Origin of the sequence: Vibrio sp. 10N.222.51.C5 (assembly GCF_041474575.1) — a bacterium.
Taxonomy (GTDB): domain Bacteria; phylum Pseudomonadota; class Gammaproteobacteria; order Enterobacterales; family Vibrionaceae; genus Vibrio; species Vibrio crassostreae_C.
This window is the reverse complement of the sequence record NZ_JBFRUJ010000033.1, coordinates 1-42,878: the sequence shown is the minus strand read 5'-3', so window position 1 is coordinate 42,878 and position 42,878 is coordinate 1. Positions and strand designations below refer to the sequence as shown.

Here is a 42,878-nt window from a genome sequence, read left to right as displayed (position 1 = left end):
ATTCTCAGTGTCAAACACTTATTTGGAATTAATTCCTACTTTCTAAAAGTAGAAGCGAATCATCGCTTAAAGCTAGTTGCCTTACTAACATTTCTCGCTGAAGCCTTGTGGCGTCTGCCGTGTCAGTGAGGCGGCATTATAGAGATGCCGCTCATATTGGCAAGCAATAAATGCGTTTTTTATTAAAAAAAGAGGTTAAGCGAAGACATTTCAACCAAGGGCTTATTTATACCACTTTCACCCCAAGTTTCGAACAAATTACCCACAACGACCTGTGGATAACTACTCTCCACTATCAAAAAAGTAAGATAAACGAGCCCTAGGGTTTAGATACTCTCGAACTTGTTCAGGTAATTTGCTTGGATGAACGGCATTAACGATTTTGATCTCTTTAATAAAGAGGTCAATGATCGGAGCTTGGGTTCTTGGCACGCTAGGATCATAGATAAGTACATTTGGATAAAGCATATGTTTAGCGTTAACGGATATCACAATCCCAATCGAGTCATTTGAAAGCTGTACTACAGTTCCTGGTGGATAGACTCCCATGAACTTAACTAACAACCCCAAGTTATCTTGGCTATATAGATGCTTGCAGCTCTTATATAGGTGGGACAGTGCCAAATACGGGATCATTTGTTGAGATTGCGTTTTACCATGGCAAAGGTTATCAAATGCATTAGCCACGGCGACTATCTTGGCAAATTCATCAATCTCATGTTCTTTTAAGCCCTCGGGGTAGCCAGAACCATCATTCATCTCATGATGTTGAGCGATCACCTTTTTAGCACTTTCAGGAAAGTCATCAATTGCCGATACAATATCCGCACCGTATTTAGTATGAAGCTTCAGGTAGTTCTCTTCTGGCACCGTTAGTGCACTCTGCTTTCTTAGTATCGCGACTGGTATTTTGATCTTGCCTACATCGTGAAACAACGCTGCGAATGAGAGGTCTTTCAATTGCTGTGTGTTATAGCCTTTGGCCTTTCCTATCATCAGTGCAACAACCGAAACGTTCAGTGTATGAAAGTAGAGGTCTTCGAAATCCGCTTTAGCATTCATAAGATGCAAGGTGACGTTATCATCGCTCACTAGGGTCTCAACGATATCATCAACAAGAGCCTTAACCTCCCCCACCGCATCTAAAGGTCTGTTACGGATCTTGGTCATCACAGATCGCATTCGAGCAAGCGAGCGTTCAAACTCTCTCTCACAATGACTCACCCTGCGGCGGTAAGAGCTAAGGGTTTCGATACGCTCATGCTTATCTTTCCACATTCTTTCCGTTTCAAGGCTTACCTGTGAATCAATATCGACTTCTTGTTCACCTACGTGATTAACAGGTAAAGGTGAGGTATCACTTTGACTCAGGTTTATATAGACGTGCTTAATCCCAAGATGTCGAATTACTTTTACTTGAGCGTCATCTTTGATTTTAAAGCTGTTGAATAAAAATGGGTGTTCATTCCATTTTACGGGGAGTCGTATATGCAGACCGGGCTGAATGCGATCTACGGTAATCTTTATGCTGCCCATTTTTATATATAATATTGATGATTAATCTCTATTTATAATTCTAATAAAACCAAGCAGCAATTTCACTATCCAATTTCACAGGCTCAACTTAAAGAGTCACAGTGCACCATCCAGCGTATACCGAATTTATCTTCTACTTTGCCAAATCGAGCCCCCCAAAAAGTATCTGCGAGTGGAGTCATTATCCGCCCTCCCTTCTTGAGCTTTTCAAAGATTTGTTCTTGAGTCGCGGTATCTTCAGTCACAAGAGAGAGAGCGAGATTGTTGCCTTCAAGTTCTTTTGCCTTAACACCATCAGACATCATCAGCTTCATACCAAACGCTTCGAACTCAGCATGCATAACCCAATCAGGTTGAGCGCCCTCGATTACCTGTGGTGCATCACTAAAAAGCTGCTTAGATAAAACCACACCACCAAAGCACTTGTGATAAAAATCCAACGCTTCATTACAACGACCATCAAAAAACAAGTAAGGGGTTACTGTCAGCATATCTATCTCCTCTGTTAGTCCTTTAAACATAGACAATAGAAAAGAGAATGACAGGTAACATCATGATTTAAGATAATTAATTCATTATCAGATCGAATAGCGAAGGGAAATTATGAGATTTATGAGTGAAACATCAAGATCTGTCTGATTGAAGAGCAACTGCAACGACACGCCGGATTTCAAATTCACATACGTCCAAAACATAGAAAGGTCGCTATAAAAGCGACCTTTCTATGTTTGGTACCGATAGGCGGACTGATTGGACAGGCATTCTTGCCGCCACCGTGAAGGCAATGCTTCCTATACCCCACAACAAAGCCCCGATTTTCATCTAGGCTTTGTCATTTAAATATGGTGCCGGTAGGTGACTTGACTGGGCTTGCATCCAAGCCGACACGCTGGATTTAAAATTCACAAACGCCCAAAGCGACCTTTCTATGTTTGGTACCGGTAGGCGGACTGATTGGACAGGCATTCCTGCCGCCACCGCGAAGGCAACGCTTCCTATATCCCAGATACAACAAAGCCCCGACTTTCGTCGAGGCTTTGTCATTTAAATATGGTACCGGTAGGCGGACTTGAACCGCCACGCCCGAAGGCAACGGATTTTGAATCCGTCGTGTATACCAATTTCACCATACCGGCATTATCTTGGGGCATTGCCCTTTCGATGTTTGGCATTATACGTATGCGAACTGATGTGGCAAGTATAAAAACTTGAATTCATGTGTGTTTGCCGATAATTTCGCCACTAAGTCATAAGCTGTGCGTCATGTCTCTTTTCAGGCTAAGCCTTAAACTATATTCTGACGCCTCAATTTTTAAAGAAGTAATAACACATGACATCAACAAACACTCTGCCACCAGCAGGAGTCATGCGCCGATTTGGTGCCTTGTTCTACGACGCTCTGATCGTAATCGCTATTGAAATGTTGGCGGCTGGCGTCATTGTCGCTCTACTGCACGCGCTCATGGCTCTCGGCATTTTTAACCACAGCGGTTATGCCGATGTTAGTGACTTCTTAACCAACCATCCGATTTGGAGCCCTGCATATACCTTTTACTTAGTCGCCGTTTGGGTATATTTCTTCGTGTTCTTCTGGACTAGAGCTGGTCAAACTCTCGGCATGAGAGCTTGGAAGCTGCGCGTTCAAAACAAAGATGGCTCAGCGATCACAGTAACTCAGGCGCTGATTCGTTTAGGTACTTCAGGTTTTGGACTGGCAAACCTATGTGTTCCATTCGATCCTGAAAAACGTGGCTTTCACGATATCTGGGCAAAGACCGAAGTCGTTGTGTTACCACAAGCACGATAATGTGATTTAAGTTAGCTCCAATCAAGATCAAAAAAGGAAGGCGTTATGCCTTCCTTTTTACTATTTACAGTTTCCGCCTCAAGAGCATGATGGCAATTCCAAGGAACACCACGCTCGGGGCTATTGCGCCAAAGGCGGGTGGTATTTGATAAACCAAACTCACTGGGCCAAAGAACTCACTGGATATATAGAAGGTAAAGCCAGCAATAACACCTGACAAAATCCTCGCACCCATGGTCACACTACGCAAAGGACCAAAGATAAACGACAGTGCCATCAACATCATAACCGCGATCGAAATTGGCTGGGTTATCTTTCTCCACAGCGCCAATTCATAGCGTGATGCATCTTGCTCTGACGCCTTCAGATAAGAAACATAATCATACAACCCACTTAACGATAGCTCTTCTGGTTTAACCGTTACTATCGCCAACTTATCTGGAGCTAATGACGTTTCCCAAGAGTAAGTCGGTAAACTTTCTTTAGTAATTTGAAGTTCGTTTTCAAAAGACGTGATCTCTACATCCTTCATCGTCCACACGTTGTCTCCAACGTAATCAACTTCGTCAGAATAAATAGCGGTTTTAAGTGCCTTGTTTTCATCAAAGCGCCACATGTTCATTCCATATAGCTTCTGGTCATCGATTTTGACAATGAAGATGAAGTCATTGGCATCACGAGCCCAGACACCACTTTGCGTCGAAATAATATTACCACCAGCAATCGAGATAGTTCTTAAATCACGAGCCATTTTCTGCGCTTGCGGTGCTCCCCATTGACCAAGCAATGTCACCACGATCATCAGTGGAATAGCTGTTTTAAGTACTGATAGGCCGATATCTAACTTAGAGAAACCAGCTGCCTGCATAACGACAAGCTCAGAACTTGCAGCAAGCATACCAAGCCCTATCAATGCGCCAAGCAATGCAGCCATTGGAAAGAACATTTCGATATCACGAGGGATACTCAATAAAACGAAATACAGCGCTTGTAATAGATCGTATGTACCACGGCCAACTTTTCTTAGCTGTTCTACATATTTGATGATCCCAGAGAGACCAACAAACGTCACCAATACCAGTGACGTCGTTGCGATGATGGTTCTGCCTATATATAAATCGAGAATCTTAAACACGGCTTAAGCCAACCTCTTATTCTTGAATTTTTCTTTCAAACGCCTTACTGGCACGCTATCCATAAAGTTGGCACCAATCGCGACAAATAACAATAACGCATTGATTGGCCACATGCCGATTACCGCAGGAATGCTCCCCTCTTCGATTGAAGACTTGGTTGCACTGATTGCTAAGAAATAGGTGAGATAAATCAGTATTGCTGGGCCGATTTTCGCAAAACGACCTTGTCGAGGGTTTACCGCAGACAGTGGCACGACAAGCATGGTCAACAATGGAATACAAAGTACCAAAGAAATACGCCACTGCAACTCTGCTTTCGCACTATTATTTGAGTTACCAATCAGTTCAAGCGTAGGGATCGCTTCCCAGTCTCGACCTTTCTTCTCAACTTCACGCTGACCAATCAGGCCTTCGTATTCTTCAAAGTGCGTCACCCTGTAGTCGAGGCGAGTTGGAATGCCTTCATGACGAGTACCATCGTACATTACGATCACTTGGCGACCATCACTGAGCTCTTTTACATCACCTGACTTCGAGAACATCACACTTGGCAGTACAGAATCACGCGGACGCATTTGAGCTACGAACACGTTTTCTAACTTATTACCGTCGATATCATCAATAAACACGACAGAAGAGCCATCCGGCGTACCTTCAAACTTACCTTTTGGTAGCAAATCAACGCTGTTCTCTGCAGCTACTTCTTCATACATTTGTTCAACTTTGTCTTGTGACCAAGGAGATAACCAAAATGAGTTAAAGGCTGCAACAGATGCCGTAATTAAAGCGAGGTAAAGCGCAGATTGGATCAGGAATTTATTACCGATACCGGTGGCGTTCATGACCACTATTTCACTTTCAGCGTAAAGGCGGCCAAAAGTAAGCAAAATACCAATATAGATACTGAGTGGAAGCATCAATAGGCCCATCGCTGGCATATTTAAGCCAACAATCGACAATATAAGACTCGCAGGGATATCACCATCAGAGGCATCCGCTAAAACACTGATGAATTTTTGGCTGAGAAACACGAGAAAGAGAACAAAAAAGATCGCAAATTGGCTCTTGATTGTCTCGCGGATCAAATATCTAACAATAATCACGCTCAAATTACCTATACAAAACTTGTTTTTTTGATTGAATCACTATAATTTCCCGTTGAACCTTTTATTTTTTTAAATTTTTAGCTAAGTGTTAGCGTTCTTCTTTAAGGTTAGTTCCATTATAGGATCCAACAAGTAAGAACCCATTATCTAACATTTAGTTCGATTTGTCTTCAGGATGTAGGAGTACGCATGGAGTTCAGTGTAAAAAGTGGTAGCCCAGAGAAACAGCGCAGCGCATGTATCGTTGTCGGTGTATTCGAACCGCGCCGCCTTTCTCCAGTAGCCGAGCAATTAGATAAGATTAGCGATGGCTACATTAGTTCACTGCTTCGTCGCGGTGATCTAGAGGGTAAACCTGGCCAGATGCTACTACTGCATCAAGTACCTGGTGTACTTTCAGAACGTGTTCTACTGGTAGGCTGTGGTAAAGAACGTGAGCTAGGCGAGCGTCAATACAAAGAAATTATCCAAAAAACCATCAGTACACTAAACGAAACAGGTTCTATGGAAGCTGTATGTTTCCTTACAGAACTTCACGTTAAAGGTCGCGACACTTATTGGAAAGTTCGCCAAGCGGTAGAAGCGACTAAAGATGGTCTTTACACATTTGACCAATTCAAGAGCAACAAGCCAGAGACTCGTCGCCCACTACGTAAATTGGTATTCAATGTACCAACACGTCGCGAATTGAGCCTGGGTGAGAAAGCAATCTCTCACGGCCTTGCTATTGCTTCAGGTGTAAAAGCGTCTAAAGATCTAGGCAACATGCCACCAAACATCGCAAACCCTGCTTACCTTGCTTCTCAAGCTCGTCGTTTAGCCGACGATTACGAGACAGTGAAGACTAAGATCATTGGCGAAGAAGAGATGGAAAAACTGGGTATGACATCATACCTAGCAGTTGGCCGTGGCTCTAAAAATGAATCGATGATGTCTATCATGGAATACAAAGGCGCTCCGGATCCAGATGCGAAGCCGATTGTATTAGTAGGTAAAGGTCTGACTTTCGATTCAGGCGGTATCTCGCTTAAGCCTGGTGAAGGCATGGATGAGATGAAGTACGACATGTGTGGTGCGGCGTCTGTATTCGGTACAATGAAAGCACTGGCTAAGCTGAACCTGCCTATTAACGTGGTTGGTATCCTAGCCGGTTGTGAAAACATGCCGGGCAGCAATGCTTACCGTCCAGGTGATATCCTAACGACAATGTCAGGCCAAACGGTTGAAGTACTCAACACTGATGCTGAAGGTCGCTTGGTTCTATGTGATGCTCTAACTTACGTTGAGCGTTTTGAACCTGACTGTGTTGTCGATGTTGCTACGCTAACTGGCGCATGTGTTATCGCTCTAGGTCACCACATCAGTGGCGTTCTATCGAACCACAACCCACTTTCTCACGAACTTGTTAATGCTTCAGAGCAAGCAAGTGACCGTGCATGGCGTCTACCAATGGCAGACGAGTACCATGAGCAGCTAAACAGCCCATTCGCTGATATGGCGAACATCGGTGGCCGTCCTGGCGGCACAATCACTGCTGGTTGTTTCCTGTCTAAATTCACTAAGAAGTACCACTGGGCACACATCGACAGTGCTGGTACAGCTTGGAAGTCAGGCGCAGCGAAAGGCTCGACAGGTCGTCCTGTCTCAATGCTAGTCCAATTCTTATTGAACCGCAGCGGCCAAGAGACTGAAGAGCAATCTTCAAAATAATGAAAAGGGCCTACGGGCCCTTTTTTAATAAGCGCTATTTGTTAGAGTCGATTGACCCAGTAAGATGAATAGCCACGATTTCCAGTTCGAGTATTAAGCATGCAGACAGCTACGTTTTACATAGTGTCATCAGACAGCCCGCAAGCCAGTGAAGAAGGTTTTGCTCACTATGTGCTGTTTCTTGCTCAGCACTTTGCGAAACAAGGCGCTAAACTTTACCTCAACTGTAATGACAAAGAACATGCCGAGCGTATCGCAGAGATTTTCTGGCAAGTTGAACCCAGCGAATTTATTGCGCACAACTTAGTTGGCGAAGGGCCGAAATATTCAACCAACATTGAAATCGGCTACCAAGGTGTAAAACACAATTGGAATCGTCAGCTGGTAATTAATCTGGCCGATAATCATACAACCTTTGCGAACGCCTTTGCTCAGGTGATAGACTTCGTCCCTTGCGAAGAAAAAGCTAAGCAACTCGCTCGAGAAAGGTATAAAATTTACCGTCAAGCTGGATATCAGCTACAAACTATCGAGATTCAACATCCATAGTCAAACCTCATAGTTAAAGCTATCTTTGGATTTAGATTCAAGAAGCTTCACTTATGAAGTTTGACCACGATTAACCATTCACAGTATCCGTTTAAGAGCACTATGGAAAAGACATACAACCCAACATCAATCGAACAAGCTCTGTATAAGACTTGGGAAGAGAAAGGCTACTTTAAGCCACACGGTGACACATCAAAAGAAGCTTACAGCATCATGATCCCGCCACCGAACGTCACTGGCAGCCTACACATGGGTCACGCGTTCCAAGATACGATCATGGATACGCTTATCCGAGCTCAACGTATGAAAGGCAAAAATACCCTTTGGCAAGTGGGTACTGACCACGCTGGTATCGCAACTCAGATGGTTGTAGAGCGTAAGATTGCTGCTGAAGAAGGCAAAACAAAACACGACTACGGCCGTGAAGCTTTCATCGACAAGATCTGGGAATGGAAAGGCGAGTCAGGTGGTACTATCACTCAACAGCTTCGTCGCCTTGGTGCATCTGTAGATTGGGATCGTGAACGATTCACTATGGATGACGGCCTATCGGCTGCGACTCAAGAAGTGTTTGTTCGTCTATACGAAGAAGACCTAATCTACCGTGGTAAACGTCTAGTAAACTGGGATCCTAAACTGCACACGGCAATCTCGGATCTTGAAGTTGAAAACAAAGACAAAAAAGGTTTCATGTGGCACTTCCGCTACCCGCTAGCGAACGGTGTTAAAACGGCAGATGGTAAAGACTACATCGTTGTTGCGACGACTCGTCCTGAAACCATGCTTGGCGATACTGGTGTTGCTGTTAACCCAGAAGATCCTCGTTACAAAGATCTTATCGGCAAAGAAATCCTACTTCCTGTTGTAAACCGTCTTATCCCTATCGTAGGCGATGAGCACGCAGACATGGAAAAAGGCACGGGTTGTGTGAAGATCACTCCAGCTCATGACTTTAACGATTACGAAGTGGGTAAGCGCAACAACCTACCGATGATCAACATCCTAACGTTCAATGCTGATATCCGTGATGCTGCTGAAGTCTTCACGACTAACGGCGAAGAAAGCGATGTTTACTCAACAGGTATCCCTGCTAAGTACCAAGGTATGGAGCGTTTTGCTGCACGTAAAGCTATCGTTGCTGAATTCGATGAGCTTGGTCTTCTTGAAGAGATCAAAGATCACGACCTGACTGTCCCTTACGGCGACCGTGGTGGCGTGGTTATCGAACCAATGCTGACTGACCAATGGTACGTGCGCACAGCACCTCTTGCAGAACCTGCAGTTAAAGCGGTTGAAGATGGTCAAATCCAATTCGTACCTAAGCAGTACGAAAACATGTACTTCGCGTGGATGCGTGACGTGCAAGACTGGTGTATCTCTCGTCAACTTTGGTGGGGCCACCGTATCCCAGCATGGTACGACAACGATGGTAAAGTTTACGTAGGTCGCACTGAAGAAGAAGTTCGTGAAAAGAACAACCTAGCGCCTGTTGTTGTGCTTAAGCAAGACGACGACGTACTGGATACTTGGTTCTCTTCTGCACTTTGGACGTTCGGCACACAAGGCTGGCCTGAAGATACTGAAGCACTGAAAACATTCCACCCATCTGAAGTACTAGTATCTGGTTTTGATATTATCTTCTTCTGGGTTGCTCGTATGATCATGATGACCATGCACTTCGTGAAAGACGAAGATGGCAAGGCTCAAGTACCTTTCAAAACTGTTTACATGACAGGTCTTATCCGTGATGAAAACGGCGATAAGATGTCTAAGTCGAAAGGTAACGTACTTGACCCAATCGACATGATTGACGGCATCGGCCTTGAAGAGCTAGTAGAGAAGCGTTGTGGCAACATGATGCAACCTAAACTGGCTGCTAAGATCGAAAAGAACACACGTAAAACATTCGAAAACGGTATCGAACCCTACGGTACTGACGCACTGCGTTTCACTCTTGCTGCTATGGCTTCAACTGGCCGTGACATCAACTGGGACATGAAGCGTCTTGAAGGTTACCGTAACTTCTGTAACAAGCTATGGAACGCAAGCCGTTACGTACTGATGAACACAGAAGAGCACGACTGTGGCATGTCACTGTCTGTAGAAGACCGTGCAAACATGGAATTCTCTCTAGCCGATAAGTGGATTGAGTCTCAGTTTGAAGTTGCAGCGAAAGAGTTTAATGCTCACCTAGACAACTACCGTCTAGACATGGCAGCAAACACGCTTTACGAATTCATCTGGAACCAATTCTGTGACTGGTACTTAGAGCTAACTAAACCTGTTCTTTGGAAAGGTACTGAAGCTCAACAACAAGCGACTCGTTACACGCTTATCACGGTTCTTGAGAAGACTCTGCGTCTTGCTCACCCTGTTCTTCCTTACATCACTGAATCTATCTGGCAGAGCGTTAAGCCGCTAGTAGACGGCGTTGAAGGCGAGACAATCATGACTCAAGCGCTTCCTCAGTTTAATGAAGCTAACTTCAATGCTGAGATCGTTGACGACATCGAATGGGTTAAGACTTTCATCACTGCTATCCGTAACCTACGTGCGGAATACGACATTGCACCAAGCCAAGGCTTAGAAGTAATGATCAAGGTTGCTGATGAGAAAGATGCCGCTCGTATCGAAGCGAACAAGATCGTTCTTACTTCTCTAGCTAAGCTAGACGATATTAAAATTCTAGCTGATGGTGAAGAGACTCCTGCTTGTGCAACTAAACTGGTTGGCAAATCTGAGTTGATGATCCCAATGGCGGGTCTTATCGACAAAGATGCAGAGCTTGCTCGTCTAGATAAAGAAGTCGCTAAGACTCACGGCGAGATTAAACGTATCGAAGGTAAGCTAGGTAACGAAGGTTTCGTTGCTAAAGCACCAGAAGCAGTTATCGCGAAAGAGCGTGAAAAGCTTGAAGGCTACAAGGAAACTCTTGTTAAGCTTGAAGAGCAAAAAGCGACAATCGCTGCGCTTTAAAACCGAGTGAACGAGAAGGCTTCAAACTTCTCGGTCTAAATAGAAAGGTTGGTCTTGGTGACCAGCCTTTTTTTATGTCCCTGATTCCAATATTCCAATGCTTCTCACTCTAGCCGCACTGATTGATAGGTTTCATCTATCAAATTAATCTCTACTTCCCATTATACTTAATGATAATAATTCTCAATAATAGACCTATCAAAACAACACAACGATTGAGTAATTATCATGAAAAAGACACTAACCTTTGCTGCATTACATTTTACTATCGCATTTAGTGTCGCTTATGTACTAACAGGCGACATCTTAATTGGTAGCTTAATCGCTATGATTGAGCCCTCTGTGAATACTGTTGCCTTCTATTTTCATGAAAAGGCGTGGGCTCAAGTTCCAGCGCTTAAAGCTCGTCAGTGGATGACCAAATTAAAAACAGCAAGCTTTGCTACCATCCACTTTAGTGTTGCCTTTACTGTTGTCTACTTGTTGACTGGAGATGCTTTTATCGGCGGTGTGATGGCTTTGCTAGAGCCAACTTTAAATACCGTTGCTTACTACTTCCACGAGAAAGTCTGGTTACGTAAATCAGGCGACCAAATGGCACAACAACAATTCTGTTTGCACCAACATGCTTAGTCACCATATATTGGGTCACATATTAGTGACCCTTTCATAGGCAGATCATGGAACAAATTGCTGAGTTCACCCTTAGACCCATTACACCGCAAGACAACCCAAGCATCGCACAAATCATTCGCCAAGTTTCGGCTGAGCATGGACTCACAGAAGATAAAGGTTATGGCGTAGCCGACCCAACACTCGATGATATGTACTCTGTCTATAGCCAAGCGAATGCAATGTACTGGGTTATCGAACACAACGGAAAGATCGTCGGAGGCGGTGGCTTTGCCCCTCTAGCAGGTAAACCCAATGTGTGTGAGCTACAAAAGATGTACTTCTTACCGCAAACTCGAGGGCATGGCCTAGCCAAGCGAATTGTCGCTTTGAGCTTAAAGCAAGCCAAGCAACTTGGGTATCAACACATGTATTTAGAAACGACGAAGTGCTTGGGTGCTGCGGTCAAACTCTATGAGAAGCTTGGGTTTGAGCATCTTGAGTCAGCTTGGGGAGAAACAGGCCACGACGCTTGTGAGGTTGTCATGGCCAAGTCGTTATAAGCAGAATGCGCCGCTATAGCGAAAGAAGATAACGCTAAAATATACGGAGTTAACGTAGAAAGTTACTGACGCAAGAAGTTGGGTTCAAGGCAACAAAAGAACTCTCTTCTTGCCCATCAAGTACCACTTCTAATGGGTATAGATACTTGGGGTTAGGATTCTCAATATCAAAAATGATAGGAGCTTCGACCTGGAACACGACGCCAGTATGTTCAGCGCGTACATCAATCGGCATCACGAGAGTCATACCATTAAACTTGATGGATGCCGATACTAACCCCGCCTTTAGCGTTTGATAGATAACATCCACTTTAAACTCACAGCCACCACCGTGGTGCCAGATCTGCTCTGTGACAACTTGCTCTAGCTTGACGTTTCGAACGAACTGCAGGTATGGCGCTTGCCAAATCCCGATGCGTGAATCAGATTTAGCGATAGCCTGTGAAGATACAGAGTCATCCATGTCTTCTTCAAGCAATAGGCTCTCCTCTTCTTCAAGGAAAAGGATCTCGAAACGGTTTCGGCCGGACTGCATATAAGGACGGATATCTTTACGGTATTCAGCTTGGCTACCATCACAATCAAAAACAGCCACACCATTAAGTCGAACTTCAGCAAAATAATCGACTCCAGCCATCACTAACTCAACAAATGGACACGCTAACATAGCGTCATCCACTTCGATGTCGTGCATCAGGTGCCACTCTTGCTCTGCAATTTGACTTTCACTCAAGCTATCAGGGAGCTTTGAGCTTAACGGAGCCGGAAAGGTGATGTCATCTTGTGGGATAGAGAGATCCGTCAGTGGCGAAATTTGCCAAAGACCATCGAGAAGCAACCGCATATCATTCCTTGAGCTAGATCAATTTTGACCGCATTATAATGAATGAATGCATATAAAGACATTTATTTTTCTGAGGGTAAAAAAATGCCAGCTCGAGGCTGGCATTTTTTAAAATTGGGAAAGAATTACTCTTCGCCTTCATCATCTTCGTCTGGGTAGATAGCATCTTCACCTTCGTAGTAAGTGCCCCAGCCGTCGTAGATAATGTCAAACTTCTCTGCAAGGTTTACAAGCTTCTCAACTTGCTCATCAATCGCTTCTGCATTCAGAGTGCATTGCATCGTTGCATCACAACAAAGTAGCTTATTGCCATCTTCGTCTTCTGTCTCTTCAGCTTCAAGCACTTCAAAGCCCATTTTGAATGCTTCAACAACCGCTTTCTCAAGCACATCGAAATCTTCAGCAAATAGGTGATGCTCGATATCGTATAGAGCTTCAGGATCGCTACCATCTTCAATTAATGCTGTAATGATGTCGCGAGTCTCTTCCTTTTGAAATTCAATTAATTCCGCTACTGATAGATATTCATCTTCGTGAGACATGTGTCTGCTCCAGAGTGTTGACTATGAAAAGATCAAATTTGATTGCCACGAAATATGGCACGGATCGTCCAGAAAAGCCACCCAGATCAGGCCTAGAAAGGTAAGTTTATCGCGAGATCGCAGCGCCAATATCAATTCAAAAGTGAAATCAAAATCACAGAAACAAATTTTCAACATTTTATTAACTACGCCGTATTTTAGCATTTCGTTTTTGTGGCCACTTTAGGGCTTATTGAATAAAACTTGCGTGATTAGTCACGTTAGGTGCATACGCTAAACCGCTTTTGGGGTGCATAAATCCTCAGCTTGTTATCAAAAAGTGCATAATAGTGAATAAAAAATCACGATTAATAAGCAAAATTCAATTTTAACAAGCCACGAATTGAGCATAGATCCTCAAAAACGTTGTTCCGTTCGATAGCCAGTTAGTTGGAATTTAATCTGTATAAACTTAAAAATCACAGGTTTTATGACCAATTATCACCCAAATACCTTGTATTAACTCAATCTACAAAACTTGCATATTACGGACAAGCTTGTCATAAATAGACGCTGGATTAATAGTAAGGATGCAAAATGAGTAAGCTGTACGTTGGCTCCGAAGTCGGTCAATTGAGACGAGTTCTCCTAAATAGACCTGAAAGAGCACTCACCCACCTCACCCCTTCAAACTGTCATGAGCTTCTATTTGATGATGTACTTGCCGTTGAAGCCGCTGGTGAAGAACATGATGCCTTTGCAGAAACGCTGCGCAGCCAAGACGTAGAAGTACTACTGCTGCATGACCTGCTAGTAGAAACGCTTGCCGTATCTCAGGCTCGTGAGTGGTTGCTGAATACTCAAATCTCAGATTTCCGTTATGGGCCGACTTTCGCCCGTGACTTAAGAAACTACCTTGCTCAAATGGATAATGAGCATCTAGCAACGATCTTACTCGGTGGCTTGGCCTACTCTGAGCTTCCTATCAAATCATCATCGATGCTGCCTAAAATGCATCGACCACTCGATTTCGTTATCGAGCCACTGCCTAACCACCTATTTACGCGAGATACTTCTTGCTGGGTTTACGGTGGTGTATCGCTTAACCCAATGATGAAGCCTGCACGTCAACGTGAAACGAACCACCTGCGTGCTATCTACCGCTGGCACCCAGTGTTCGCAGGCCAAGATTTCATTAAGTACTTTGGTGACGAAGACCTTCACTACGACAACGCTAACATTGAAGGCGGTGACGTACTGGTTATCGGTAAAGGTGCGGTACTGGTTGGTATTTCAGAGCGTACGAAACCACAAGGTGTCGAAAACCTAGCGGCTAGCCTATTTAGATCAGGCCAAGCGAGCGAAGTGATTGCGATCGATCTACCAAAACACCGCTCTTGTATGCACCTTGATACGGTGATGACACACATGGATATCGACACGTTCTCTGTCTATCCAGAGATCGTTCGTAAAGACCTCGACACTTGGCGCTTAACGCCAAAAGAAAACGGCGAAATGCGTGTCGAGAAAGCTGAAAACTACCTGTCAGCGATTGAAGGCGCACTAGGCCTTGATCAACTGAAGATCATCACTACCGGCGGTGATAACTACGAAGCTGAGCGTGAACAGTGGAATGACGCTAACAACGTACTGACAGTGAAACCAGGTACCGTGATTGGTTATGAACGTAATGTTTACACCAATGAGAAATACGACAAAGCGGGTATCGAAGTTCTAACGATTCCTGGCAACGAGCTAGGCCGTGGTCGTGGCGGCGCGCGCTGTATGAGTTGCCCTATCGAAAGAGATGGTATCTAAGTCAAAGAGCTCAGTTAAACAGACTCAATAATCTTATCTAGGCCAGTATTCATTTACTGGCCTTTTTTATCAAATTAATAAAATAAATATTCACAAATATAGCATTTTTATGTTTAACTAAGTTCTTCATTGATTCTATATACGCAAGGAGCGAGAGATGGCCTTTAATCTTCGCAATCGTAACTTTCTAAAACTTCTCGACTTTACTCCTAAAGAGATTCAGTTTTTACTCGACCTGTCTGCTGACCTAAAAAAAGCTAAGTATGCAGGTACGGAACAGAAGAAACTCAACGGCAAAAACATTGCTTTGATCTTCGAGAAAGCATCAACTCGAACACGATGTGCGTTTGAAGTGGCCGCCTTTGATCAAGGTGCTCAAGTCTCTTACCTTGGCCCCTCTGGTTCTCAGATTGGTCAAAAAGAATCAATGAAAGATACGGCGCGTGTATTAGGGCGTATGTACGATGGCATCGAATATCGTGGTTTTGGCCAAAGTATCGTTGAAGACTTAGGCGCTTATGCGGGCGTGCCGGTTTGGAACGGCTTAACCGATGAGTTCCACCCTACTCAGATTTTGGCTGATTTCCTCACTATGCTTGAGCATGGCCGCGGGAAGCATCTACACCAAATCAGCTTTGCTTATCTAGGCGATGCACGCAATAACATGGGTAACTCTCTGTTAGTCGGAGCCGCGAAGATGGGCATGGATATTCGCCTTGTCGCGCCAAAAGCCTTTTGGCCAGAAGAGCAGCTTGTTGAAGAGTGCCAAACCATTGCGCAAAACACTGGCGCAAAAATCACGTTAACTGAAGACGTTGCTGAAGGCGTGAAAGGTTGTGATTACCTATACACCGATGTTTGGGTTTCGATGGGCGAAGCCCCTGAAGCTTGGGACGAACGTGTGGCGGTAATGAAACCATACCAAGTGAATATGGATGTCATTAAGCTAACTGGTAACCCTCAAGTGAAGTTCATGCACTGCCTACCCGCTTTCCACAACAATGAAACTGTGATTGGTCAGCAAGTCTCTGACAAGTATGGAATGAACGGCTTGGAAGTGACTGACGAAGTGTTTGAATCTGACTACTCGATTGTATTTGATGAAGCTGAAAATCGCATGCACACCATCAAGGCGGTGATGGTCGCGACGCTTGGTCAATAGACAATAATGAAAGTAAACAAAAGCTTGATGTAATCGCTTGCGCTCACAAATTGAAAGCGTATAATTCTCGGCAATTTGTCTGAGAGTAGTGAAAATGACGCCAACCAATATTGTGATAACACATAGTAATATTGTGAAAACACCAAATATTGCTCGTAAGCTAAGATGCTTACCAGGCCGTCTATTCTGCTTTTCAGCACTTTTTTAAAGCCTCCCATTATGGGGGGCTTTTTTATGGCCAATACATTATTGTGGGGAAGAAGATCATGGCGAATTCGCTCTATCAAAAGCACATCATCTCAATTCCAGAGCTTTCTCGTGAAGAGCTAGAATTAATTGTTCAAACGGCAGGTCAGCTAAAGGCTGAGCCAAACCCAGAACTCATCAAGAACAAAGTTGTTGCCAGCTGCTTCTTCGAACCTTCTACGCGAACTCGTCTCTCTTTTGAAACTGCGATTCAACGCATCGGTGGTGATGTGATTGGTTTCGACAGTGGTGGTAACACTTCTTTGGCAAAGAAAGGCGAAACGCTAGCGGACTCGGTACAGGTTATCTCTTCATACGTTGACGCTTACGTGATGCGTCACCCTCAAGAAGGCGCAGCGCGTCTGGCTTCTGAGTTCTCAAACGGTGTTCCTGTTATTAACGCAGGTGACGGCGCAAACCAACACCCAACACAAACGTTATTAGACCTATTCTCTATAGCTGAGACACAAGGCCGCCTCGACAACCTAAACGTTGCATTCGTTGGTGACCTTAAGTACGGCCGTACGGTTCACTCGTTGACTCAAGCACTAGCAAAATTCGACAACATCTGTTTCTACTTCGTGGCTCCAGAAGCACTAGCGATGCCAGACTACATTTGCGAAGAGCTTGATGAAGCGGGCATCAAGTACCAACTATTGACGGACATGGAAGATGTGATTCCTGAACTAGATGTCTTGTACATGACTCGAGTTCAAAAAGAGCGCTTCGATGAGTCAGAATACGCGCACATAAAATCCGCATACATCCTGACCGCTTCGATGCTGGAAAATGCACGCGATAACCTGAAGGTTCTGCACCCTCTTCCTCGCGTTGATGAAATTACTGTCGATGTCGATAAAACACCTTACGCTTACTACTTCCAGCAAGCAGAGAATGGTGTTTACGCCCGTGAAGCATTGCTAGCCCTTGTTCTTAACGAAACGCTGTAGAGGAGAGATATAATGTCTAAAGAGACTCAATTAAAAGTTGAAGCAATCAGAAACGGTACTGTTATCGACCATATCCCAGCCAATATCGGGATCAAGGTTCTAAAACTGTTCGACATGCACAATTCTCATCAGCGCGTGACGATTGGCCTGAATCTACCGTCTTCTGCACTAGGCGGAAAAGACCTGCTCAAGATTGAGAATGTGTTTATCACAGAAGAACAGGCGAGCAAGCTGGCACTTTATGCGCCTCACGCAACAGTGAATCAAATCGAAGATTACGAAGTGGTTAAGAAACTACCACTAGAACTTCCTGAGCAAATCAACGATGTGTTCGAGTGTCCAAACACCAACTGTATTACTCACAATGAACCGGTTGAAAGTAGCTTTAAGATCTTTGAAAAGAAAGAAGATATTCGATTGAAGTGTAAGTATTGCGAAAAAGTCTTCTCTCGCGAGATCGTAACAGAAAGATGACGTCATACGGCAAAGCAGACCGAATGTAAAAACTATCAAATACCTCGCCTGTGCGGGGTATTTTGCGCTTTACCTATCCAAAGTTTGAAGGCACACTGAAAATTGATTTTTATCTAATAACTGATGGAATAAACCAATGACTAAAGTACTTCACACAGAATCTGCTCCAGCTGCAATCGGCCCATACGTACAAGGCGTTGACCTTGGCAACATGGTACTGACTTCTGGTCAAATCCCAGTAAACCCAGCAACTGGTGAAGTATCTGCTGATATCGCAGAGCAAGCTCGCCAATCTCTAGACAACGTTCAAGCGGTTGTTGAAGCTTCAGGCCTGACTGTAAAAGACATCGTAAAACTAACGGTATTCGTTAAAGACCTAAACGACTTCGGCACAGTAAACGAGGTTTACGGCAAATTCTTCGATGAGCACGGCGTTGCAAACTACCCTGCACGTTCATGTGTTGAAGTAGCTCGTCTACCAAAAGATGTAGGTATCGAGATCGAAGCTATTGCGGTTCGCAAATAGCTTTTAATCTCTAGATTAAACACCTTCGGATAAACGACTTAGCGTAATGCTGAGTGTTTATTAGATACAAAAAAGGTTGCCCCGTTGGCAACCTTTTTTATTGTTCATCGTTTCGCTTAGATAATTACTTTTTATTAAGCTCAACCACTTCTTTGTCTAACTCTTCAAGTTTCGCAGCCATCTGCTCACGAGCTAGGTTAGCCAGTTCACGAACATTAGACTTGTCGTAGCCTTCAGTGCTGATTGGTGGCAGCATTTCAACAATCACGTGACCATTGTTCCAACGGTTTAGCTTCACGCCACCGGTTGAGCTACACACGATAGGGATGATAGGCAAGCCAGCACCAATCGCAGCATGGAATGCACCTGTTTTGAATGGCAGCAGACCACGGCCACGAGAACGAGTGCCTTCAGGGAACATCCAAACTGAAACATCGCTCTCTTTTAGACTCGTCACGACCTGATCAATCGTACCTACCGCTTTGCTACGGTTAGCACGGTCAATTAGGATGTTACCCGTCAACCAGTAAAGCTGACCAAATAGAGGCATCCACACTAGGCTTTTCTTACCAACAGTTACCACTTTTGGCGTTACCGCTGATGAAATCGTGAATAGATCCCAGCTGTTTTGGTGGTTCGCCACATAAACATGTTGGCCGCGAGAGTAGGCATCTTCTGGGATGCGAAGCTCTAACTTCATGCCGAAGATCTTCGACATGCGACCGAAATAACGGCCAAAGGTAAATACGTGTTTCGGGTTGCGTGGACTTAATAGGCAGTAACCACAACCAAATACAAACATAAGAATCGCAAATATCGCCACTGCGAAAATACGTAATATTGCTATCATTTTGTTCCTCACCGACCGCCAAGTTGATTCATCTATTCGCGCAAAAATGAGCAATAGATTTACTCGCGGTAAATACAACTATAAAAAAGCCGAAACCAAGGTTCCGACTTTTATGTTTTCATCTTACTGATTCATGAATCCACTAACCTAGGTTAGTTCGACTCACTAAATCGTGTAATGTTTGCGCCTAAGGCTGACAATTTATCTTCAATCTTATCGTAGCCACGATCGATGTGATAAATACGGTCAACGATGGTTTCACCTTGAGCAATACAGCCAGCAATAACAAGGCTCGCAGATGCGCGAAGGTCCGTTGCCATTACTTGAGCGCCGCTCAGTTTTTCCGTTTCACCACAGATAGCCGTGTTACCTTCGATTTCCGCTTTTGCACCCATTCGCTGTAACTCAGGAATGTGCATAAAACGGTTTTCAAAGATAGTCTCAGTGATAACACCACTGCCCTTCGCCATCATGTTAAGCAGAGTAAACTGTGCTTGCATGTCGGTTGGGAAACCAGGGTGAGGTGCCGTTACGATTTTCACCGCTTTCAGTTCACGACCCGTCATATCAAGACTGATCCAGTCTTCGCCCGTTTCAACCTTCGCACCCGCTTCTTCAAGCTTCGCTAAGGCAGCTTCAAGAAGATGAGCGTTGGTGTTGCGACAAACCACTTTACCGCTAGAAACAGCAGCAGCAACCAGGAAAGTACCTGTTTCAATACGGTCAGCAACCACAGAGTGTTGGCCACCACCAAGACGTTCAACGCCTTCGATAGTAATCGTATCTGTACCTGCGCCAGAAATTTTAGCACCCAGTTTGTTTAGGAAGTCAGCCGTATCAACAATCTCAGGCTCACGCGCTGAGTTATCGAGTACTGTTGTTCCTTCCGCTAGCGTTGCTGCACACATGATAGTAATGGTGGCACCCACACTTACTTTATCCATCACGATGTGTGCGCCTTTCAGACGGCCATCAACACTTGCTTTCACATAACCATCTTCCAACTTAATGGTCGCACCTAGTTGCTCTAGGCCGTGGATATGCAGATCAACAGGTCGAGCACCAATTGCACAACCGCCTGGAAGTGACACTTGGCCTTCACCAAAACGAGCGACTAGAGGACCTAAAGCCCAGATAGAAGCACGCATTGTTTTCACTAAATCGTAAGGCGCACAAAATTCATTAATTTCGCTGCCATCAACATGAACACTACCATTACGCGATACTTTTGCGCCTAAACGCTTAAGCAGTTCCATCGTAGTATCGATGTCACGTAGGTGAGGAACGTTACTTACTTCCACTGGCTCTTCAGCAAGAATTGAAGCAAATAAGATAGGTAGCGCTGCATTTTTTGCGCCTGAGATCGTCACTTCACCGCTTAGCGGCTTATCCGATCCAATAACTCGAAACTTTTCCATCATAAACCTTAAAGTGACATCAGTTTCTTATCACGTTCCCACTCTTCCGGCGTGAAAGCCTTAATAGAAAGAGCATGGATGTCATTGCGTTGAATGTATTCCATTAGTGGGCCGTAGATTAGTTGCTGCTTCTTAACTCGATTCATGCCGTCAAAACATGGATCAACCGCAACAACTTCGTAATGACTGCCTTCCCCTTTCACGAAAATTTCCTGAAGGTTCAGTGCTTCTGCTAATAATTCTTGTACTTTTGTGCTGTCCACAAATAGCTCCTGCCTAATTTTTTATGTGTTCTGCCATCATTGGCTGGATATTGCTCAATTGGAACAACGTTCGTAATTGTTCTGGCACGAAACTGAGCATTATATGACAGTTTTGATTTTTTGCATGCTCTAATAAGTGAATTAGCATCACCATTCCTGCTGAATCGACTCGATTTATATGGCTAAGGTCAATTTCAACGCTCGATTCCGTCGTTTGCCACTTTTCCAATATACGCCAGATTGCAGGGACACTGTCTCGGTCTAAATCACCGAACAGTTGATACTCTTTAGAGCTTAGTGCTTGCCATTGAGAATGGCTCATTATTTGTTACTCTCAAAACGAATCGGTTGTGCGGCTAATTTCTCTAGTTCGTCTGCAACTTGTAAGATGCCTTCTTGACGAATCTTAGTATTCCACTCCGATTGCTTGCTCGACAACAAGCTAATACCTTCGGCAACCATATCAAATGCTTTCCACTCGCCAGATTTCTTGTCTTTGCGAAGCTTAAATTCAAGCTTAATGTTTGGTCGCGGCGTATCGATGATGTCGACCTTGATACTGGTAATGCGGCTATCCGCTTTGATTTTTGGTTCTGGACCAAATTCAATCGTCTGATCTGTGTATTGAGTCAGCACTTGGGCATAAGAAGAAACAAGGTATTTACGGAATGAATCGATAAACACGCCCACGTCTTTTCTATCCGCGCCTTTCAAGTTTGGTCCAAGTAACTTAAGAGCTGCATATTGTGCATTCACATAAGGCATCAACTCTTCTTCCACGATGACCTTCAATAACTCTGGATCTTGGTGGATGTTGTCTTGTTCACTCTTCAAACGCTCAAATGCCACTTCGGCAACTTGAGTCATCATCTGGTAAGGCTGAGTACGGTCAATCGATTCTGCAGCAAAGGCTTGGGTAGAAATAAGCAACGCCATTGCCGCCATAAACATTGATTTCAAGTAACCAATAGCTTTTAAATAACTAATAGTTTTCAACATTATCTTATTCCTTAGCTTCGCTGTCATTAGAACCACCAACGCTATACAGCACTTGGCCAATCAAATCTTCTAGTACCAATGCTGACTTAGTGTCTTCAATTGAATCACCATCGACCAACATCTCTTCATCATCAAAAATGAAGCCTGGAACCAGACTAATGTACTGCTCACCAATTAAGCCAGATGTTAAAATTTGAGCACTAGAGGTATCTGGAAATTGTGAGTACTTCCCGTCAATAGACAGTTCAACGACAGGAAGGTAGCTCTCGGTATCAAGCTCAATGCTTTTAACTCGTCCAACAACGACGCCACCCACTTTCACTGGAGAACGAACTTTTAGGCTGCCAATGTTGTCAAAGGTCGCTTTTAGATTGTAAGTATGGTTCGAACCTATGCCTTTTACGTCAGCGACTTGAAAGATCATGATTAAGATTGCGCAAATTCCGGCAATAACAAAGGTGCCGACCCATAATTCTAATTTTCGAGTTTGTTGCATGATTAATTCCCAAACATCAATGCGGTAAGAACAAAATCTAGCCCTAGTACCGCTAGAGAAGAGTGCACTACAGTGCGTGTGGTTGCCTGACTGATACCTTCTGAAGTCGGTACTGCGTCATAACCATTGAAAAGTGCGATCCAAGTTACGGTGATAGCGAAGACCATACATTTGATCATGCTGTTACCAATATCTCGGCCAAGTTCTACTGAAGACTGCATCGCAGACCAGAAACTGCCGTGATCAATGCCTTTCCAATCAACACCAACCAGTTGACCGCCCCAAATACCTACCGCCATAAAAATCATAGCAAGCAATGGCATTGAGATAAGCCCGGCCCAAAGACGTGGTGCAATAATGCGTTTAAGAGGGTCAACGGCCATCATCTCAAGGCTTGAGATCTGCTCTGTTGCCTTCATTAACCCAATCTCTGCCGTGAGTGCTGAACCGGCTCGACCTGCAAATAATAACGCAGTCACCACAGGCCCCAACTCACGCAACAGTGAAAGCGCGACCATTTGACCAAGGTTTCCCTCAGCGCCGTAGTCAATTAACACGACATAGCCCTGCAGGCTGAGCACCATGCCGATAAACAGACCCGAAACTAAAATAATAGCCAATGACTGAACGCCAACGCTATAAAGTTGTTTTACTAATAAGGGGAAGTTTTTTAGTCGCGGGATGCCAAACAAAGCCCCAAATAACATCAGGCTTGCTCGACCAAATGACTCACAGCTCGCAAGTGTACGCTTACCGACACCCGCAATAGTTTTAACAATCATATTAAAACAAATCCTTTTCTAAGCTCTTCGCAGGGAATCTAAATGGTACTGGACCATCGGCTTCGCCTTGCAAAAATTGCTGCACTCTCGGATCGCTATTGTTGTACAACTCATCAGGTGTTCCAGCGGCAATAATCTTGCTATCTGCCATGAGGTAAACCCAATCAGCAATACTCATCACCTCTGGCACATCGTGAGAAACAACAATCGAGGTTAAGCCCAAGGCTTGATTGAGATTTCGTATCAATTCAACCAATACGCCCATGGTGATGGGATCTTGGCCAACAAACGGCTCATCGTACATGATAAGTTCTGGATCCAGTGCGATTGCGCGCGCCAGTGCGGCACGCCTAGCCATTCCGCCAGACAACTCACTCGGCATCAATTGCGCAGCACCACGTAATCCTACCGCTTCAAGCTTAAGTAATACGATGGTACGAATGAATTTTTCATTAAGTTCAGTGTGCTCTCGCAGCGGAAACGCCACATTATCAAAGACATTGAGATCCGTAAAAAGCGCACCCGATTGAAATAGCATGCTCATTTTCTTACGTGCTTGATACAGCTTTCGACGTGATAATGCAGGGACATTGTCGCCATCAAACCAAATTTCGCCTTCATCTGGCGGCAGTTGCCCACCAATCAAACGCAGTAAAGTCGTTTTGCCAATCCCAGACGGCCCCATGATGGCGGTTATCTTGCCTTGAGGCACCTCTAAACTGATGTCATCAAAGATAACGCGCTCACCACGTGAGAAGCTGAGGTTCTTAACTTTCACAAGCTCAGTGTTCAACATATTTTTGTTGTTTCCTTGCTTTAAAAAACGCCAATTATGGCTGCAATAATAATGAGTCTACTTTAGAATTAAAAGCACTGTTCAATTAATTCATATTAAACAGGAATCTATGCAGGGATTTGAAAGCATTAGGAAATTATCTATTGAGCTCTCTTTCTTGCCTGCTAACTGGTAATTAATTTGCCGAGTGACTTCCCTTTTATCTAGCAACAGGTCAAAATTAGCGGTTAATTCTCCGTTTTTATTAATTTTTTAGGAATCATCATGCTTGAAGCGATTGCGTTTCTTATTATCGGTCTAGGTTTTTTGGTGTGGAGTGCAGATAAGCTGGTTTACGGTGCCGCTGCTCTTGCTCGCAACTTCGGTATTTCACCACTAGTTATCGGTATGACGATCTTAGCAATGGGGTCTTCGGCTCCTGAAATGATGGTTTCTGCGACAGCAGCCCTTGATGGCAAAACAGATACAGCTGTAGGCAACGTACTGGGCTCTAACATCGCCAACATCGCGCTGATTTTAGGTATTACAGCCCTTATCAAGCCGTTATCGATTAGCTCAGGCGTGATTCGTCGTGAACTACCATTAATGATCGGTGTCACTCTGCTAGCGGGCGCCCTATTGTGGGATAACCATTTAGGCTTCTATGAAGGCGTGTTGTTGTTTGTTCTTTTTGCCGCGTTTTTGTTTGCTATGTTGCAAATCAGCCGCAGCGAGAAAAAGAACGGCGATGCTTTCCTTGATGAGCAAGAATCAGAGATCCCTGAAGGCGTAAGTAACCCTAAGGCTGCAATGTGGGTCGTGATTGGTCTAATCGTCCTACCTTTAGCTGCTGATATGCTGGTAGATAACGCTGTGATCATCGCGAAGTTCTTCGGCATGAGCGACCTTGTCATTGGTTTAACCATCATTGCTGTTGGTACTAGCCTTCCTGAACTTGCAGCATCACTAGCCGGCGTTATGAAGGGTGAAGATGATATGGCTGTAGGTAATATCATTGGTTCAAACGTATTCAACATCCTTGCTGTTATGGGTATCCCGGGCATCCTAAACCCTTCGATCTTGAGCGAGTTCGCTATGGGTCGTGACTTCTGGGTAATGCTAGGCGTATCGCTACTACTTGTTGTGATGGCACTAGGAAAATCTCGTAGTGTGAATCGTATTGAAGGCGGCGTGTTAATTGTGACGTTCGTGGCCTACCAAAGTTACCTATTAATGAACATGTCGGCTTAATTGTTGATTTAACTTCCCGTACTTGGAGTATTTGATGTCTCAGCCATTTGATTACCGCAGCGTTGCAAAACAAGTTTTGGAAACCGAAGTTGCAGGTCTCACTCAATTAGACCAATATTTTAATGATGATTTTTGTAAAGCTTGCGACCTTATCCTGAACAACAAAGGCAAAGTCGTTGTGATGGGCATGGGTAAATCAGGCCACATTGGCAACAAAATCGCAGCAACATTGGCAAGTACCGGGACATCGGCTTTCTTTGTTCACCCAGGCGAAGCGGCGCATGGCGACTTAGGCATGATCGAACCTGGTGATATTGTAATTGCAATATCCAACTCCGGCGAATCGGGAGAAATCCTCAGCCTATTTCCTGTGTTAAAGCGTCTGAGCATCAAGATCATCAGCATGACAGGCAAGCCAGCATCAAACATGGCAACCCTGTCTGATATCCATTTACAAATTTCAGTACCGGAAGAAGCTTGTCCGCTGGGCTTAGCACCAACAACAAGCACCACGGCGACTTTGGTCATGGGTGATGCATTAGCCGTTGCACTTTTGCAGGCTCGAGGCTTCACCGCTCAAGACTTTGCCCTGTCTCATCCTGGTGGCGCTTTAGGTCGTCAGCTGCTGTTGAAGCTCGACGACATCATGCACACAGGCGATTCACTTCCTGTTGTAGCACCCGACGCACTAGTAAGAGACGCTCTACTAGAGATATCTCAGAAAGGCTTAGGCATGACAGCAATCGTTGGTGAAGATGGCCAAATGGCCGGTATTTTTACCGATGGTGATTTACGCCGTATCTTAGACAAACGCGTTGATATCCATAACACGCAGATCGGTGATGTGATGACGCTAAACCCGACGGTAGCCGAGCCAAACATGCTCGCGGTTGAGGGCTTAAACTTGATGCAAGCGAAGAGCATCAATGGCCTGATGTTATGCCAAGAAGGTAAATTAGTCGGAGCGTTAAACATGCATGACTTACTGAAAGCAGGAGTAATGTAATGACACAGACAGTCGAAACTCTATACGGCACTGTTAATTCAGATGTATTTGCAATTGCAAAAGAGATCAAACTGCTGATTTGCGATGTCGATGGTGTCTTCTCTGATGGTCGCATCTACATGGGCAACAACGGTGAAGAGCTGAAAACCTTCCACACTCGTGACGGTTACGGTATCAAATCACTGATGAACGCAGGCATTGAAATCGCGATCATCACGGGTCGCAAATCTCAAATTGTTGAGAATCGTATGACCGCTCTAGGCATTAAGCTGATTTATCAAGGTCAAGACGATAAAGTTAAGGCATACCAAGATATTTGCGATAAGCTTTCTGTAAACCCTGAAAATACAGGTTACATCGGAGACGATCTGATTGACTGGCCTGTAATGGAAAAAGTTGGCTTGAAGGTCTGTGTGGCAGATGGGCACCCGCTACTTGCAAAGCGTGCAAACTACGTGACAACCATTAACGGTGGTCATGGCGCGGTACGTGAAGTCTGTGACCTTATTTTACAAGCAAGAAATGAACTCGACGTGCATAAAGGTTTAAGCATATGAGTTTTACTCGTATTATCTATTTAATACTCATATTTATTGCCTCTTGGTCGACCTATTACTTGTACGACAAAGAGCAAACATCAACGATACAAGTGGCTCCAAATTTGGAGCTGCCCGCGTTTAGTGGCAAAAGCCTGAACAACATTAGCTACGACGAAAGCGGTATTCGCAGCTATCAGGTTGAATCGACGTATTTAGAACACTACTCAGTAGTTGGCGATACGCACTTTCAAAACCCAGTTCTTTCGGTATTCCGTGAAGGGCACACGATTGAATGGCAAGTCACCGCTGATCGCGCGATTATGGATGAGAATCAAGTTGTCACGTTTTATGACAACGTCGTGGCAAAGAACCTGTTGCCAGAAGCCAGCTTCGATACAATGACCACAGATAAAATGGTTGTTGAGCTGCCTAGCCGAGATTTTTATTCAGAGACTCCGGTCCATATGATCGGTACATTTTTTGAAACTGAGGGACAAGCAATGAAAGGTAACTTCGGTACCAACAATGCAACCCTCTTTAATTCTGTTCAAGGTAGATATGAAACTCTTACACCTTAGTTTATTCGCTTTGACCCTTGCGGCACCTAATGTCTATGCTCTGTCTTCGGATAGTGAGCAACCTGTCTACATTGACTCAGACAGCCAGCAATTGGATATGAAAAGTAACCAAGTGACTTTCCTTGGTGATGTGAACCTTAAACAAGGCAGCATCAATATCAATGCCGATAAGGTTATTGTTACTCGTAACGCCGTAAACGGTGAGATTGAAGAAATTCAAGGCTTCGGTAAGCCAGCAACCTTCTCTCAGCTTACTGACGACGGTAAGACACTCTACGGTGAAGCTGACGACCTGCACTACCAGCTTGTTGCCGACCGACTGATCATGACTAAGAATGCGATGTTATCTCAAGATGGCAGCATCATTCGCGGTTCTAAGATCACTTACCAGATCGGTTCTCAGAAATTAGTCGCTGACAGTGGTGAAAACAAACGAGTGTCAACGGTTTTACAACCAACGGAAGTGAATAAGTAACGATGGCTGTTCTTAAAGCAAAAAACCTAGCGAAAACCTACAGTAAACGTAAGGTTGTTACCGATGTAAGCTTACAGGTAGAGTCAGGCCAGATCGTCGGTCTGCTTGGGCCTAACGGTGCAGGTAAAACCACATCTTTCTATATGATTGTTGGTTTGGTGGCGCGTGATGAAGGTACCATCAGCATTGATGACCGAGACATCAGTATCTTACCAATGCACAGCCGCTCTCGTCTTGGTATCGGTTACCTGCCTCAAGAAGCATCGATTTTCCGTAAGTTGTCCGTAGAGAACAACATCATGGCGGTTTTACAAACCCGTGATGAAATGACCAACGAACAACGCCAAGATAAGCTGGAAGACCTGCTAGAAGAGTTCCACATCCAACATATCCGCACCAGCAATGGTATGGCTCTGTCGGGTGGTGAGCGTCGTCGTGTAGAGATTGCTCGTGCACTAGCAGCAAACCCGCAGTTCATTCTATTGGATGAACCATTCGCCGGTGTTGACCCGATCTCAGTAATCGATATCAAAAAAATCATTGTTCACCTGCGTGATCGCGGCTTGGGCGTTTTGATTACCGACCACAACGTTCGTGAAACATTAGACGTGTGTGAAAAAGCTTACATCGTAAGCCAAGGACACCTGATCGCTGAGGGTACTCCTGAAGATGTTCTCAATAACGAACAAGTTAAACAAGTTTATCTAGGCGAACAATTCCGTCTATGATTATATAGAGAGTATCGAGAGTTCTAAGAATAATAACTAGGTAAGTCACACTGAATGAAACCCTCATTACAACTTAAGCTAGGCCAACAGTTAGCAATGACTCCTCAATTGCAGCAAGCGATTCGTTTGTTGCAATTGTCTACTTTAGATTTGCAGCAAGAGATTCAAGAAGCACTTGAATCTAACCCACTACTCGATGTCGAAGAAGGCAATGAAGATACGCCAACATCGGAAGAAAAACCTAGCAGTGACGAAAAAGAAACTGTTGAAGCCACAGAGCAAGACTTACCTGATAGCTCAGACTTAATCGAAAAATCAGAGATTGGCAACGAACTAGAAATCGACACAACTTGGGAAGACGTCTACAGCGCGAACACCGGTAACACGGGTATTGCGATTGATGACGACATGCCGGTTTATCAAGGCGAAACCACTCAAAGCCTGCACGATTACCTACTTTGGCAACTCGACTTAACGCCATTCACTGACACCGACCGAAGCATCGCTTTTGCATTAATCGATGCCATCGACGACTACGGCTACCTCACTGTAACTTGTGAAGACATCCTTGAAAACTTCGACAATGAAGAGATCGAGCTTGATGAAATTGAAGCGGTACGTAAACGAATTCAGCAGTTTGATCCGCTAGGTGTCGGTTCAGTCAACCTGCAAGATTGCTTGTTACTGCAACTGGCAACCTTTCCCCAAGATACGCCTTGGCTTAACGAAGCTAAGTTAGTACTTACTAGCCATATCGACCAACTCGGCAATCGCGATTACAAACTGGTTATCAAAGAGACCAAGTTGAAAGAAGCAGAACTACGTGAAGTTTTGCAACTGATTCAACAGCTGGACCCTCGTCCTGGCAGTAAGATTACTCCGGATGAAACTGAGTATGTGGTTCCAGATGTATCTGTCTTCAAAGACCTTGGCAAATGGTTAGTGACCATTAACCCTGATAGCGTGCCTAAGTTGAAAGTGAATCAGCAGTACGCTGATCTGGGCAGTAAAGGCAACAGCGCCGACAATCAATACATCCGCTCAAATTTGCAAGAAGCAAAGTGGTTAATTAAAAGCCTAGAGAGCCGAAATGAGACGCTACTCAAAGTTGCGCGATGCATTGTTGAACATCAGCGTGATTTCTTCGAACATGGCGAAGAAGCGATGAAGCCAATGGTTCTTAATGATGTTGCGTTAGCTGTTGATATGCACGAATCCACGATCTCTCGTGTGACGACTCAAAAATTCATGCATACGCCACGTGGCATCTTCGAGCTCAAATATTTTTTCTCAAGCCATGTCAGCACTGACAATGGCGGTGAATGTTCATCTACAGCAATTCGCGCACTCATCAAGAAGCTTGTCGCAGCGGAAAATACCGCGAAGCCTCTAAGTGATAGTAAGATTGCTGCTTTACTGGCTGACCAAGGAATTCAGGTAGCTAGACGTACCATAGCGAAATACCGTGAGTCTCTGGGCATTGCCCCATCGAGTCAGCGTAAGCGCCTGCTATAAGCTCATTTAGTCGCTAGTTACTTAGCAACTATGATCAGGCAACCAACTGAAAAGGAAAGTCTATGCAAATCAATATTCAAGGCCATCACGTTGATCTTACCGATTCAATGCAAGACTATGTTCACACCAAATTCGACAAACTTGAGCGCTTCTTTGATCATATCAATAGCGTTCAGGTTGTTTTAAAAGTTGAGAAAATCAATCAAATCGCAGAAGCTACCCTGCATATAAATCAGGGGGAAATCCATGCGACAGCAACAGATGAAAGCATGTATGCCGCGATTGATTCATTGGTTGATAAACTCGTCCGCCAACTCAACAAGCACAAAGAAAAGCTAAGTAGTCACTAACATGCAATTAAGCGAAGTACTTTCATTGGACTGCACCAAAAGTGCAGTCCAATGCACAAGCAAAAAAAGAGCCCTTGAGCTCATCAGCCAGATAGCAGCTGAGAGCTGCGGTCAAGATTCAACAGAGCTATTTGAGTGTATGTTGAGCCGTGAGAAGATGGGCAGTACCGGTATTGGTAATGGTATCGCGATTCCCCATGCTCGTATGAATGTCAGTGATAAAGCGATAGCTGTATTACTGCAATGCCAAGATCCTATCGAATTTGATGCGATTGATAATCGTCCTGTCGACCTACTATTTGCCCTGCTTGTTCCTAGCGAACAATGCAAAGAGCATCTAAAAACCCTTTCTTGTATGGCAGAACGACTAAACGACAAGCAGACTCTTAAACAGCTGCGTAATGCTCAGAGCGATCAAGAGCTTTACGACATCATGATTCAAGTGCCAACTTGCGAGCAATAACATGCGATTAATCGTGGTTAGTGGCCAATCAGGGGCCGGTAAAAGTGTTGCGTTACGAGTCCTAGAAGACTTGGGGTATTACTGTGTCGATAATCTACCAGTAAACCTGCTCAACAACTTTGTCGAATCGGTACGCGAAAGCAACCAAAACGTTGCGGTAAGTATTGATATACGTAACCTACCGAAAGAGCCTCAGTTAGTCACCGACACGCTCGAGCAACTCGAGTCAGCTACAAACATCGATGTTGATGTATTGTTCCTCGATGCCAGCAAGCAGACACTCCTTAAGCGCTACAGCGAAACCCGCAGAATCCACCCTTTATCAATTGGCCAAGAGAAACTTTCTCTAGAGCAGGCTATTGATTTAGAAAAGACACTTCTCAGTCCTCTAGCAGAGCAAGCCAGCATTGTGATTGATAGCAGTGACTGCAACCTCTACGAGTTGAGTGAAAAAGTGCGCTTTAAAGTCGAAGGCAAAGAGAAGCAAGAACTAATCATTGTCTTTCAATCTTTCGGCTTTAAATTTGGTCTGCCAAGCGATGCCGACTACGTGTTTGATGTTCGCTTCTTACCAAACCCTCACTGGAAACCTGACTTACGACCAATGACAGGCCTTGATGCTCCGATTCACTCCTTCCTAGAGCAGCATCAAGAAGTGATTGAACTCAAACAACAGATTCAAGGCTTTGTTGAGCAGTGGCTACCAATGTTAGAGAAAAACAATCGCAGTTACCTAACGGTAGCCATTGGTTGTACTGGTGGTAAGCACCGCTCGGTCTATCTAACCCAGAAGATTGGTGAGTACTTCGAACAACTTGGTCATCAAGTTCAAATCAGACATGCCTCTTTAGAGACGCACCAACAGGGCTAACCATGGAATTAACTCGAACTGTACTGATCCAAAACCGTTTGGGTCTTCACGCTAGAGCGGCCGTAAAGTTGGTTGAGCTTGCACAAAGCTTTGATGCCACTATCACAATTCATAGTGAAGAAGATAAAAGTGCCACCGCAGACAGCGTAATGGGGCTACTTATGCTGGAATCAGCGCAAGGGCAACATATTACTATTCAAGCTGCAGGCACCGACTCACAGCAAGCACTGGATGCCGTCTGTCATCTCATTGAAGACAAGTTTGATGAGGGTGAGTAGCGAAACCGCTTCACTCACAACGCCTAAGACTCAAACAACGAACCAACCAATATTAAATCTTAGTTCTATCTAAGTTTATGATTTAAATAAGCCCCAGAATTAAGTTACTATTCCAACCATTGTTAGAATAATGAGATAGGAGGAAAATATGGCAGAGCAATTAGAATTCGACCAAGCTCACCAAACCCTCCAAGAAGTCAGCGAAGCCCTAGAAAACGGCCGATTTGTTCACGTACGCCGACAACTTCAGGACATGGAACCTGAGGATATTGCACACCTTTTAGAAGCCTCCCCTCGCAAAAGTCGTGACGTACTCTGGCAACTCACCGATCCTGAAGACTACGGTGAAATTCTTGATGAACTAAACGAAGACGTCAAAGATGCTCTTGTGTCGAAAATGGCACCTGAGACCTTGGCAGAAGCAACCGAAGGTATGGAAACCGATGACGTCGCGTACGTACTTCGAAGCCTACCCGACGATGTTTCTCGCGAAGTCCTTTCTCAAATGGACTCCGTCGATCGTGCATTAGTTGAAACTGCCCTGTCGTACCCTGAAGATTCAGCGGGTGCGATCATGAACACCGACGTAATCACGATTCGTGGTGATGTCGATGTTGACGTTGTATTGCGCTACATGCGTATGCGTGGCGAACTGCCGGATGCAACTGATGCTCTGTATGTTATTGATGAAGAAGAACGTCTTATCGGTAACCTATCACTTACCACGCTAGTAACGACTCAACCTGATGTCCCTGTTTCAGAAGTGATGGATGATGCCGACGAAGCGATCGCGGTAGAAACCAGTGCGTCAGATATCGCGAGCCTGTTTGAACGTCGTAACTGGGTTTCTGCGCCTGTCATCGATAGTAACCAGCACCTTGTTGGTCGTATCACCATCGATGACGTGGTTGATGTTATCCGTGAAGATGCCGAACACTCAATGATGAGTATGGCGGGTATGGACGATGACGAAGATACCTTCGCACCGGTCGTAAAATCTGCTCGTCGTCGTAGTGTGTGGCTTGGTGCTAACGTACTCGCAGCACTGGCGGCAGCATCTGTATCAAACATGTTTGAAGCAACGCTCGATCAAATGGCAGCGATTGCGGTTCTGATGACTATCGTGCCTTCGATGGGGGGTGTTGCGGGTAACCAAACCGTTGCTCTGGTGATTCGTGGTTTGGCACTCGGTCATATCGGTGACAGTAACAAACGCGAACTGCTACTCAAAGAGGCAGCCATCGGCTTCCTAAACGGCGTTCTATGGGCCGTTATCATTGGTGGTATCGTGGTGGCTTGGAAAGGTAACTGGATACTGGGAGGCATCATCTCAGCGGCGATGATGACCAACTTGATTGTCGCAGGTATTGCTGGTGTAACTATCCCAGTGATGTTGAAGAAGATGAATATCGATCCAGCCCTTGCTGGCGGTATGGCACTGACCACAGTAACCGATGTTATTGGCCTATCGGTGTTCCTAGGCTTAGCGACCATACTGATCTAGTTAGCATAAGCAGTTAGCCAATTTTTGGCGAAATACAGAAAACAAAAAGGGAGCCACGGCTCCCTTTTTTAATTCATCAGATTCGCTTTAATTGAATTACTCACCCGCGACTTTCATCGACTCAAGCAGGATAGAACCCGTTTGAATTTGCGAACGTGTTTCTACGTCGTTACCCACAGCAACAATCTGAGTAAACATGTCTTTTAGGTTACCTGCGATTGTTACTTCTGATACTGGGTATTGGATCTCTCCGTTTTCAACCCAGAAACCTGCAGCGCCACGTGAATAATCACCCGTTACGGTGTTTACGCCTTGGCCCATCACTTCAGTGACTAGGAAGCCAGTACCCAACTCTTTTAGCATCTGCTCAAAGTTTTGACCGGTCGATTTAACGAACCAGTTATGAATACCACCAGCATGACCGGTTGGCGTCATATCCATCTTACGTGCGGCATAGCTCGTTAGTAGGTAAGTTGCTAGCACACCGTCAGTGATGATTTCACGATCTTTAGTGAACACACCTTCGCTATCGAATGGGCTTGAAGCCAAACCACGCAAGATATGTGGTCGCTCAGAAATGTTAAACCAGTCAGGTAGGATTTTCTGACCGAGATGATCCAATAGGAATGACGACTTGCGGTAAAGGTTACCGCCACTGATCGCCATAACAAGGTGACCAATCAAGCCAGTTGCCACATCATTAGCGAACATAATTGGGTACTGGCCTGTTGGTAGCTTTTTCGCATCCAAACGGCTAATGGTCTTTTCTGCAGCTTCTTGACCTACACGCTCAGGCGTCCACAGCTCGTCACGGTGACGTGCAACGGTGTAGCTGTAGTCACGCTCCATCTCACCGTTAGCGCCTTGTCCAATTACACAGCAGCTCGTGCTATGACGACTAGAAGCATAGCTTGCTAGTAAGCCATGGCTGTTACCATAAACCTTAACGCCATAGTGGCTGTCGTAGCTTGCGCCATCACTCTGTTTGATCTTATCGCTATAAGCTAACGCTTGCTTCTCAGCAGCAATCGCAATCTCAGCGGCATAGTCAGGGTTTGGTTCATCAGGGTGAAAAAGATCCAAATCTGGAATTTCTTTTACCATGTATTCTTTTGCCGCAGGACCGGCAAATGGGTCTTCAGAAGTGTACTGAGCGATATCAAGTGCGGCCGCGACGGTTTGAGCAATCGCCTTCTCACTCAGGTCAGATGTAGATGCGCTGCCTTTTTTCTGGCCGCGATAAACAGTAATACCTAGCGCACCATCACTATTAAATTCAACGTTTTCCACTTCACACATACGTGTTGAAACACTTAAACCCGTTGACTTAGTAATAGCGACCTCAGCTGCGTCTGCACTCACTGACGCCATATCCAACGCTTTAGCTACTGCGGCTTCTAGCTCAACTCTTTGCTGGGCGACTTGCTGTTTTACATCCATATCTATTCTAATTTTTTAGGTCAATATTACGTAGGATAACAAGAATTTCGCTTTCTCCCCAAGATTCTTGCTAAAATAGGCAATATATTCGTTTGAGATAGTGACATAGGCAGAAAAGATGGCTCGCAAAAACCAAAAAGCCCCATGGGAACCAGAAGAAGAAATCATCTGGGTAAGTAAGACAGAAATGAAAACCGACATGGAAGCGCTACAAAAACTGGGGGAAGAACTTGTTTCCCTGAAGCCTTCTGTATTAGACAAGTTTCCTCTGTCTGAAGATTTGGCACAAGCGATTAAAGATGCACAACGCTTTAAAAATGAAGCGAAGCGCCGTCAACTTCAATACATTGGTAAAGTAATGCGCAATGTTGATCCTGAGCCAATTCAAGCGGCTTTGGATAAAGTACGTAACAAGCACTCGCAAGCAACCGCTGAACTGCACAAGCTTGAGCAACTGCGTGATCGCGTTGTTGCTGAAGGCGATGCTGCCATTTCAGAAGTCATGGACATGTACCCTGAAGCAGACCGTCAGCGTCTTCGTCAGCTAGCTCGCCAAGCTAACAAAGAGAAATCAGCGAACAAGCCAGCAAAGGCTTCTCGTGAGATCTTCCAAATCTTAAAAGAGCTAAAGCTAGAAGACTAATCTTTGTCGCTTTATTCTGTAAGACAATAAAAGACCTAGCGCATGCTAGGTCTTTTTGTTTTCTACGTACTCAATATCAGAGAGATTAAACAAGAGTGATGAATCGTCACTCACCCGCTTTAACAAATGAGCTTAATTCTGTCTGTGGATGATCCGCCGTCAGTGCCTCTATCGAGTCTTCAACCAACACCTTACCTAGCGCCACAAACACAAACTTATTCGCGATACTGCGTGCGTCACCTAAATGGTGAGTCACCATCAAGACCGTAATATTTCGCTCTGCCGCTAATCGCTTCACTAAGCTAAGCATCTCTTCACGCAGCAAAGGATCAAGCGCAGAGAAAGGTTCATCAAGCAGCCAAATATCATGAGGTTGGACAAAACAACGCGCTAACGCAACACGCTGGCGTTGACCGCCGGATAAGTGCTCAGGCAACCTATCCAAATACTCAGCGACGCCAACTTGCGCTGCGGCTTGCTCCACAGCTTGCTTTTGGGTTGCAGTAAGCTTTAAACCTGGATGCAGACCTAAACCAATATTTTCTCGCACCGTAAGGTGAGCAAACAGGTTGTGCTCTTGAAACAACATCGCCAACGGACGCTGATGTGCTTCTTTACCAATAAGCGACTGCCCAGCCACTGATATCTCACCCGATGTAGGCTCGATGAAACCAGCAACTAGCGCCAACAGTGTAGACTTACCCGCACCACTCGGCCCCATAAGCGCAACAATATCGCCCTGCTCAGCTTGAAAATCAAAGCTAAACAACTCTCTGTGATAGTGGTAATCCACATCTTTCATCACTAACATCATCGGTTCCTTAATTCTTTAGCATCGAGCTTAGATCTTCGAGTAAATAAGAATTCTATTAAGCTAAAACTGCCGACACTCAGTAACAGTAAGCTCACAGAAACTACCGCCGCCGCTTCCATTTGATAGCTGCCTAACAATTGGAATAGATACAAAGGCAGAGTTCTAAAATCTTGGCTACCAAACAAAGCAATCGCGCTTAAGTCACCCATCGCCAACATAAAGCTAATCGAGAAGGCTTGCGCCATCGGCTTACGCAATGCTCGCCACTCCACTAACCTAAAACGCGTGAAACCTGTCATACCCAAGCTTGCACACACATACTGGTACTGCTGAGACAAATGCAGCATAGGTTGAGCTAGGGTTTTAATTACGTAAGGCAGCGCCATTAAGCTGTTGACGGCAATCACGATAAAGAAAGCTAAACTGAATACATCGGTGAATGAACGCAGTAATAAGAAGATACCCGTACTGATCACCAGCCCCGGAGTCACCAAGATAATAGTGCCAATCAGCTCGATTTTATCGGCTCGAAAATTCTTGTTCTGTAAACGCCATGCTCGGCTAGTCAGTAGTATGGCGATACCAATACCAACTGCGATAACACTTGCTAATGACGCGACTTTAACCGAGGTCATTAACGCCGCCCAAAACGGCTCGCTGCTGAGTACGGTTAATGCCTGCGAGTTAATTCCACTGACGATAACCATAGCTAATGGCGGCAATACCAGCATTGAGACTATGATGATCCAAAAGCTATCCCAAGCTTTTGACCACCAGCTGTCCTTAACCAAATATTTCTCTTCCGACAGCTGACTGGCCGTCACTGAAATAGGCTTCGATAGGCGTTGAATGCTCACCGCTAGCACACCACACAGCAGCATTTGCCATATCGCGAGCAAGGCACCAGCTTGAAGGTCAAAGTCGAATTTAATCGCCTGATAAATAGCGAGCTCGATAGTGGTTGATTTAGGTCCACCGCCTAGCGCCATCACGGTAGCAAAGCTGGTAAAACACAACATGAAGACTAAGCCACACACATGTGGTAATTGCTGTCTTAAGCGAGGCCATTCAACCCATCTGAATTTGTTCCAATGACTCATACCCAAGTGAGCACAAAGCTTGTGTTGCTCGGCAGGCACGGTATCTAACGCTTGCAGAAGTAAGCGACTGGCATAAGGCAAGTTGAAGAAAACGTGCGCCAGCAAAATACCATTCAATCCGTATATGGAAAATGGCAATTCAATATCGAAGTTCGCCAAAAACTTAGCTAACCAACCACTATTGCCATAGATCGCAAGTAAGCCAAATACACCCACTAACACTGGCAGGACTAAGGTCGACGCGAACAGCCTTAACAACAAAGCGCGTCCAAAAAATTGTCTACGACACAGCGCATGAGCAATAGGTATAGCAAAGCCAACACTCAGCACCGTTGAGAGTGTCGCCTGATAAAAACTGAATTTCGTTACATGCCAATAGTAGGGATCGGACCATACTTGGCTGATATCAAGAGAAGGGGCATTGCTAAGCAATGCCCCAACTGCTGAAACCACGAAGGCGGTAATGAGTATCGCTACCCAAATCCCAACCTTAGGTGTTTTCTTTATCATAGATTGATTTTTTACCGTAAATGGTTCGCTCAGTTAACATCGAACAAACCTTTAAATACAGAAAGTTAGAAAGCTAATTTTTTAAAAGCAAATTAAAAAGTAAGTGCACTCTGCCATTCACGAATCCATGGCTTACGCTTAGCTGCAATTTCTTCGGGCGTAAAGCTTAGCGCTTTCTGAGGAACCGTAAGTTGCTCGAACCCTTTTGGAAGCTCAATATCGGTCACTGGGTACATCCAGTTGCCTGTTGGCATCGCCGATTGGAATTCATCACTTAGGATAAACGCCATAAACTCATCAGCAAGCTTTTCGTTCTTGCTGCCTTTAACCTTAGCGGCCACTTCCACTTGAGTGTAATGCCCTTCTTCGAAGCTTGCTGCTGCATACTTAGAATCGCTTTCAGCAATAATGTGGTAAGCCGGAGACGTTGTATAAGACAACACTAAATCCGACTCGCCTTCTAGGAACATAGAGTAAGCTTCAGACCAGCCTTTGGTTACAGTCACTGTTTTCTGAGCAAGCTTCTTCCATGCTGCTGTCGCTTCATCACCGTATACTGATTTCATCCAAAGCATCATGCCTTGGCCTGGTGTTGATGTACGTGGATCTTGGTAGATGACCTTAAGATCATCACGCTGCTCAACCAGTTCTTTCAAGCTCTTCGGCGGGTTTTCCAGTTTCTCTTTATTGTAAACAAAAGCAAAGTAGCCAAAGTCATAGGGTACAAAAGTGCTGTCGTTCCAACCATTAGGAAGCGTTACCGATGACGTATCAACATTATGCTCAGCCAATAAGCCCGTCGCTTTCGCTTCAGCCATCAGGTTGTTGTCGAGACCTAGTAAGATATCGGCTTTGCTGTTGCCGCCCTCAAGACGTAAACGGTTCAGAATAGACACGCCATCTTCTAGAGCGACAAAATTCACATCACAACCACACTTCTCTTCGAATGCTTTTTCAACGGCAGGACGAGGGCCCCAATCCGCAGCAAAAGAGTCATAGGTGTATATAGTCAAAGTGTTGTCTGCAGCAAAGGCAGAAAAAGAAATAGCTGTAGTAACAGCAAGGGTAGTTAATGTGAATTTCACTGGACGCTCTCCATGGTCTGAGCGGCACAGGTTTGAGGGAGGAGAACGGTAGAGGTTGTTCCTAACTCAATTCCTACGCCAGCATTATCTGGTTCAGGTTTACGGGTCCCAAGCACCTGCTTGATCTCAGCTCGCATTCATTATTTGAATGGTTCGCTCCCCGATGAGTGTTCAGAATTGTAATTTGATTTTTAACAATAAGCTATCAAGTTTGGATCAATTACGTTGATCGTAACCCCAACGTGGCACTAAACCTTGTTCGATACCAAGGTGATCTAGAATACGCGCCACCATAAAGTCGACCAGATCTTCAATTGACTTGGGTTGATGATAAAAACCCGGAGCTGCAGGCATGATCGTTACGCCCATGGTCGAAAGTTTGTGCATGTTCTCGAGATGAAGCGTCGAAAATGGCGTCTCGCGAACCACCAACAACAATTGGCCTCGCTCTTTCATGACTACGTCTGCTGCTCGCTCAATCAGGTTATCTGATAGACCATGAGCAATCGAAGCCAAGCTTCCCGCTGAACATGGACAAACGACCATCTGTTTAGGTGCTGCTGAACCAGAGGCAACCGGCGAGAACCAATCATCTTTGCCACACACCATCAGCTTTTCAGGGTCGCAGCCAAGATGTTTAACCAAAGCTTGTTTCGCCGCATCTGGCCCAGCAGGTAACTTAAGTTCATGCTCGGTCGCCAATACCACTCGCGCTGCCGATGAAATCAGCAAGTAGACCTGATAATCGGCTGCCAAAAGGCATTCAAGTAAACGCAGGCCATAAGGCGCACCGGATGCGCCAGTGAAAGCAAGGGTTATCGCTTTATCGTGTTTTGTCATGTTCTCAATTACTTCAAATTATAAGGTCGTGGATGCCGTTAGCCTTTGAGTGCCAATCCATCCAACAGTTTTTGATGAATGCCACCAAAGCCACCATTACTCATTACCAAAATTTGGTCGCCAGCTTGTGCCTCTGAGACAATTTTAGCAACGAATGCATCCATGTCATCACTCACGTGTGCCGGTTGGTGACAAGCGTCTGCAACATCTTGAACTGACCAATCAATGTTATCCGGTTGGAATAAGTAGGTAGAATCCGCTTGTTTAAGCGAATCAGCCAAGGTTTCTTTATGCACACCACGTTTCATGGTGGCGGAACGAGGCTCTAAAACGGCAATGATTTTTTTCGAGTCGACCTTATTACGTAAGCCGCCGAGCGTAAGTTCAATCGCCGTTGGGTGATGAGCAAAATCATCATAAACAGACACACCTGCCACCTCGCCTTTAAACTCCAAACGGCGCTTAGTATTAATAAAGGTAGCTAGTGATTCACAAGCAAGGTCAGGTGTCACGCCCACATGACGTGCAGCTGCAATCGCCATCAAAGCATTATTTACGTTGTGGTCGCCCACTAAATCCCAATTTACGGTTCCAACACATTCATTTTGGAAGTAAACCTCAAATTGAGAGCCATCTTTGACCAGTTTCTTGGCATCCCAGTCGCCTTGCTCGCCACTCGATTCAGTTTCACTCCAGCAACCGCGAGCTAGAACGTCTTCAATAGCGCTGTCTTGCTTAGGTGAGAAAATGCGACCATTGCTTGGCACAGTACGCACCAAATGATGAAATTGTCGCTTAATCGCTTCAAGATCGTCAAAGATGTCCGCATGATCAAACTCTAGGTTATTCATCACTAAGGTTCTTGGGTGGTAATGAACGAACTTAGATCGTTTATCGAAAAAAGCACTGTCGTATTCGTCGGCTTCTACCACGAAGAACATGCTTTCACCAAGGCGAGCAGAGATACCAAAGTTACCCAACACTCCGCCAACTAAGAAGCCCGGTGCATAGCCACAGTCTTCCAAGATCCAAGCCAACATGCTTGATGTCGTGGTCTTACCGTGCGTTCCCGATACCGCTAACACCCAACGGTCATGCAGCAGGAACTCTTGCAACCACTGAGGACCAGAGGTGTATCTAAGGTTGTTATCCAACACATACTCAACACACGGATTACCGCGGCTCATTGCGTTACCGATAACCACGAGATCTGGCCTTGGTTCTAATTGGCTAGGGTCGAACCCTTCAATAATTTCAATCCCTTGTGATTCCAACAAGGTGCTCATTGGTGGGTAAACATTCGCGTCACTACCCGTAACCTTGTGACCTAATTGACGAGCCAATACCGCAGCACCACCCATGAAGGTGCCACAAATTCCTAAGATATGAATATGCATAAATTGCTTCCAAACGCTTGGCTAAATAAACAGTGCCTAATTAAAACGGCTTGCACTCATTATCATTAAATGGCGATTAAAAGCGAGCAGCAATGCAAAACAAATTGAGTCGACATAGTAAGTGAGATCTGTGTCGCTTAGTTCATTACCATTAAAAAGATCTAACCTTTAGAATTTAGGTAAGCGTCTAGATGAATAAAGCCCACTCAAGAGGCCGAATCTACAGTGCTCAAATCCCCCCTAATATTGAGAGAAGTTTAAGGAAATAACATGTCTGAGATGCGCACCCTTGGTGAGTTCATTGTTGAGAAACAGAGTGACTTCCCCCATGCAAGCGGTGATCTATCATCCCTTTTGTCGTCTATTCGACTTGCTGCAAAAATTGTTAACCGTGAGATCAACAAGGCTGGCCTAGTCGACATCACTGGCGCTGTTGGTACAGACAACGTGCAAGGTGAAGAGCAGCAAAAGCTAGACCTTTACGCGAACGACAAATTTAAAGCGGCTCTAGAAGCCCGTGACCAAGTTTGTGGTGTTGCAAGTGAAGAAGAAGACGAAGCTGTCGCCTTCAATAAAGAGCTCAACAAAAACGCAAAATACGTTGTACTGATGGATCCACTAGATGGCTCATCAAACATCGATGTAAATGTATCGGTTGGTACAATTTTCTCTATCTACCGTCGAGTATCACCGATCGGTACACCACCAACACAAGAAGATTTCTTACAGCCAGGACACAAGCAAGTAGCCGCGGGTTACGTGATTTACGGTTCTTCAACCATGCTTGTATACACAACAGGTGCTGGCGTAAATGGCTTCACCTACGACCCATCACTGGGTACCTTCTGCCTATCTCATGAAAACATGATGATTCCAGACGAAGGCAAGATCTACTCGATCAACGAAGGTAACTACATCCGCTTCCCAACCGGTGTTAAGAAGTACATCAAATACTGTCAGGAAAGCGAGCCAAGCGATAACCGCCCTTACACGTCACGTTACATTGGTTCTCTTGTGTCTGATTTCCACCGTAACTTGCTAAAAGGCGGCATCTACTTATACCCAAGTACAGAGAGCCACCCTCAAGGTAAATTGCGTTTGCTTTATGAATGCAACCCTATTGCTTTCCTTATGGAGCAAGCTGGCGGTATTGCATCAGACGGTGCACAGCGTATCATGGATATCAAACCAACTGAGCTACACCAACGTGTGCCTTTCTTCGTTGGTTCAACAAAAATGGTACGTAAAGTAGAAGAGTTTCTTGAGCTGAACCCTGAGTAACCCTCTCATTTCATTCTCAAACTAACGCTATTAAAAAGCCAGCACCTCAGTGCTGGCTTTTTGTTGTCTCGTGTCCCGTCCTGAAATGTGT

The 42,878-nt window shown here is 44.9% G+C and carries 45 protein-coding genes, 1 tRNA gene and 1 riboswitch; of the genes, 25 read left to right on the top strand and 21 right to left on the bottom strand.

Features of this window, described 5'->3' with window-relative positions:
• Positions 1-282 precede the first annotated feature (282 nt).
• The 3 genes from AB4558_RS11585 to AB4558_RS11575 all read right to left on the bottom strand — a co-directional run bounded on the left by AB4558_RS11585 (position 283) and on the right by AB4558_RS11575 (position 2,672).
• Positions 283-1,536, bottom strand: coding sequence for an HD-GYP domain-containing protein (locus AB4558_RS11585; RefSeq protein ID WP_372074981.1), 1,254 nt, complete (start codon positions 1,534-1,536; stop codon positions 283-285).
• Positions 1,537-1,619: 83 nt separating this feature from the next.
• Positions 1,620-2,027 carry a VOC family protein gene (locus AB4558_RS11580; RefSeq protein WP_017055297.1) on the bottom strand — a complete coding sequence of 136 codons (408 nt, stop codon included), beginning with the start codon at positions 2,025-2,027 and terminating at the stop codon, positions 1,620-1,622.
• A gap of 560 nt (positions 2,028-2,587) precedes the next feature.
• Positions 2,588-2,672 (bottom strand) — tRNA-Leu (locus AB4558_RS11575).
• Positions 2,673-2,866: 194 nt separating this feature from the next.
• Between AB4558_RS11575 and AB4558_RS11570 the strand changes: the two genes are divergently transcribed.
• Entirely contained in the window at positions 2,867-3,343 is a 477-nt protein-coding gene (locus AB4558_RS11570; protein WP_017058939.1) for an RDD family protein, read from the top strand.
• A gap of 64 nt (positions 3,344-3,407) precedes the next feature.
• Here AB4558_RS11570 and lptG read toward each other — a convergent pair whose 3' ends face one another.
• On the bottom strand, positions 3,408-4,478 hold the full coding sequence (lptG, locus tag AB4558_RS11565; protein WP_017058938.1) for an LPS export ABC transporter permease LptG: 1,071 nt from the start codon (positions 4,476-4,478) through the stop codon (positions 3,408-3,410).
• A gap of 3 nt (positions 4,479-4,481) precedes the next feature.
• A complete protein-coding gene (gene lptF, locus AB4558_RS11560) occupies positions 4,482-5,582 on the bottom strand; it encodes an LPS export ABC transporter permease LptF (protein ID WP_017058937.1) in 1,101 nt (366 codons plus the stop codon).
• A gap of 192 nt (positions 5,583-5,774) precedes the next feature.
• Here lptF and pepA point away from each other — a divergent pair, with 192 nt between their 5' ends.
• The 5 genes from pepA (at position 5,775) to AB4558_RS11535 (ending at position 11,995) form a co-directional block, all read left to right on the top strand.
• Complete coding sequence (gene pepA, locus AB4558_RS11555; RefSeq protein ID WP_017058936.1) at positions 5,775-7,295, top strand: leucyl aminopeptidase; 1,521 nt, start codon at positions 5,775-5,777, stop codon at positions 7,293-7,295.
• Between the two features lie 99 nt (positions 7,296-7,394).
• Entirely contained in the window at positions 7,395-7,844 is a 450-nt protein-coding gene (locus AB4558_RS11550; protein WP_017055302.1) for a DNA polymerase III subunit chi, read from the top strand.
• A gap of 102 nt (positions 7,845-7,946) precedes the next feature.
• Complete coding sequence (locus AB4558_RS11545; RefSeq protein WP_372074980.1) at positions 7,947-10,820, top strand: valine--tRNA ligase; 2,874 nt, start codon at positions 7,947-7,949, stop codon at positions 10,818-10,820.
• A gap of 228 nt (positions 10,821-11,048) precedes the next feature.
• Positions 11,049-11,453 (top strand): DUF2061 domain-containing protein, encoded by a 405-nt coding sequence (locus AB4558_RS11540; protein WP_017058933.1) that lies wholly within the window; start codon positions 11,049-11,051, stop codon positions 11,451-11,453.
• Positions 11,454-11,500: 47 nt separating this feature from the next.
• Positions 11,501-11,995, top strand: coding sequence for a GNAT family N-acetyltransferase (locus tag AB4558_RS11535; RefSeq protein ID WP_017066666.1), 495 nt, complete (start codon positions 11,501-11,503; stop codon positions 11,993-11,995).
• Between the two features lie 49 nt (positions 11,996-12,044).
• Here AB4558_RS11535 and AB4558_RS11530 read toward each other — a convergent pair whose 3' ends face one another.
• Together AB4558_RS11530 and rraB are read right to left on the bottom strand one after the other, a co-directional pair.
• Complete coding sequence (locus tag AB4558_RS11530) at positions 12,045-12,839, bottom strand: glycosyl hydrolase 2 galactose-binding domain-containing protein (RefSeq protein WP_017058931.1); 795 nt, start codon at positions 12,837-12,839, stop codon at positions 12,045-12,047.
• A 125-nt stretch (positions 12,840-12,964) separates the two neighbouring features.
• Positions 12,965-13,381, bottom strand: a complete 417-nt coding sequence (gene rraB / locus AB4558_RS11525) for a ribonuclease E inhibitor RraB (protein WP_017058930.1) — start codon at positions 13,379-13,381, stop codon at positions 12,965-12,967.
• 576 nt (positions 13,382-13,957) lie between these two features.
• Here rraB and arcA point away from each other — a divergent pair.
• The 5 genes from arcA to AB4558_RS11500 all read left to right on the top strand — a co-directional run bounded on the left by arcA (position 13,958) and on the right by AB4558_RS11500 (position 18,536).
• The gene (arcA, locus tag AB4558_RS11520) at positions 13,958-15,178 is read left to right on the top strand and encodes an arginine deiminase (RefSeq protein WP_017063739.1); all 1,221 of its coding nucleotides are present in this window, start codon (positions 13,958-13,960) and stop codon (positions 15,176-15,178) included.
• A 157-nt stretch (positions 15,179-15,335) separates the two neighbouring features.
• Positions 15,336-16,340 (top strand): ornithine carbamoyltransferase, encoded by a 1,005-nt coding sequence (locus AB4558_RS11515; protein ID WP_017063738.1) that lies wholly within the window; start codon positions 15,336-15,338, stop codon positions 16,338-16,340.
• Positions 16,341-16,606: 266 nt separating this feature from the next.
• On the top strand, positions 16,607-17,536 hold the full coding sequence (pyrB, locus tag AB4558_RS11510) for an aspartate carbamoyltransferase (RefSeq protein ID WP_012604860.1): 930 nt from the start codon (positions 16,607-16,609) through the stop codon (positions 17,534-17,536).
• Between the two features lie 12 nt (positions 17,537-17,548).
• A complete protein-coding gene (pyrI, locus tag AB4558_RS11505; RefSeq protein ID WP_017058927.1) occupies positions 17,549-18,010 on the top strand; it encodes an aspartate carbamoyltransferase regulatory subunit in 462 nt (153 codons plus the stop codon).
• 136 nt (positions 18,011-18,146) lie between these two features.
• Entirely contained in the window at positions 18,147-18,536 is a 390-nt protein-coding gene (locus tag AB4558_RS11500; protein ID WP_004735319.1) for a RidA family protein, read from the top strand.
• A gap of 124 nt (positions 18,537-18,660) precedes the next feature.
• Here AB4558_RS11500 and AB4558_RS11495 read toward each other — a convergent pair whose 3' ends face one another.
• The 8 genes from AB4558_RS11495 to mlaF all read right to left on the bottom strand — a co-directional run bounded on the left by AB4558_RS11495 (position 18,661) and on the right by mlaF (position 24,140).
• Complete coding sequence (locus tag AB4558_RS11495; protein ID WP_017058926.1) at positions 18,661-19,386, bottom strand: 1-acylglycerol-3-phosphate O-acyltransferase; 726 nt, start codon at positions 19,384-19,386, stop codon at positions 18,661-18,663.
• 152 nt (positions 19,387-19,538) lie between these two features.
• Positions 19,539-20,804: a UDP-N-acetylglucosamine 1-carboxyvinyltransferase gene (gene murA, locus AB4558_RS11490; protein WP_372158813.1), complete on the bottom strand. Its 1,266-nt coding sequence runs from the start codon at positions 20,802-20,804 to the stop codon at positions 19,539-19,541.
• A gap of 8 nt (positions 20,805-20,812) precedes the next feature.
• Positions 20,813-21,067, bottom strand: a complete 255-nt coding sequence (gene ibaG / locus AB4558_RS11485; protein ID WP_017058924.1) for a BolA family iron metabolism protein IbaG — start codon at positions 21,065-21,067, stop codon at positions 20,813-20,815.
• 13 nt (positions 21,068-21,080) lie between these two features.
• The gene (locus AB4558_RS11480; protein ID WP_017058923.1) at positions 21,081-21,389 is read right to left on the bottom strand and encodes a lipid asymmetry maintenance protein MlaB; all 309 of its coding nucleotides are present in this window, start codon (positions 21,387-21,389) and stop codon (positions 21,081-21,083) included.
• Positions 21,389-22,018 (bottom strand): phospholipid-binding protein MlaC, encoded by a 630-nt coding sequence (locus AB4558_RS11475; RefSeq protein WP_120459707.1) that lies wholly within the window; start codon positions 22,016-22,018, stop codon positions 21,389-21,391. The genes AB4558_RS11480 and AB4558_RS11475 overlap by 1 nt, the downstream gene beginning before the upstream one ends.
• A 52-nt stretch (positions 22,019-22,070) precedes the next feature.
• Positions 22,071-22,562: an outer membrane lipid asymmetry maintenance protein MlaD gene (mlaD, locus tag AB4558_RS11470; RefSeq protein WP_017058921.1), complete on the bottom strand. Its 492-nt coding sequence runs from the start codon at positions 22,560-22,562 to the stop codon at positions 22,071-22,073.
• A gap of 2 nt (positions 22,563-22,564) precedes the next feature.
• A complete protein-coding gene (gene mlaE / locus AB4558_RS11465) occupies positions 22,565-23,344 on the bottom strand; it encodes a lipid asymmetry maintenance ABC transporter permease subunit MlaE (protein ID WP_017058920.1) in 780 nt (259 codons plus the stop codon).
• Between the two features lies 1 nt (position 23,345).
• Positions 23,346-24,140 (bottom strand): phospholipid ABC transporter ATP-binding protein MlaF, encoded by a 795-nt coding sequence (gene mlaF, locus AB4558_RS11460; protein WP_171733232.1) that lies wholly within the window; start codon positions 24,138-24,140, stop codon positions 23,346-23,348.
• Positions 24,141-24,404: 264 nt separating this feature from the next.
• Between mlaF and AB4558_RS11455 the strand changes: the two genes are divergently transcribed.
• The 12 genes from AB4558_RS11455 (at position 24,405) to mgtE (ending at position 33,677) form a co-directional block, all read left to right on the top strand.
• Positions 24,405-25,370 (top strand): calcium/sodium antiporter, encoded by a 966-nt coding sequence (locus AB4558_RS11455; protein ID WP_017063737.1) that lies wholly within the window; start codon positions 24,405-24,407, stop codon positions 25,368-25,370.
• A 34-nt stretch (positions 25,371-25,404) separates the two neighbouring features.
• Positions 25,405-26,376: an arabinose-5-phosphate isomerase KdsD gene (kdsD, locus tag AB4558_RS11450; protein ID WP_017058917.1), complete on the top strand. Its 972-nt coding sequence runs from the start codon at positions 25,405-25,407 to the stop codon at positions 26,374-26,376.
• Positions 26,376-26,933, top strand: a complete 558-nt coding sequence (kdsC, locus tag AB4558_RS11445) for a 3-deoxy-manno-octulosonate-8-phosphatase KdsC (RefSeq protein WP_017058916.1) — start codon at positions 26,376-26,378, stop codon at positions 26,931-26,933. Before kdsD ends, kdsC begins: the two co-directional genes overlap by 1 nt.
• Positions 26,930-27,493: an LPS export ABC transporter periplasmic protein LptC gene (gene lptC, locus AB4558_RS11440; protein ID WP_004735306.1), complete on the top strand. Its 564-nt coding sequence runs from the start codon at positions 26,930-26,932 to the stop codon at positions 27,491-27,493. The genes kdsC and lptC overlap by 4 nt, the downstream gene beginning before the upstream one ends.
• Positions 27,474-27,968 carry a lipopolysaccharide transport periplasmic protein LptA gene (gene lptA, locus AB4558_RS11435; RefSeq protein WP_017058914.1) on the top strand — a complete coding sequence of 165 codons (495 nt, stop codon included), beginning with the start codon at positions 27,474-27,476 and terminating at the stop codon, positions 27,966-27,968. Before lptC ends, lptA begins: the two co-directional genes overlap by 20 nt.
• Before the next feature lie 2 nt (positions 27,969-27,970).
• Positions 27,971-28,696 carry an LPS export ABC transporter ATP-binding protein gene (gene lptB / locus AB4558_RS11430; RefSeq protein WP_004735304.1) on the top strand — a complete coding sequence of 242 codons (726 nt, stop codon included), beginning with the start codon at positions 27,971-27,973 and terminating at the stop codon, positions 28,694-28,696.
• 54 nt (positions 28,697-28,750) lie between these two features.
• Positions 28,751-30,211, top strand: coding sequence for an RNA polymerase factor sigma-54 (locus AB4558_RS11425; RefSeq protein WP_017058913.1), 1,461 nt, complete (start codon positions 28,751-28,753; stop codon positions 30,209-30,211).
• Between the two features lie 62 nt (positions 30,212-30,273).
• Positions 30,274-30,561 carry a ribosome hibernation promoting factor gene (gene hpf / locus AB4558_RS11420; RefSeq protein ID WP_009847742.1) on the top strand — a complete coding sequence of 96 codons (288 nt, stop codon included), beginning with the start codon at positions 30,274-30,276 and terminating at the stop codon, positions 30,559-30,561.
• Between the two features lies 1 nt (position 30,562).
• On the top strand, positions 30,563-31,024 hold the full coding sequence (gene ptsN, locus AB4558_RS11415) for a PTS IIA-like nitrogen regulatory protein PtsN (RefSeq protein WP_004738707.1): 462 nt from the start codon (positions 30,563-30,565) through the stop codon (positions 31,022-31,024).
• A gap of 1 nt (position 31,025) precedes the next feature.
• A complete protein-coding gene (gene rapZ / locus AB4558_RS11410; protein ID WP_372158812.1) occupies positions 31,026-31,895 on the top strand; it encodes an RNase adapter RapZ in 870 nt (289 codons plus the stop codon).
• Between the two features lie 2 nt (positions 31,896-31,897).
• Positions 31,898-32,173 carry an HPr family phosphocarrier protein gene (locus tag AB4558_RS11405; RefSeq protein ID WP_017063734.1) on the top strand — a complete coding sequence of 92 codons (276 nt, stop codon included), beginning with the start codon at positions 31,898-31,900 and terminating at the stop codon, positions 32,171-32,173.
• Positions 32,174-32,321: 148 nt separating this feature from the next.
• Positions 32,322-33,677, top strand: coding sequence for a magnesium transporter (mgtE, locus tag AB4558_RS11400; RefSeq protein WP_017058911.1), 1,356 nt, complete (start codon positions 32,322-32,324; stop codon positions 33,675-33,677).
• 96 nt (positions 33,678-33,773) lie between these two features.
• Here the strand turns inward: mgtE and pmbA are convergent, their stop codons facing one another.
• Complete coding sequence (pmbA, locus tag AB4558_RS11395; protein ID WP_017071292.1) at positions 33,774-35,117, bottom strand: metalloprotease PmbA; 1,344 nt, start codon at positions 35,115-35,117, stop codon at positions 33,774-33,776.
• Between the two features lie 118 nt (positions 35,118-35,235).
• Here pmbA and yjgA point away from each other — a divergent pair, with 118 nt between their 5' ends.
• Positions 35,236-35,760, top strand: a complete 525-nt coding sequence (gene yjgA, locus AB4558_RS11390; protein WP_017069408.1) for a ribosome biogenesis factor YjgA — start codon at positions 35,236-35,238, stop codon at positions 35,758-35,760.
• A gap of 106 nt (positions 35,761-35,866) precedes the next feature.
• On the opposite strand, the gene thiQ is transcribed toward yjgA, so the two are convergent.
• The 5 genes from thiQ to mpl all read right to left on the bottom strand — a co-directional run bounded on the left by thiQ (position 35,867) and on the right by mpl (position 41,506).
• A complete protein-coding gene (gene thiQ / locus AB4558_RS11385) occupies positions 35,867-36,571 on the bottom strand; it encodes a thiamine ABC transporter ATP-binding protein (RefSeq protein WP_017071293.1) in 705 nt (234 codons plus the stop codon).
• Positions 36,571-38,184, bottom strand: a complete 1,614-nt coding sequence (gene thiP / locus AB4558_RS11380) for a thiamine/thiamine pyrophosphate ABC transporter permease ThiP (protein ID WP_017058907.1) — start codon at positions 38,182-38,184, stop codon at positions 36,571-36,573. Before thiP ends, thiQ begins: the two co-directional genes overlap by 1 nt.
• Positions 38,185-38,276: 92 nt before the next feature.
• Positions 38,277-39,269: a thiamine ABC transporter substrate binding subunit gene (thiB, locus tag AB4558_RS11375; protein WP_102320274.1), complete on the bottom strand. Its 993-nt coding sequence runs from the start codon at positions 39,267-39,269 to the stop codon at positions 38,277-38,279.
• A gap of 53 nt (positions 39,270-39,322) precedes the next feature.
• Positions 39,323-39,442, bottom strand: a riboswitch (TPP riboswitch).
• 43 nt (positions 39,443-39,485) lie between these two features.
• Positions 39,486-40,109 carry a flavin prenyltransferase UbiX gene (locus AB4558_RS11370; protein ID WP_372074977.1) on the bottom strand — a complete coding sequence of 208 codons (624 nt, stop codon included), beginning with the start codon at positions 40,107-40,109 and terminating at the stop codon, positions 39,486-39,488.
• Positions 40,110-40,147: 38 nt separating this feature from the next.
• The gene (gene mpl / locus AB4558_RS11365; protein ID WP_017071296.1) at positions 40,148-41,506 is read right to left on the bottom strand and encodes a UDP-N-acetylmuramate:L-alanyl-gamma-D-glutamyl-meso-diaminopimelate ligase; all 1,359 of its coding nucleotides are present in this window, start codon (positions 41,504-41,506) and stop codon (positions 40,148-40,150) included.
• A gap of 270 nt (positions 41,507-41,776) precedes the next feature.
• Here mpl and fbp point away from each other — a divergent pair, with 270 nt between their 5' ends.
• The gene (gene fbp / locus AB4558_RS11360) at positions 41,777-42,787 is read left to right on the top strand and encodes a class 1 fructose-bisphosphatase (RefSeq protein WP_008220458.1); all 1,011 of its coding nucleotides are present in this window, start codon (positions 41,777-41,779) and stop codon (positions 42,785-42,787) included.
• The last annotated feature ends 91 nt before the right edge of the window (positions 42,788-42,878 follow it).

Bases quoted from the DNA above. Each gene is read 5' to 3' on its own strand.
- mlaD (WP_017058921.1), bottom strand. From the start codon at position 22,562: ATGCAACAAACTCGAAAATTAGAATTATGGGTCGGCACCTTTGTTATT.
- AB4558_RS11455 (WP_017063737.1), top strand. From the start codon at position 24,405: ATGCTTGAAGCGATTGCGTTTCTTATTATCGGTCTAGGTTTTTTGGTG.
- pyrI (WP_017058927.1), top strand. From the start codon at position 17,549: ATGTCTAAAGAGACTCAATTAAAAGTTGAAGCAATCAGAAACGGTACT.
- mgtE (WP_017058911.1), top strand. From the start codon at position 32,322: ATGGCAGAGCAATTAGAATTCGACCAAGCTCACCAAACCCTCCAAGAA.
- pmbA (WP_017071292.1), bottom strand. From the start codon at position 35,117: ATGGATGTAAAACAGCAAGTCGCCCAGCAAAGAGTTGAGCTAGAAGCC.
- arcA (WP_017063739.1), top strand. From the start codon at position 13,958: ATGAGTAAGCTGTACGTTGGCTCCGAAGTCGGTCAATTGAGACGAGTT.
- AB4558_RS11535 (WP_017066666.1), top strand. From the start codon at position 11,501: ATGGAACAAATTGCTGAGTTCACCCTTAGACCCATTACACCGCAAGAC.
- AB4558_RS11480 (WP_017058923.1), bottom strand. From the start codon at position 21,389: ATGAGCCATTCTCAATGGCAAGCACTAAGCTCTAAAGAGTATCAACTG.
- pepA (WP_017058936.1), top strand. From the start codon at position 5,775: ATGGAGTTCAGTGTAAAAAGTGGTAGCCCAGAGAAACAGCGCAGCGCA.
- AB4558_RS11425 (WP_017058913.1), top strand. From the start codon at position 28,751: ATGAAACCCTCATTACAACTTAAGCTAGGCCAACAGTTAGCAATGACT.
- AB4558_RS11475 (WP_120459707.1), bottom strand. From the start codon at position 22,018: ATGTTTATGGCGGCAATGGCGTTGCTTATTTCTACCCAAGCCTTTGCT.
- lptA (WP_017058914.1), top strand. From the start codon at position 27,474: ATGAAACTCTTACACCTTAGTTTATTCGCTTTGACCCTTGCGGCACCT.
- AB4558_RS11370 (WP_372074977.1), bottom strand. From the start codon at position 40,109: ATGACAAAACACGATAAAGCGATAACCCTTGCTTTCACTGGCGCATCC.
- AB4558_RS11545 (WP_372074980.1), top strand. From the start codon at position 7,947: ATGGAAAAGACATACAACCCAACATCAATCGAACAAGCTCTGTATAAG.
- ptsN (WP_004738707.1), top strand. From the start codon at position 30,563: ATGCAATTAAGCGAAGTACTTTCATTGGACTGCACCAAAAGTGCAGTC.
- AB4558_RS11515 (WP_017063738.1), top strand. From the start codon at position 15,336: ATGGCCTTTAATCTTCGCAATCGTAACTTTCTAAAACTTCTCGACTTT.
- yjgA (WP_017069408.1), top strand. From the start codon at position 35,236: ATGGCTCGCAAAAACCAAAAAGCCCCATGGGAACCAGAAGAAGAAATC.
- kdsC (WP_017058916.1), top strand. From the start codon at position 26,376: ATGACACAGACAGTCGAAACTCTATACGGCACTGTTAATTCAGATGTA.
- mpl (WP_017071296.1), bottom strand. From the start codon at position 41,506: ATGCATATTCATATCTTAGGAATTTGTGGCACCTTCATGGGTGGTGCT.
- AB4558_RS11550 (WP_017055302.1), top strand. From the start codon at position 7,395: ATGCAGACAGCTACGTTTTACATAGTGTCATCAGACAGCCCGCAAGCC.
- fbp (WP_008220458.1), top strand. From the start codon at position 41,777: ATGTCTGAGATGCGCACCCTTGGTGAGTTCATTGTTGAGAAACAGAGT.
- pyrB (WP_012604860.1), top strand. From the start codon at position 16,607: ATGGCGAATTCGCTCTATCAAAAGCACATCATCTCAATTCCAGAGCTT.
- AB4558_RS11495 (WP_017058926.1), bottom strand. From the start codon at position 19,386: ATGATAGCAATATTACGTATTTTCGCAGTGGCGATATTTGCGATTCTT.
- thiP (WP_017058907.1), bottom strand. From the start codon at position 38,184: ATGATAAAGAAAACACCTAAGGTTGGGATTTGGGTAGCGATACTCATT.
- mlaF (WP_171733232.1), bottom strand. From the start codon at position 24,140: ATGTTGAACACTGAGCTTGTGAAAGTTAAGAACCTCAGCTTCTCACGT.
- AB4558_RS11540 (WP_017058933.1), top strand. From the start codon at position 11,049: ATGAAAAAGACACTAACCTTTGCTGCATTACATTTTACTATCGCATTT.
- lptC (WP_004735306.1), top strand. From the start codon at position 26,930: ATGAGTTTTACTCGTATTATCTATTTAATACTCATATTTATTGCCTCT.
- AB4558_RS11570 (WP_017058939.1), top strand. From the start codon at position 2,867: ATGACATCAACAAACACTCTGCCACCAGCAGGAGTCATGCGCCGATTT.
- hpf (WP_009847742.1), top strand. From the start codon at position 30,274: ATGCAAATCAATATTCAAGGCCATCACGTTGATCTTACCGATTCAATG.
- mlaE (WP_017058920.1), bottom strand. From the start codon at position 23,344: ATGATTGTTAAAACTATTGCGGGTGTCGGTAAGCGTACACTTGCGAGC.
- rraB (WP_017058930.1), bottom strand. From the start codon at position 13,381: ATGTCTCACGAAGATGAATATCTATCAGTAGCGGAATTAATTGAATTT.
- thiQ (WP_017071293.1), bottom strand. From the start codon at position 36,571: ATGTTAGTGATGAAAGATGTGGATTACCACTATCACAGAGAGTTGTTT.
- AB4558_RS11500 (WP_004735319.1), top strand. From the start codon at position 18,147: ATGACTAAAGTACTTCACACAGAATCTGCTCCAGCTGCAATCGGCCCA.
- AB4558_RS11405 (WP_017063734.1), top strand. From the start codon at position 31,898: ATGGAATTAACTCGAACTGTACTGATCCAAAACCGTTTGGGTCTTCAC.
- AB4558_RS11585 (WP_372074981.1), bottom strand. From the start codon at position 1,536: ATGGGCAGCATAAAGATTACCGTAGATCGCATTCAGCCCGGTCTGCAT.
- lptB (WP_004735304.1), top strand. From the start codon at position 27,971: ATGGCTGTTCTTAAAGCAAAAAACCTAGCGAAAACCTACAGTAAACGT.
- rapZ (WP_372158812.1), top strand. From the start codon at position 31,026: ATGCGATTAATCGTGGTTAGTGGCCAATCAGGGGCCGGTAAAAGTGTT.
- murA (WP_372158813.1), bottom strand. From the start codon at position 20,804: ATGGAAAAGTTTCGAGTTATTGGATCGGATAAGCCGCTAAGCGGTGAA.
- kdsD (WP_017058917.1), top strand. From the start codon at position 25,405: ATGTCTCAGCCATTTGATTACCGCAGCGTTGCAAAACAAGTTTTGGAA.
- AB4558_RS11580 (WP_017055297.1), bottom strand. From the start codon at position 2,027: ATGCTGACAGTAACCCCTTACTTGTTTTTTGATGGTCGTTGTAATGAA.
- AB4558_RS11530 (WP_017058931.1), bottom strand. From the start codon at position 12,839: ATGCGGTTGCTTCTCGATGGTCTTTGGCAAATTTCGCCACTGACGGAT.